We start from the raw sequence: 54147 nt of genomic DNA, 5'->3' as shown, positions 1-54147 counted from the left end.
GGAACTCTCGTTCTACGGCCACGCCCCGGTGCAGACCTTCAAGGACCTGTGCTTCGACACGTTCATCCTGGGTTGCTGCGGCGTCGACCCGGTCCACGGCGCCACGGCCTACAACCTCGACGACGTCCAGGTGAAGCGGGCCGCGGTGGCCGCGGCGCAGCGGGTGATCCTCGTGGCCACCGCCGACAAGATCGGCCGTAGCGCGTTGGGGCGGATCTGCTCGATGGAGGAGATCGCCCTCGTCGTCACGGACGCCCCCGCCGACTCTCCCGCCGTCGAGGTGTTGCGGGATCAGGGGGTCGAGGTGGTCCATCCGGGGAACGACTGAGCGGTGGCGCCGGAACGGGTCCGGCCGGACGTCTGGGGTTCACGTCGGTATGCCCTTCGTGCGCGGCGCACATCCGGGATCGGTGCGCCGCCCTCAGCATTCAGCAGCGACCGCCCGTCGCCAACGGTGTCCGACCGTCGTGTTGTGGACTGTCGGAAAGACGACGGAAAAGACTTGCAGAAATTTTCAGCCGCATTTCCGTGCCTTCCCGGCCAACCCTGCGGAGGTGTGGCGTCCGGTGATCCGCGGCGCAGACCGCCGCAAAATCCCCGGCGGGAGCCGATACGGGTCCGTCGCGGGGTCGCCGCCCGCACCGGGGAAGCATGTCCGATACACGTTCCCGGGCCGGGCGTGATGGCCGGCAGTCTTCTAGCATCGCGGTCGCGACGGATGCGAACGAGAGAGCAGCGACATGGAAACAGCCGCACTGCAGCGCCCGCAGGACCGCGACCGGCCCAGAGAACTGACCGCCGAGGAGATGAACCTCTACCGTGAGTTCGCTGAACAAGGCCCCCTCCGAACGAGCCAGTTATTAACCCGCGACGCTCCCGACAGCTACCCCCGGACCCTTGAGGCGCTCCTCGCCGCGGGGCTGGTCCAGCAGATCGGCCCCGACTGCTTCGCAGCAGCCAACCCTACGGACGTGTCCGAGGAGTTACTGAAACGCTGGGAGGAGCGGGTCCAGGGGGCCCAACTCGACCTGCTCCGCATGCGGGGCCAATTGGCAGAACTCGCCATCGTCCACGCCGCCCGCCAACGCACCCTCCAAGGGCCGCCGTTGGAACGGATCGAGTCTCCCGCCGAACTGCAACGCATACTCGACCAACAGGCCGCCGAATGCGCCCAGGAGGTGCTCGGCGCCCAACCCGGCGGCCCCCAGTCGACCGCCTCCCTGCGCCGTGCGCGCGAACAGAACCGGAACCTGCTGACCCGCGGCGTCCGTGTCCGCACCCTCTACCAGCACTCGGCCCGCTTCGACCCGGCGACCGTGCGGTACGAAGCGGAGATGGCCGATCTCGGAGCCGAGGCCAGAACGGTCTCCGGAGGCCTGCTCCGCTGCCTCGTCTTCGATCGGACCCTGCTCGTCCTCCCCCTCCAGGACGCGACGGGTGGAGCGCTGCTCGTACGCAGCCCGGACCTGGTCGCGTTCGTGGCCGAGATGATCGAACTGCTGTGGGCCACGGGCGAGCACCTCAGCAAGCCGCGCGAAAAGGCGTTCATCCAGGACGTCGCCGACCAGGCGAAACGTTCCATCTTGCAGCACCTGGTCCAGGGCGATGACGACCGGGCCACGGCCCGCGCCCTGGGCATCTCCGTACGCACCTGCCAGCGCCACGTCTCCGCCCTCATGCGTCAGCTCGGCGCGACGAGCCGCTTCCAACTCGGTTACCTGGCCCACCGCCACGGTCTGCTCGCATACGACGGCCCGACCCCGGCACCCACGACCCTCACCCCAGCGGCACCCCCACGAGCCGAACCCACCCTCCGGCCGGCATGAACGCGCCAGGCGCCTGCCGGCATGGTCCACCTGCCGCCGCTGCCGCCACCGCCCTCCGCGGCCACCGTCCGGCACTTCGCCGCAGGCGCCCGTCCCGCTACGTACGGGGCGTGCCGTCCCAGCGCCAGGTGGTCAGACGAGGGTGTCCGTCCAGTTCGGCGCGTCCGGTCGCCCACAGCAGGGTGAGCCAAGGATTCGTGGTCGCCGGGGCGTTCGGAAACAGTCGGCCGAGCACCCGTGAGCACAGATCGGCGGGCGGGCTCCAGCCGAGGCCGAGGCCTTGGGCCAGGTCGTGCGTGTGCACCAGGGTCTCCACGATCCCCATCGCGGCGAAGCCCTCGGCATCGGAGACGCCGAAGACGTGGTGGGCCCGGACCTGCGGGGGCGTCGTACGTGCCATGGCGACCAGCAGCGCGCCACTGGCCTCCAGTACCCGCAGCAGGCCGCCGGGCCCCGCCGTACGGTCCGCGTGGATGACGTTCGCCGGGCCGCCGGGGCGCCGAGCCACCCACACGAAGGGCACCTCGCCGTCCAAGGGTGGCGTTCTGGGGCCCAGTTGGGCGGCGTAGGCGAAGAGGTCGTCGCTGAGGTGCTCGACGGTCTCCCAGCAGTCCCACTCCAGCGAACCCGCCTTCGCGTCCCACGCCGACGGGGGCGCCTCGCGCAGGACCGCCACGGCGAGCTGTACGGCGAAGTCGAGATCGTCCGGGGTGACGGACGTCGGGAGGCCGTTCTCGGCTGATCGGGACATGGCAGGACCGTACCGCCAACCGCCGGGCCCCACCTCGTACGCTTGCAAAACGGACTGCCAGTCCGCATACTTCCGGGACGCACCCGCTCAAGGGTCGAAGGTCCGTAACCGACCAACCGGATACGGCGTTTCGGGCAGAACGGAAGTCTGATCATGAGAGTGTCGATGACGGCCGAGGAGCTGTACCGCCACGGTCTGCGACTCCTGCTGGACAAGGACATCCCGGGGTGGGTGGACCTGTGGCACGAGGGCGGGATCATGGAGTTCCCCTTCGCACCGCCGGGCTGGCCCGCGCGGCTCGAAGGCAAGGCCGCGGTCGGCGAGTACATGCGCCACTACCCCGACCACGTCGACCTCCACGACTTCCCCGACGTGACGATCCACCAGACGACCGCGGTCGAGACGATCGTGGTGGAGATGCGCGGCATCGGCCGGCTGGTGGCGACCGACAGCCCTTTCGACATGACCTACATCGCCGTGGTGACCGTCGAGAACGGGCTCATCACCGCCTACCGCGACTATTGGAACCCCCTCGCCGCGTCAGAGACCGGCGCCGACTTCACGGGAACGAACCGATGACCGACCTGAACACCACCTTGGTCATCGGGGCCACCGGCACCACCGGCAGCCGGGTGACCGCCGGTCTCGTCGCCGAAGGCGGCCGCGTCAAAGCCGCCAGTCGAACCGCCGGCCCCGTCGAAGGGGCGCAGCCGGTCCGCTTCGACTGGCACGAGCCCGAGACCTGGGACGAGGCGGTGGCCGGCGCCGGCCACGTCTACCTCGTCCCGCCCATCGGCTCCACCGACCCGGCCGCGGCCATGCTGCCCTTCCTTCGCCGGGCCCGCGAGGCGGGTGTGCGCCGCGCGGTGCTCCTCGGCTCCTCGGCGATACCCTCCGGAGGCCCGGCCGTGGGCCAGGTCCACCAGGCGCTGCCCGGCCTGTTCGAGGAGTGGGCGGTCCTGCGGCCGTCCTGGTTCATGCAGAACTTCGTCGGTCACACCCCGCACGCCCGCAGCATCCGCGCCCACGGCGCCATCTGGTCGGCCTCGGGGGAGGGGCGCGTCGGGTTCGTCGACGCGCAGGATATCGCCGCCGTCGCGGTACGCGTCCTGACCGACGGGCAGGCTCCCAACCGTGACCTCATCCTGACCGGGCCGCAAACGCTGAGCTACGCCGAGGTCGCCGCGACCATCACCGACGTCACCGGCCGGCCCGTCGTGCACCGTCACCTGACGTTCGAGCAGCTGCGTGACCGTTGGGCCGCCGAGATACCGCTGGAGTTCGCCACCATGCTTGCCGACATGGACCGCCGCATCGCCGCCGGCGCCGAGGACCGGGTCTCGGACACGGTCGAGCGCTTCACCGGCCGCCGAGCGGGCGGCTTCCGCGCGTTCGTGGAAAGGGAGGTGGTATGACGCGGCCGTGCTCCCCTCCTACGAGGGCCGGCCGGCCCGTATCCATGGTGTGATCGCTCCACCCCGGCGCGACCCGGCCCACGACGACGCGTATCTTCGACTGGCTCGACGACACCACCGCGACCCGGCCGTACCCGACCCGGCCGTACCCGACCCGGACCGTCTCGCCGCAGTGGCCCCGCCGGGGCGGCGCGGCCGGGCGCGAGCCGCCGGCCGTGCGAGCCCGCCGGGTGGACCAAGGAGGAGGACCCGTGACCCAGCGCCCGGAGCGAGCGGACGCCCTGCGCAACCGAGAGGCCGTCCTGGCGGCCGCGGACGCCCTCTTCGCCGCCAGCGGCAGCCCCCACACCGTGTCGATGGACGACATCGCCGCGGCCGCGGGCGTAGGCAAAGGCACGCTCTTCCGTCGCTTCGGCGACCGGGCGGGCCTGATCGGCGCAGTGATCGCCTCCCGTCTGGAACCCCTGCGGCACGCCGTGCGGGAAGTGTGGGACGAGGCCGGTGCGTCACCGCGACAGCGGGTGCTGCACCTCCTCGACATCTCGCTCCGCTTCAAGATCGAGAACCGTAACCTGATGTCCGCGGCGGAAGACGCCGGGCTCAGCAGCAGCCCCTACCGGGCCGAGCACTACGGTTGGTGGCACGAAAACCTCCGCACCGCATTGGCTCAAGTGCCCGGCGCCCACGACCCGGACTACACCGCCCATGCCCTGCTGGCGGCCATCCGCGCCGATCTCGTCGGCTACCTGCTGGACGATCGGAAAAAAACGCCGGAAAGCCTGCGCGCCTCCCTCGCGGCCTACCTCGACAACGTGCTCGGCAACGGCAACGGCAACGGCAACGGCAACGGCACCGACGCCACCTGACGGCAGCCCCGAAACCGCACGCCGCTGTTCGAGTCCGATTACCTCCCTGTCGAACACGCAAAAATCTATGGTGGTCGGAGTAGACATTGCGTCTCGGCGTGGTTATGGTTTCTCTCGTAACCAGCAAGGTCGAAGGGCCCGGCAGAGATGAACTGCCGGGCGATGGTACCCGCGAGTGCAGTACAGCAGGACGGTGCGGTGGCGGGGTTTCGAAGCCAGGATTGGTGCAGGACGGCGACGGGACCGGCGACCGGACCGGGTGACCCGCAGTGATCAGGGGCCGCCGTGAGCAGTACCCGCAATAGAGCAGTACGCAGTTCCCGCAGGTAAGTAGTTGATCAAGAGGGAAGAGCGGAGGGACGAGCGCCATCAGGATCGCCCGGGCGTGAGCGTGAGACCCGGGTACCGCAGGACATCGATAGTGAGGTGGTCTCCGGTCAAGCAACCGCGATCAGATGGTGTAGCAGTTCCTTCGGGGCCCTGGTGCCGTACGGCACCAGGGCCCCTCCACGCGTTTTCCCAAGGCATTCACGCAGAAGGTGAAAGTGACAGCAGACGCCTCGTTCGACCGTCTCGAAGACGACGACTACCCCGCCTACACCATGGGCCGGGCCGCCGAACTCCTCGGCACCACCCAGGGCTTCCTCCGCGCCATCGGCGAAGCCCGCCTCATCACCCCGCTCCGCTCCCCGGGCGGACACCGCCGCTACTCCCGCTACCAGCTGCGCATCGCGGCCCGCGCGCGGGAACTCGTCGACCACGGCACCCCCATCGAGGCCGCCTGCCGCATCGTCATCCTCGAAGACCAACTCGAAGAAGCCCAACGCATCAACGCCGAATACCGCCGCGCCGCCGCCACAACGGGCACCCCGACGACCGCCGCCTGAAACGGCACCGACGCCGTCGCCGGCCCGGTTTCCGGGGGTTCCCGGCGGCCCCCGGCCGATACGATGCGAGGGGTTTCGACAGTGCGGGACTACGGGGGATGGGTGGCGTGAGCGGTCACGGCGGGGGCGCGTACGGAGGTCCGGTGGAGGGCGCGGGCAGCGGGCCGCCGGCGGGGTGGGCCGGCCACGGCTCCCGGCCCCCGCTGCCGCCCGGTTCCCCGCTGCCGCCGCCCGGATATGCGTACCCGCAGCCCGGATACGCATATCCGTCGCCGATCCCGCCGCAGGGGTACCCGTACGCCCTGTCCTACCCGTCCGTTCCACCGCCGCCGATGCCGCCACCCGTCGAGCCGTCGCGCGGTCGAAAGATCCTGCGGGGCGTCTTCAACCCGTTCTACGCCGCCCAGCGGGCGTTCCGTCCTTCGCGACCCGGAATCGTGGAAGATCCCGACGTCCGTAGGCTCCAACTGTGGCGGACCGTCTTGGGGATCGCCGCCTGGGTGGGCCTGATGGTCGCCTACAAGGCCGTCGTCAGCGCCGATGACGTCAAGGCGATGGCGAACGACCGCCTCGACCAGAGCTGGTCCAGTGTCCTGGTGCTGGTCTGCACCTTCCCCGTGGTCGTCGGTGCTTTCACGGCGGCCGCACGGGCCGGCTTGCGGCGCGTCTACCTGCGTCGGGCGCTGCGCTCCTTCGGCGCGGTGGTGGCCATCATGGCGTCCATGGGGACCTCGGCGCTCGCGATGGCCCCGGAGTCGGCGGGGCTGCGGGACGCCGTCGGTCTGCCGGGAAAGATCGCCATCTGGGTGCTGTGCCTGTGGGCGATCGGGTTCGCCCTGTACGGCATCGGCCTGTCCCTCGTGCACGTCTTCCGTACCGCCGACATCCACGAGGTGGTGCCACCGGTCCTCGCCGGTGTGCTCGTCTGGGAGATGGCACTGCTGGACCTGATCACGGGGGCCTACCCCCAGGTTCCGGCGGCTGCCCGGGCGGTCTTCATCCTGGGCGCCCCCCTCACGGTCACGGCGCTGTCCTGGTGGGAATTGCGCCGACTCCGCCGTCACCACGGACTGACGATCCGCAACGCACTGGGGCGCTGAGCGCCTTTCCTGCCCGGTCGCGGCGGGAGGGACACACACAAGCATCGAAGGAACCGGGTGAAATCGGGTACCAGGGGTATCCGGGGGGCAGCCGGGGCGGTCGCCGTGATGCAGCAGGGGACCTGCTCACCTCCGATGATCGACGGCCGTCCCGGTCCGCCCGCGGGGTTGTACCCGCACGGCGCATGCATGCTGCCCGGTCGGCACCGTACGGCCCGCCTTGCGGACCCGGCGGTAGACCAGCGCACCGCCCGGTCTGCCGAAGGGAGACGGTGAGGTCGTCGTTCGGCAGGGTGCGCCGATTCCCCGTGTTCGCCGCCGAACGGTCGGCCACCACGACCGGTCCCCGGGCCGGCCGGTATGACCGACCGCCCCGGGGAGACCCCTGCTTGCGCGAAGCTCAGCCCGTGCGCAGGACCGCTGCCAGGGCTTCGCGCAGCGCCGCCTCCGGGTCGGCCGCCGCGCCCTCGGCCCGCCAGGCGACGAACCCGTCGGGGCGCACCATGACCGCGCCCCCGGCCGTGGTGCCGTGGACCTGCGCCCAGTCGGGGGCGCCGTCCCCGCCCGGCGCACCCTGCCCGTCGTACACCAGGTCGGCGTCGGGGCCCGCACCGATCCGGTAGGCGTCCAGCCGCACCCCGCCGGCGTCCGCGATACGGCGCGCGGCCGCGTGCCAGCCACCGGGGTCACCCGCGCCGCTGAGCAGCACCATCGAACGCTCGTAGAGGTCGAGCGTGGAAAGGCGCCGCTCGCCGTGCCGCAGCCACACGTGCGGGGCCCGGCTGCCCGGCTGCCCCGTCAGCCGCATTCCCTCGGGCACCACCTCCTGCTCCGGGTCGGCGCCGACGACGGCGCCCTGCGGGTAGCGGTAGGCCAGTACGACGTTCAGGATGCCGCCCTGCCGGCCGCCGCCCACCCCCGGCGGCGGGGCGAAACCGGGGTGGCTGTGTTCCACGGAGCGCGCCGAGGCGCGGGCGCTGGTCGCCAGCGCCACCGGCCGGCGCTCCGCCTCGTACGTCTCCAGCAGTCCGGGGCCGGCCCAGCCCTCCACCACCGCGGCCAGCTTCCAGGCCAGGTTGTGGGCGTCCTGGATCCCGGTGTTCGAACCGAACGCCCCCGTCGGGGACATCTCGTGCGCGGAGTCGCCGACGAGGAACACCCGCCCGGCGCCGTACCGGTCGGCGACGCGCTCCGCCGCGTGCCACGACGCCTTGCCGGTCACCTCCACGTCGAGGTCGGTGACACCGACGGCGCGTCGGATGTGCTCCTGACACCGCTCGTTGGTGAACTCCTCCAGGGCCTCGCCGTCCTCCGGGTGCCAGGGCGCGTGGAAGACCCAGTTCTCCTTGTTGTCGACGGGCAGCAGCGCCCCGTCGGCGTCCGGGGCGGTCAGGTAGCACACGATGAACCGCCGGTCGCCCACCACGTCGGCGAGCCGGCGCGACCGGAAGGTGATGCTCACGTTGTGGAACAGGTCGCCGGGGCCGCTCTGCCCGATGCCCAGCCGCTCGCGGACCGGGCTGCGCGGGCCGTCCGCGGCGACGAGGTAGTCGGCACGGACGGTGTGGCGCTGTTCGGTGATCCGGTCCCGCACGACCGCCGTGACGCCCTCGGCGTCCTGCTCGAACGACATCAGTTCGTGCGAGTACCGCAGGTCCCCGCCCTGCTCGCGGGCGCCGTCGAGCAGCACGGGCTCCAGGTCGTTCTGGCTGCACAGACACCAGCCGGTCGGGCTGAACTTCGCCAGCCCGCCGCCGGGGTCGATGTCCTTGAACAGCCACTCGCCCGCGTCACCCACGAGGGACGGGGTTTGGAGGATGCCGTGGTTGTCCGCCAGCAGTGACGCCGCGCTCTTGACGTCCGCCTCGATGCCGGCCACCCGGAAGAGTTCCATCGTCCGGACGTTGTTGCCGCGTCCGCGTGGGTGGATCGAGGTCCCCGCGTGCCGCTCGACCAAGGCGTGCCGCACCCCATGGCGCCCCAGGAACAGGGACGTGGACAGGCCCACCAGGGAGCCGCCGACGATGAGGACCGGAACCCGGTGGTCGAATTCGTGCTGCATCGATGCCTCCAGAGGCAGGCGTTCGGGGTGGGGCGCGGGATGTTCCACGTCCTCGTGACAGCGCATCCGCGGGCCCGTCACCCGCGTGGTTCATACGGGTCGCGCACTTCCCGGGACAGGCACAGGATCAAGGCACGCTGACGTCGCGACCACGCGACCGGCGTTCACCTCTGCCCTCGAAGGAGTTGTACGCAGGATGACCACCACGTCTGCACGTGTTTCAGAACCGCTGAAGCGACAGATGCCGAAACGTGTCTCCCAGTCCGTGTTCGACGGCTCCAGGCTCCGCGTCGTCCTGTTGGTGGATGTGTACGACGGCGCCCAACAGCAGTTCCTGGAGGCGTACGAACAACTCTGCACCCAGGTCTCGTCGGTTCCGGGGCACGTCAGTGACCAGCTGTGCCAGTCGATCGAAAATCCATCCCAATGGCTCATCACCAGCGAATGGGAGAGCGCCCCGCCCTTCCTCGCCTGGGTGAACAGCGAAGAGCACGTACGGATGGTGTCGCCGCTGCACGGCTGCGTCCGGGACACCAGGTCGCTGCGCTTCCACGTCGTACGGGAGACCGGCGGCCCGGCCACCGACACCACCCCCGACCGGCGCCGCCTGCAGACCTCCCCCCGCGTCGGCGACGGTGTGGTCCGCCACGCCCTCACCTTCACCGTCAAGCCGGGCAGCGAGGAGACCGTCGCCAAGATCCTCGCGGACTACGCCTCGCCCGAGCCGCGGGTCGACGACACCACCCGGCTGTGCCGCACCTCCCTGTTCATGTACGGCAACCGGGTGGTGCGGGCCGTCGAGGTCAAGGGCGACCTGCTCGCGGCGCTGCGCCACGTAGCCCGGCAGCCCGAGGTGCGGGCCGTCGAGGAGGCCATCAACCCCTACCTGGAGCAGGACCGGGACCTCAACGACCCCGAGTCGGCGCGTGTCTTCTTCACCCGCGCGGCCCTGCCCGCCCTGCACCACGTGACCGCCGGGCACGAGCACCCCGAGGCACAGCGCCACGCCCTCTACTACGAGGCCCGCCCGGACTGCGGCATGCGGCTGGCCGAGCTGCTCGCCCAGCACGACGAGGCGGCGGCCGACGACCCGCGCAGCCCGGTGCTGCGCAGCACGATCTTCCAGCGCGACGAGGTCGTGGTGCGCCTGATCGACGTGCACGGCGGTCTCGAAGCGGCCGACCCCGCGCTCTGCCTGGGCCTGACCGACCCCGTCGAGGCGGCCGAACTGACCACCCTCTTCGAGGGCGGCGCGCCCGGGACCGACCTCTCCGCTCTGCGGAGCGGCGACTTCGCACGGCTGCTGGATCTCGCTCGCATGGAACTCATCACCGACCGCCGCTCGCCGGACGCCTGACAGGAACGCGCGGGTCGCGGCCACACCACGCCCGGCGCGGCACACAACGGAGGAACGTCGTGATCACATCCAAGCCCCGAATCGTCGGACTCGACGACGTCGAGTCCAACCGCCGGCGCGGCGGCGACCTGCGCGCCCTGCTCACCCCCGCCACGGTCGGCTCCACCAGCGGCTTCATGGGCGTGGCCATCGTGCAGCCCGGAGACCGCATCGGCGAGCACTACCACCCGTACTCCGAGGAGTTCGTGTACGTCGTCTGCGGGCGGCTCGAAGTGGACCTTGACGGCGAGCCGCACCCCCTGCGACCCGAGCACGGCCTCCTGATCCCCGCCCACGTACGCCACCGCTTCCGCAACGTCGGCGACACCGAGGCCCGTATCGTTTTCCATCTGGGACCGCTGGCGCCGACCCCACCGCTCGGCCACGTCGACACCGAGGGCACCGACGCGGTGGCGGACGGCGCCCCGCCTGCCGACCTCTCCCAGGTCCGTTCATGACTCGGAGGGTGGCCGTCACGGGCCTCGGCGTGGTGGCGCCCGGCGGCATCGGCGCACCGGCGTTCTGGGACCTGCTCGCCGGCGGGCGAACCGCGACCCGGGGCATCACCTTCTTCGACCCGACGGGCCTGCGCTCACGGATCGCCGCCGAGTGCGACTTCGACCCGGCGGCCCACGGGCTGGACGCGGAACAGGAAGCCCGCGCCGACCGCTACATCCAATTCGCGCTGGCCGCCGGCGACGAGGCGGTCCACGACGCCGGCCTGGACCTCTCCCGGGAGGACCCCTGGAGGGTCGGGGTCTCCCTGGGCACCGCCGTCGGCGGCACCACCCGTCTGGAGAAGGACTACGTACTGGTCAGCAACGGCGGACAGCGCTGGGACGTGGACCCACGCGAGGCGAAACCGCACTTGCACCGGGCGTTCTCGCCCAGCACGCTGGCCTCCACGATCGCCGAACGCTTCGGGGCCCGCGGCCCGGTCCAAACCGTCTCCACGGGCTGCACCTCCGGGCTCGACGCCGTCGGCTACGCCTTCCACACGGTCGAGGAGGGCCGGGCCGACGTCTGTATAGCCGGCGCGTCCGATTCCCCGATCTCACCCATCACCATGGCCTGCTTCGACGCCATCAAGGCCACGTCGCCCAACAACGACGACCCTGCCCACGCCTCCCGGCCGTTCGACAACGACCGCGACGGGTTCGTGATGGGCGAGGGCGCGGCGGTCCTGGTGCTCGAGGAGTTGGAACACGCCCGCGCCCGCGGCGCGCAGGTGTACTGCGAGATCGGCGGATACGCCACCTTCGGCAACGCCTACCACATGACCGGGCTGACCGGTGAGGGTCTGGAGATGGCCCGGGCCATCGAGAGCGCCCTCGACCACGCGCGCGTGGACCGTTCGGCGATCGACTACGTCAACGCCCACGGCTCGGGCACCCGGCAGAACGACCGTCACGAGACCGCGGCGGTCAAACGGGCCTTGGGCCACCACGCCTACGCCACGCCCATGAGCTCCATCAAGTCCATGGTCGGGCACTCCCTCGGCGCGATCGGGGCGATCGAGCTGGTGGCCTGCGTCCTGGCCATGCGCCACCAAGTCGTCCCGCCGACCGCGAACTACGAGACGCCGGACCCCGAGTGCGACCTGGACTACGTCCCCCGTGTCGCCCGCGAACGGAAGCTGGGCGGCGTGCTGTCCGTGGGCAGCGGATTCGGCGGCTTCCAGTCCGCGGTGGTCCTGAACCGGAAGGGGTAGAGGACACGATGAGCCAACCGCACCCACGGCGTGCCGCCGTCACCGGAATCGGCGTGATCGCGCCGAATGGACTGAGTACGGACGCCTTCTGGAAGGCCACCCGGGAAGGCATCAGCGTCCTCGGCCGCATCACCCGCGAGGGGTGTGACCACCTCCCGCTGCGGGTGGCCGGCGAGGTGCGCGCCTTCGAACCGGCCACGGCCGTCGAGGAGCGCTTCCTCGTCCAGACCGACCGGTTCACGCACTTCGCCATGGCGGCGGCCGACTCCGCCCTGGAGGACGCCCGGCTCGGGCAGACCGCCACCGGCGAGGCGCCCTTCTCCGTGGGCGTGGTCACCGCCGCCGGCTCCGGCGGCGGCGAGTTCGGCCAGCGCGAGCTGCAACAGCTGTGGGGCAAGGGCAGCCGGTTCGTAGGCCCCTACCAGTCCATCGCCTGGTTCTACGCGGCAAGTACCGGCCAGATCTCCATCCGCCACGGCTTCAAGGGGCCGTGCTCGGTCGTGGCGGCCGACGAGGCCGGCGGCCTGGACGCCCTCGCGCACGCCGCGCGGGCCGTGCGGCGCGGCACCGACGTGATCGTGGCCGGCTCGACCGAGGCACCCCTGGCCCCGTATTCGATGGTGTGCCAGCTCGGCTACCCGGAGCTGAGCACCGAAGCGGACCCCGACCGGGCCTACCGCCCCTTTACCTCCGCGGCCTGCGGGTTCGTACCCGCCGAGGGCGGCGGGATGCTCGTGGTGGAGGAGGAGGACGCCGCGCGGGAGCGGGGCGCCACGGTGCGCGCCGTCATCGCGGGACACTCAGCGACGTTCACCGGCGCCTCCTGCTGGGAGGAGTCCCGCGAAGGACTCGCGCGAGCCATCGAGGGGGCCCTGGCCGAGGCCGGCTGCGCCCCCGAGGAGGTCGACGTGGTCTTCGCCGACGCCCTCGGCGTACCCGAGGCCGACCGCGCCGAGGCGCTGGCCATCGCCGACGCCCTCGGCGGGCACGCCAAGCGCGTGCCCGTCACCGCCCCCAAGACCGGCATCGGCCGCGGCTACTGCGCCGCGCCCGTACTGGACGCCGCCGCAGCGGTGCTGGCCATGGAGTACGGCGTCATCCCACCCACCCCCAACGTGTTCGACATCTGCCATGACCTCGACCTCGTGACCACCCGCGCCCGCGCCGTCGAGCTGCGCACCGCGCTGGTCCTGAGCCGGGGACTCATGGGGTCGAACTCGGCGCTCGTGCTCCGGCGCGGCGCCACGGGTGCCCCGTAGCGGGGCACCCCGGAACACAAGGAGAGGAATGCCATGAGTGACCGCATCACCGTGGAAGAACTGGCCGAACTCATGAAGAAGGCCGCCGGGGTCACCGTCGACCCCGCCGAGCTGGAACAGCGCAGCGACTCCGGTTTCGACACTTTCGGCCTCGACTCGCTCGGGCTGCTCGGCATCGTCGGCGAACTGGAGAACCGGCACGGTACGTCGATGCCCACCGACGCGGAACGCTGCAAGACCCCGCGCCAGTTCCTCGACCTGGTCAACAGCAGCCTCGTGGCAGGAGCGTGACGTGGCGGGCCACACGCAGAACGAGATCACCATCGGCGCGCCGGTCGACCTGGTCTGGGACATGACCAACGACGTGGCGAACTGGCCGCAGTTGTTCAGCGAGTACGCGTCCGCCGACATCCTCTCCGTCGAGGGGAACAAGACGACCTTCCGGCTGACCATGCACCCGGACGAGAACGGGACCGTGTGGAGCTGGGTGTCCGAGCGCGAGACCGACCGGGACCGGCTGAGCGTCACCGCGCGCCGCGTCGAGACCGGTCCCTTCGCCCACATGAACATCCGATGGCAGTACGAGGAGGTGCCCCAGGGCACCCGGATGGTGTGGACGCAGGACTTCGCCATGAAGCCGGAGGCGCCGGTCGACGACGACTGGATGACGGACAACATCAACCGGAACTCCAAGGTCCAGATGTCTCTGATCCGCGAGCGCATCGAGCAGGCCGCCGCCGAACGCCGGCCCGCGCCGGTGCTCACCGACTGAGCCGGACGGAGAACCCGATGCACCACACGTTGATCGTCGCCCGGATGGCACCCGGCTCGGCCCCCGACATCGCCGAGGTCTTCGGGTCCTCGGACCGCGGGGAGCTGCCGCACCTCGTCGGGGTCGCGCGGCGCAGCCTCTTCCAGTTCGGCGACGTGTACCTGCACCTCATCGAGAGCGAGCAGGACCCCGGCCCCGCCATCGCCAAGGCGAGCGGGCACCCGGAGTTCGTCGACGTCAGCCGGCGGCTGTCCCCGTACGTCAGTGCCTACGACCCCGATACCTGGCGCTCGCCGAAGGACGCGATGGCGCACTGCTTCTACCGCTGGGAGCGGGAGCGCCGGGCCTGAGGCACGCCAGTCACGCCACCGGTCGCCGGGTCCGCTCCTCCGTGGACCCGGCGACCGGCGTCGTACGGGCTGCGACCGGCCGCCCGCTGAGCGCGGGCCGACCCCGGTCGGCAGGCGTCAGATCGTGACGCAGACCCGGTCTTCGATGGAACGGCCGTCGCGCTCGAGGCTGCCGCACACCTTCTTCGCGTGTGCTTGCTCGTAGCCGACCTCCCACCGGTGGGACGCGGCGTTGACCCTGCCGGAGTGGTAGTCGCCCCATGAGGCGCGGAGCGTTCCGCGCAGGCCGTCCCGGGTCTGGACGGTGATGTCCTGGACGAACCGGTTGTGGTGTGCGGTCATCACGCAGATGTACTTGCCGCAGTGGCCGTCGACCGAGGCACTGGCCGGGGTGGCGACGAGCAGGGGGAAGGCGCAGGCGGCGAGGAGTGTCACGAGCTTCCTGAGACGAGTCATGAGCTGGTCAACGATCAAGGCGGCGAAGGATCACGCTCGGCTCGCGGGACGCAGAGGGCGGCCGGTTGCCCCGCTCGGCCCTTCCGCAAGAGCCGGCGGGGCGGCCGCGATGCGGGGCGCCCCCTGTGCCGAGGACAGGCCCGACTGCCGTCAATCGAGGCAGAATTCGTTCCCCTCCGGGTCGGCCATCACGATGATCCCCTCGTCCAGGCCGTTGGGGTCGAGCCGGTACAGCCGTTTCCCTCCCAGCGCCTCCAGCCTGGTGGCCTCGACCTCCAGCGCGGCCATGCGCTCGTCCCCGGTCAGGCCGGGTGCCGCACGCACATCCAGGTGCAAGCGGTTCTTGCCCGTCTTGCCCTCCGGGACCTTCTGGAAGAACACCCGCGGCCCCTTGCCGTCCGGATCCGTGATGGCCGACCGGCTGTTGTGGAGCTCAGGCGGCACGCCCCACGCCGTCAGCGCGGCCGTCCAGTCGGCGAAGCCCTCGGGCGGCGGCTGGACGCGATAGCCCAGCGCCTGAGCCCAGAACGCCGCCTGCGCGGCCGGATCGGCGCAGTCGTAAGTCACCTGGATTTCCTTGGCCATGCGGCCTCAGCCTCCTGTCTCGAAACCTACCCACGTCGACGGTCCGGTTGTCTCCCGGAACACACGGCCATCCTCGCACCGCCCTCTGACACCGAACACCGGGTCGGCCCCCGCCGAACGCGACGTCGGATAGCCGCCGGCGTCACGGTCTCGCTCACGAGAGGGTCGACGACGGCTCGCCTCATCGGCGCGGGCCGGTCCGTCCGACATTTCGGCGAAAGGCACGGCGCATGCACGTGGTCCCCGGGCTCAAGGTCCTGTACTTCGGAACTCCGGTGGTGTTGATCAGCTCGCTCAACGAGGACGGTACGGCGAACCTCGCGCCGATGTCCTCGGCGTGGTGGCTGGGTCAGTCCTGCATGCTCGGTCTCGGCAACAGCGCCCAGACCACCGCGAACCTGCTGCGGGAGGGGGAGTGCGTGCTCAACCTGCCCTCGTCGGCGATGGTCGATGCCGTGGACCGGCTCGCGCTCACCACCGGGAAACCGACCGTGCCGGACCGCAAGGCGCGGCAGGGGTACCGGTACGAGCCGGACAAGTTCGCGGCGGGGCGGCTGACCGAGCAGGCATCGGATGTGGTCCGGGCGCCTCGGGTCGCGGAATGTCCGGTCCAACTGGAGTGCAGGGTCGTCTCGGCCCATCCGTTCGGCGGCACCACACAAAGCGGCACAGCCACCGCCACCGCCATCGAGGTCGAAGTCCTACGCGCCCATGTCGAGGAGGGGCTCGTCATCCCGGGCACCCACCATGTGGACCCACTCGGCTGGGATCCGCTGATCATGAAGTTCTGCGAGTTCTTCGGGGGCGGGCACAACATTCACCCCTCAAAGCTCGCCGAGGGCTGGAACATGCCCCACCCGCAGCGCTCGCCGGCCGTCTGAGCGGACATCCGACGGCCGCCCCGGCGCGCCGCCGGTGTCTCCCGTCGCCGGGGGAGGGGCGGGCTCGCCAGGCGGAACATCTCCGGGCGCTACAGCGGAGTGATCACGCCATCCCCGGGTATGCGCCTTGCGGAGGATGGAGCGCTGGGGCGGGGGAGTACTCCTCAACCGTAACCGTGACCCCACGAGATATGGAGGACACCATGATCGTCCTCGGCATCATTCTTCTCATCGTCGGCTTCCTCACCAGCATCAGTATCCTGTGGACGATCGGCATCGTCCTCGTCGTCATCGGTCTCATCCTCTGGATACTGGGCGCTGTCGGCCACGCCGTCGGCGGCCGCAAGCACTACTGGTGATGTGCGCGTGGTGATGTGCACGCCGGCATGAGCTGCCGCCCGTTCCGGCGGGGCGCGGCCCGGCCGGGCATCCGCCGGTGGCGGGCGGCAAGGGGAGGCCGGAAAGACGGCCGGGACGGTCGCCGTGACGCAGCAGGGGACCTGCTCACCTCCAAAGATCGACGGCCGTCCCGGTCCGGTCCTGTCCGATATCGAACGCGAAAGAATCTGCGCTGCTCAGAGTAGATGTCGCCTCGTGGTGTCCGGCCCGGCGGTGCCCCACGAAGCCCTGAGCGTGACCCGGTCAGGGGAGGATCTCGACGTACCCGTCGGTTCCGTGGACCCGGATGCGCTGTCCGTCGCGGATCAGTCGGGTGGCCCCCTCCACACCCACCACCGCGGGCAGGCCGTACTCTCGGGCGATCACCGAGCCGTGCGTCATCTGGCCCCCCACCTCCGTCACCAAGCCCGCGACTCCCACGAACAGGGGCGACCAACTGGGGTCCGTGTAGGCCGTGACGAGGATGTCGCCCGCCTCGAAATCCGCCTCCGCGATGTCGAGGATGACGCGCGCCCTCCCCTCCACGGTCCCTGCGGACACCGGCAAGCCGACCAGGGAGCCGGCCGGCAGGCCGTCGCGCCGGTATGCCACGTTGACGGACTCGCCGTCCGAGGTCAACAGACGAGGGGGCGTGAGCTGCTGATACGCCCGGAAAGCGTCCTTGCGTTGCCGAATGAGCCGGTCATCGACCTGCTTCGAGCGCACGACGTCATGGAACTCCTGGAACGTGAGGTAGAAAACGTCTTCCTTCTCGGCGAGCACACGGGCCCGCACGAGCCGCTCCGCCTCCGCCAGCAAAGCCTCTTTGTAGACGAAGTAGCGGCTGATGATGCCGTACTTCGGGTACTCCCGGTATCCGATGAAGGTCCGGACCCGGTCGATCATCCGCTTGGTCTCGTCGGCCTTGCGCTCCCCGTCCGGCAGGGCCCGCAGACGTGACAGCACGTCCTGTTCCTTCTTCCGGGCCGCCTGGCGCCCTTGCTCGAAGCGCCGCTCGGCGGCACCCGGCTCGAAGTTCCTGACGTTGTCGAGGATCACGGGTACGAGCGTGCTGGGGCGCTCGCGCCAACGGGGCCTGGTGATGTCGATCTCGCCGACGCAGCGCATGCCGTACCGGTCGAGGTAGCCCTCGATCGCGTTCCGTGCTTCGGCCCCGCCCGGGAGCTTCGTCAACTCGTCCAGGAAGCCCTCGTCTTCGACGCCCTGGAGGAAGGCCACCACCTGCGGATGCGGGCGGATCACGTCCGCGACGTCGAGCAACTCCAGGCCCATCTGCGAGGTGATGTTGCCGGGCGCGGACAGTGTGAGCGTGTCGGCCGCGTTCTTCTCGCCGAGCCACTCGTGCAACTTGTCATTGAGCCACCACGTGGCCTCCATCCCCGCCATGATCACCTGAAGGTTCAGCGGATCACCGAGGACCCGCTTGTGCTCCTCGAAGGCATCCAGCAGGAAGTCGAACAGGGCCGGTCCGGTCTTCGTCCGGATGGCGCGCCGCAGGGACCGGACGGACGCCTCGCTGCGCTCGATCAACTCGGTGACCACGGTCGGATCGGTCTCGATGGGGGCGGAGGCGCCGACGGGCCGCCCGCCGGGAGCCGCGTCGGGAATCGAAGGCACGAAATCGTCGCGGTCCAGTACGGTCTCCAGCGCGTCCTTGATCAGCGGGTCGGCCCTCCCCACGAGGTCCAGGAAGGCGGTGCGGCTCGCGGGCGAGGCCAACCGCGGCGTGACGTCGACGAACAGTCTCCCGCCGGCGGCGTGCATCGGCACCATGGCCGTGAGCTGCCACATGGACAGCCCCAGGGGCTTCATGGGGTCGGTCATCATCTGCTGATGCCCGACGGAGACGTAGACGTGATTCCCCTGGTCGGCTGTCTCGGGGACGGGGAACAGCGTGGTGATCGGCCGGCTCTGCACGATCCGGAAGTCATCGTCGACCAGGCACCATTCGATGTCCTGCGGGCGGCCGAAGTACGCCTCGATCTGCCGCCCGAGCCCCACGAGCCGCAGGACCTGTGCGTGCGTCAGAGCCGGCTGCTCCTGATGCCGCGGGTCGACCGCCACTTCCCGCGTGCCGCCGCCGGGCAGAGCGCGAATGGCACGCTGCTTGACGGCGATCGCCTCGACGAGGACTTCGTCGTCCCGCACCTTGTAGACGTCCGGGTTCACCACTCCCGAGACCAGCGCCTCGCCGAGGCCGAAACCGGCGTCCACGCCGGCGACCTTCCGGTTGCCCGTCACGGGATCGGCCGTGAACAGGACGCCGGCAGCATGCGGGAAGACCATCTCCTGCACGACCACGGCCATGTGGACCGCCCGGTGGTCGATGCCGTTGCGCCGCCGGTAGGTGACGGCCCGCTCGGTGAACAGCGAGGCCCAGCACCGGCTGACGCACCGAAGGATCGCCGCGGACCCCACGACGTTCAGGTACGTGTCCTGCTGACCCGCGAAGGAGGCCGTCGGCAGGTCCTCCGCCGTCGCGCTGGAACGGACGGCGTAAGCGGCGTGCTCGCCGTTGTGGGCGAGCGCGCGAGTGATCTCCGCCGCGAGATCATCCGGGAGGGCGATGTCCTCGATGGTCCGGCGGATCTCCGCGCTGAGCGTCCGGATCGCCTCCCGATCGTTCGGGTCCAGACGCGACAGCCGATCGAGCCGATCGTCGATCGACGGCGCTTCGGCCAGGACCCGGCGGAAGGCGTCCGTTGTCACACAGAAGCCCGCCGGCACGCGGACGCCCGGGATACGTGACAGCCCGCCCAGGTTCGCTCCCTTGCCGCCGACGAGCCCGACCAGCGTCTCGTCAACCTTTTGCAGATCCAATACGTACTGCTCGATCATGCGATGCCTCCGGGGCCGCCGTACCGCGTTGCACTGCACTGTCCGATCGACGCGGGCGACACCGCGCCCCATTCATCGACTACGACACACACTCGTGCCCTCGTTTCCGCAGGTTGTGGGCTCGGGCGACGATTCTGCGGCAAGCCCCGGGCCTTGCCGCAAGCCCCCCCGTGCGCTATAAGTTGAGAAGGGCAAGGAGAGACATCTCCCTGCCCTTGTCTTTTTGCCGCCGACCTGAAGCCGCCGGCACTCCCCGCCGCCTTCCCGATGAAGACGTGGCGGGGTACCTCGCTGAGGCCACGTCAGGGAAGCGGCGGGACCCATGGGTTCGAGCCGTAATGCCGCTCCCCGCTTGTGGCCGGCGTCGGACTGCTGCCGCACTCGGTCGTAACGGTCCCCGCGTATGTGGTGTGCCTCGATGATGTGACGGGCGTACACCTCGAGTGCGGGCGTTATCACCACCCCTGAGGGCTGACGTCGCCGCGGGCTATTCCTTGGCCGGGTCGGCTCCCGGACGCTTGACGATCCGATCGCCGACCGCGATCGACTTCCACAGTCGACGGTCGATCCGGATCTTTACGGTTTCGCCGCCATCAAGGCGGATCTCGGCGAAGTGGTACATGTTCGAGCCGTCGAGCATGCCCCGGGACATGGCGGTCACGACGCCTTCCCAGGAGTCGGCACGTCCGACTTCGTGTGTTTTCGACATGATCCGAGTCTATGGAGAGTCGCAGCCGCCCCCATAGGGCCGGTAATCACCTCTCGGCCAGTACATATGTCATATGGACGTCCAAAGGCGGAGTTGGTCGCGCGCCCACGGGCACTCGGTGCGACGGCCGGCCGCCGTGATCAGAGGGCAAGACGGCGGGAAACAATTGCCCTGCGGCAAGTATCATCGACCGGGGAGTGATGAGCCGCCGGGTCTTTCGGCTCGTGACATGGCAGCGCGGTTGTCAGAGGTGGAACATGAAGAAGGGCGGCGCCGCCTTCGACGATGCGGGCCCGGGCCTCACGCCGGCTGCCCCTGCGCCCGCGGGCAATGAGAGAAGAAGCCATGAGTGATGACCGCGATGCCTGGCTCGGGGCTGCGGAGAGGGCCCTGCGAGCGGCGCCTCCGACCGCCCTCCTGGCGGCCGCCGGCGAGTTGCTGGCCAAGTACGTGCAAGCGAGCGAGGTGACCTTGCTCCTCGCCGACTACGGACTGACTGTCTTGCAGCCCGTGACGCGGCTTCCGCACACCGGAGAGCAGGTCCCGGTCCGTGAGGGGGCTCCCGCCGGTCGGGCGTTCTCCGCCGAGGCCCCGATCGTGGAGGTCACCTCCGAACCCGGCATCGTCATCGCCCACCTGCCCATCACCGTACGCGGTGACCGCTTGGGCGTGCTGTCCGTGCGCCTGCCCGAGCCCGTGAAGGGCGCTCCCCGCGTACTGGAGTTGGCTGCCTTCGCCACGGCCTTCGGGCACGAGCTGATCGTCGCGGAGCGGGACACCGATCTGTACCTGCAGGCCCGCCGCCGCAGGCGGCTCACGCTGGCTGCCGAGATGCAATGGCAGCTCCTGCCCGGGCGCGGGTTCAGCCGACCGGAAGTCACCCTCGGCGGCCACTTGGAGCCCGCTTACGCCATCGGTGGTGACAACTTCGACTGGAGCACCAGCGACGACTTCCTGACCGTCACCGTCACCGACGGGCAAGGCCACGGCATCGACGCGGCCCTGTTGACCAATCTCGCCGTGAACGCGCTGCGCAACGCCCGCCGCGCCGGCATCGGTCTCGAAGACCAGGCATGCCTCGCCGACCAGGCCGTCTATGCCGAATACGGCGGCAAGCGGTACGCGCCGTCGCTTCTGCTGCGGTTCGATCTCGCCACCGGCCGGGCGCAGGCGGTGGACGCGGGATCGCCCCAACTGTTCCGGCTGCGCGACGACACCGTGCGACGCGTGCCGTTCGAAGCGCAGATGCCGCTGGGGATGTTCGAGGAGACCGACTACCGGCTGCAGTCTTTCGAGGCGCTGCCGGGCGACCGCCTGGTGATCGTCAGCAGCGGCGTCCACGGCTCCCCGACCGAGGGGCGCGATGCCTTCGGCGAGCGGGCCCTGCAGGAGATCGTCGCCGCGACTCGCATGTCCTCCGCACACGAGACGGCCCGTGCGGTGGTGGACGGCCTGATTCAGCATCACGGGGGTCACGAGCTGCCCCAGGACGCCGCTGTCGTCTGTATGGACTGGCGTGGGAGGCCCTCCTGAGGGCCGGCTTGAAAGACCATCCCTGTATCGGGTCGTCCCTGCGCGGTGACGCTGTCACGTAGCGGGCCGCGGCCCGGCCTGCGGGCCCGTGTCGTCGCCTTCCACGGCCTTCGCGAACGCGCGCAAGCCGTCCAAGAGATTTTGTCGCTGGTCGGACGGCATGCGGCCGAGTACCTCGCGCGCGGCCTCGGAGCGCAGATCGTGCAAGCGATTTATCGCCTCCTGGCCGTGCAGCGTCAAGGTGAGCCCGATCTCCCGCCGATTGTCCTCCAAGCGGCGCCGCTTCAACAGCCCTGCGGCTTCCAGGCGATCACACAACCTGCTGGTGGCGGGGGCACCCGTCCCGATTTCCTCGGCCAGCCGGGTCAGGTTGATGCCGGGCAGGCGCAGTACGACGACCAAGGCCCTCACCTGCAAATTCGACAGGCGTGGGGGAGTGGATTGCCCGGCTCGACCCCAGAGGTCCATCAGAGCCCCGGCCGCTTCCGTCACCTCTCGCGCCATGCCGCGCAGAGGGTCTTCGGGTGGTCCCGTGCGGTCCATTGTGGCCGTCACTCCCGTGTGCAGGTGCGAATCCTTCTCAGAGAGGAACCGTCCGGCGACGGGCTTCCGACTGAATGGATACGGGTCGTGTGCCCTCTCTGATAAAAGTATCCCTGCCGAGCGCCACAAATGTCCCTGGGCACGCTGAGTGCCTTTCTTCACCCCGGGCCCACCCGCACCGGCCGTAGCGTCACGCGTGGCGGAGCGGGCACTGCCCCGCGGCGTTCGATCAGGCGGCCGGTCGGCCGAACCAGTCCAAGCAGGTCACCAGCGCGTCGTCGTCGGCGGCGGTATCACGGTACGCCGCCAGCTCCCGCAGGATGGCCCGCGGCACCGCGGCGGCGGGCAGCAGGCTGGTGGCATGGATGGCACGGGCCAGAGCGCGTTCGCTGTAGGGCTCGCCGCCCTTGCCGGGAGCTCTGTAGACACCGTCGCTGACGAAGACCAGCCGGTCTCCGGGGAGGGCGTCGAAGTCCTGGGCGACGTAGACGGACTCCTCGAACATCCCGAGAGGGAACTGCGCCTCGAAACGCACCCGCTCCACCGATCTGTCCCGGCACCGCCAAAGCTGCGGGGAACCGGCGTCCACGACCTTGCCGCGCCCGGTCGCCAGTTCGAACGAGAGCAAGAGGGTGGACACATACTCCCGGCCGCGGTGTTGCCAGTAGATGGCCTGGTCCGCCAACGCGGCCTGGTCGGCGATGTCGACGCCGGCCCTGCGGGCGTTGCGCAGGGCGTTGACGGCCAGGTTGGTCAGCAGGGAAGCCCGGATCCCGTCGCCCATGCCGTTCGTGACGGCCAGGGTCAGGGTCTCGGCCGTGGTGGACCAGTCGAAGTTGTCGCCGTGGATGTCGTACGCGGGCTCCAACTGCGCCCCGATCGCGTACTCCGGGCGCGCGCAGGCCCGACCGGGCAGCAGTTGCCATTGCATCTCGGCGGCCAGCGTAAGCCGGTTGGCCCGCCTCGCCTGCAGGTACAGGTCGGTGTCGCGTTCGGCGACGACGATCTCGTGGCCCAGCAGTTCCGCCACGTCTCCCAGTTCCGTGATCGTCTCCGGCTCGCAGAGGCGCCCCGGCATGCGCACGGTCAGGATGCCCAGCCTGTCCCCCCGTACGGTCACCGGCAGGTGCAGGTCCATCGCGTTGTCCCGGGCGGCGTACTGACCGAACGGCTCTTGACTCTCGAAGGCGCGCCCCTCGGGGGACGTCTGCACCGAAAGGGGCTCCGCCGTGTGAGGCAGAGCCGTGACTTGTTGCAGTACGGACAGGCTGTAGTCCGCCATCAACAAGTCCACCCCGATCGCGTGGTAGTGCTCGACCAGCGCGGTGCGAACAGCGTGGAGAAGGTCATGGGGTGCCGCTGTACGCAGGGCCCGCTCCACGGCCAGGAATCTCGTCATGGTCAGGTTCATCTCCTTCGCAGTGGTCCGTGGTTCGGAACGAGGCGGTCATCCGGGTCCGACCAGTGCCGGGTCGGTGTCGTTTCGAGACAGGCGAGCGCAGACGGTTTTCCCGCCGCCGTGGTCGTACGTGATCTCGACCTCGGTCGCGAGACGGTGGATCATCGGCCATCCGAACCCTCCCGCGCCTCCGTTCAGGTCAGGCGTGCGCAGGCGAGGCGGACGAGAGCTGGAGTCGTGGACGAAGACGTCGATGTGGTCCGCGCCGGCCTTCAGCCGCAGGACGCATGCCCCGCCGGCGTGGCGCAGGGCGTTCGTCACCAGTTCCGACACGACAAGCGCGACGGTTTCGCGAACCAGCGGGGGAACGTCCGGTTCAAGATCCTGGAGGAATGCCCCTGCGACCCGACGGCTCCGCGCGACAGCCCCGGGCCGACGCAGGGAAAGGGGCAGGGCCCTATCCGCGGCGGTGGTTGTCGAGTCGGTCCCCGAGTACGGCATCAGGCTCACCCCGGTCTCTCGTCGTCCGCGTGTGGTGGCTCCTACCTCGGAGCAACTGCCCGAAATCACAAACGTGTAACGCACAAGCGGCCCTGGCCGCCCCGCGGCGGCGGTCGTCGCCCGGGAACCGCCCCAGGTGTGAGGCGCGCCGTGTGGGGCACATGGGCGGTCGCGGCAGTGCCCCCGCCCGGGCCGGGCGGGACAGGCCGAGGGCCGCACGCAACCGGACGAGAGGAACTGCCGTGGACGTGAACGTGTGGGGCTACCGCGAAGGGTCGGGCTGGGCCGAGGCCCTCGACCTGAAGGGTTACGAGGTGGAGGCGGCGGACGGAACCATCGGCAAGGTCGGCAAGCACTCGGACGAGGTCGACTCGGCGTACATCGTCGTGGACACCGGCCCTTGGATCTTCGGCCGGGAGGTCCTCCTCCCGGCGGGCACGGTCACGCGCGTCGACACGCAGGAGAAGAAGCTCCACGTCGACCGGACGAAGGACCAGATCAAGGCGGCCCCCGAGTTCACCGGTGACAAGCACATCGAGGACCCCGAGTACTACAGCCGGATCGGCGGGTACTACGGCAACCTCCTGGGTTGAACGGGAGGAATCCGCGGTAACGCGCCCGTCGGCGCCCGCGCAAGGGTCTGGGACCCTGTTCTCACCAACACGCACCACCTGGGGGCCCCGGGATGCCGAACAAGCCCGAGACGGAGGAAGCGGCCCAGTGGTACCGGTTCGCGGCCCTTCTGCCGCGGGCCCAGGGTCAGGACTTCACGGATTGCTGGAAGATCGGGGAGCAGGAAGCCGGGCTTGACCTGCTCGTCGCCGGCCTCCTGATGAACGGCATCGCGATCAGCGAGTCGACGCGGGCGGAGATCGCCGTGGTGTCCGAGGTCTGGGGCGTGTGGACGGCGCTGGAGCCGGGGATTCAGCGCTGCGTGGGCAATGACCGGGACGACGCTCCGCTGAGACTGATCCGGCACGTCGAAACGGTCCCCTTGGACGGCAACACCATCGGCGCGGGCGCCGCCCTGGCCGGCCTGTTCGTCGTTCCGTGGATCACGTGTGACCTGTGCGGACACACCCTTGGACGGGTCTACGACCGCGAACCGTGGGGCGGCCTCTCTCATCTCGCCCGCGGTTACGTGCTGTTCTTCCCCGGCCAGAACACCGCGACGATCCCGTTCGGCGTCCAGTCGGCGTGGAACGCGTTGAACGCGGTGCGTCTTTCCTGCAAACCCGTCAACGACACCTGACCTCGCGGCCCGGTGACCCCCGACCACACGGATGGCGTCATCGAAGCCCGCCGCCTCGGGTATCGGCCGTCCGGGGAGGCCGGCCCGGCCCGCAGCCGGGCACCGTCAGCGCGGCGGATGCCCGATCACCCTGATGCGAAGCGTTGCGCAGACCCTGTCGCGTCACTCTGCGTAGTACAAAGGTGAGCGGTGCGTAAAGAACCGGTGCCGCGGGTACCGGAGCGTCCGTGCACTTGTCTTCCGTAAAGGACACTTCATGGTGACGTCGATCGAGCCTGTCACGCCGATTCCCGTACGGGGCCGCTCGTGGGGCAGAGTGCTCGTCTCGTGGTTGTCGACGACGGACCACAAGAAGATCGGGCACCTTTACCTGATCGCCTCGTTCGTCTTCTTCGTGATCGGTGGCGTGCTGGCCCTGCTGCTGCGGGCGGAGTTGGCCCGGCCGGGGCTGCAGTTCGTCTCGAACGAGCAGTACAACCAGATCTTCACGCTGCACGGCACGATCATGCTGCTGTTCTTCGCGACGCCGACGTTCGCCGGGTTCGCCAACGCGATCATGCCGCTGCAGATCGGTGCGCCGGACGTGGCGTTCCCCCGGTTGAACATGTTGTCGTTCTGGTTGTTCTTCTTCGGCGGGGTCATCGTCGTGGCGAGTCTGCTGACCCCGCAGGGCACGGCCGACTTCGGGTGGACGGCCTACACCCCGCTCAGCAGCGTGCAGCGGACCCCGTACATCGGCGGCGACATGTGGATCATGGGGTTGGCGATGTCCGGCTTCGGGACCATCCTGGGCGCGGTCAACTTCGTCACCACGATCATCTGTATGCGCTCGCCCGGGATGACGATGTTCCGGATGCCGATCTTCACCTGGAACATCCTGCTGACCTCGGTGCTGGTGCTGTTCGCGTTCCCGGTCCTGGCGGCGGCGCTGCTGGTGCTGGAGGCGGACCGCAAGTTCGGCGCGCACGTCTTCGACCCGTCCAACGGCGGGCCCATCCTGTGGCAGCACCTGTTCTGGTTCTTCGGGCATCCGGAGGTCTACATCATCGCGCTGCCGTTCTTCGGGATCATCACCGAGATCCTCCCGGTGTTCTCCCGCAAGCCGGTGTTCGGCTACCTCGGCCTGATCGGCGCGACCATCGCGATCGCGGGCCTGTCGGTGACGGTGTGGGCGCACCACATGTTCGCCACGCAGGCGGTCCTGCTGCCGTTCTTCTCCTTCATGACGTTCCTGATCGCGGTGCCGACCGGGGTGAAGTTCTTCAACTGGATCGGCACCATGTGGAAGGGCTCGCTCTCCTTCGAGACGCCGATGCTGTGGTCGGTCGGGTTCCTCGTGACGTTCCTGTTCGGCGGCCTGACCGGCATCATCCTGGCCTCCCCGCCGATGGACTTCCACGTCACCGACTCGTACTTCGTCGTCGCCCACTTCCACTACGTGGTCTTCGGGACCGTCGTGTTCGCGACGTTCGCCGGCTTCTACTTCTGGTGGCCGAAGATGACCGGCACCATGCTCGACGAGCGCCTCGGCAAGATCCACTTCTGGACCCTCTTCATCGGTTTCCACCTCACCTTCCTGGTTCAGCACTGGCTGGGCGCCGAAGGCATGCCGCGCCGCTACGCCGACTACCTCGCCGCCGACGGCTTCACCACCCTCAACACCGTCTCCTCCATCGGCGCCTTCCTGCTCGGCGGCTCGACCCTCCCCTTCTTCTACAACGTCTGGAAGACCGCCAAATACGCGCCGCGCGTCACCGTCGACGACCCCTGGGGATACGGCCGCTCCCTGGAGTGGGCCACCTCCTGCCCCCCGCCGCGCCACAACTTCGTCACCCTCCCGCGCGTCCGCTCCGAATCCCCCGCCTTCGACCTGCACTACCCGGAAGTCGCCGCGTTCGACCACGCGGGCGATCACGGCAAGCGCGACGTCATCGACCAGGACAACGCCGCCGCCCCCCGCGGGTCCCTGCCGGGCTCCGGCCCCGGCCCGGACCAGCCCCGCTGACCGGCACGGACGGCGATGAACGAGCGGCATTCATCCGAGGTGGAAGCCGGCCTGGCCAGGCTCGAGGGCTACCTCATGAGCCAGGCCGCCCGCCACGAGGCCGATGAGGCGGGCGAGAGCTTCGCCCAGGCCCTTTCCTGGCTGGGCCCCGACGAACAACGCGTGATCGCCGAGCGTTTCGCCCAACACCACCTGCGGCTCAAGCGGCAGATACTGACAGCGGTCGTGGCCCGAGCCGAAGAACTCAAAGGCGAATACGGTCTCCGCTACGCGGTCCTTCGCCGCCGCCTGGTCGGCCTCACCGTCGCGGCCTTCGCCTTCCTCGCGACCGTGGTGGCCCTCCTCACCGCGGCGTGAGACCCCTGCCCCCGTGCCGTGATCCGGACCTGGCCCGGGCGTCGCGGAGCAGTACGCCATTGCGCAGAAACGGGCTGTATCACCCGAACCTCACGGTGAACTCGCCAGGCGCCTACCCGGCGACGCGCCGCCACGCATTCGCGCGTGCGTCGTGAGGGGCCGGGTAGGGGCCCTCACGGGTGGGCGACGACAGAGGAACACCCGGCGAGGAGGTCGGTATGGACCCGTCAGGCGCGGACAGGCTGGAAATCGACTTCATCGGCAATGCCACCCTGCTGCTGAGGTACGGCGAAATGACGTTGCTGACCGACCCGAACTTCCTGCACAAAGGCCAGTACGCCTACCTGGGCCACGGGCTGGTGAGCCGGCGCCTGCGCGAGCCTTCGCGCAGGGTCGACGCCTTGCCCAGGCTGGACGCCGTCGTCCTCTCGCACCTGCACGGGGACCACTTCGACCGGGTCGCCCGAGGCGGTCTGGACCGTCACCTGCCGATCCTCACCACACCGCACGCTGCCCGGCGACTGCGCAGGTGGCACGGCTTCCGCGAGGCACACGGTCTTCCGACGTGGCAGGAAGAGGCCCTGCACACGGGTGACGTCCACGTCCGGGTCACCGCCCTGCCGGCCCGGCACGCGGGCAATCCCGTGCTGCGACGCCTCCTGCCGCCCGTCATGGGTGCTTTGCTGCGGTTCGGACGGGTCGGCCTGCCCGGGAGCGTCAACCTGTACCTGACCGGTGACACGCTGGTATTTGAAGGGCTGAGCGAAATATCGCGCCGGTTCCCGGGCATCGACCTGGCGGTCCTCCATCTCGGCGGAACCACACTGCCCGGGGGGTTGCTCGTCACCATGGACGCCGACCAGGGGGTCGAACTCAGCCGGCGAGTGGCCGCCGCCCGATACATGCCGGTGCATTACGAGGAATACACCGTCATGAAGTCGCCCCTGTCCGCTTTCCTGGACGCCGCGCGCCGGGAGGGACTGGCCGAGCGCCTCGTGCTCTGCCCACCCGGAGGCGCCACTACCGTCCTGGCCGCTCACCGAACGCCCTGATCCGTCACACCGGGAATCCCTCCCGGTCCAGGCGTCGGGCGGCGGCTTCCACGGCGGCCGGGAGCAGCCGTCGCTCGCTCAGTGCGGCCGGTAGCCGTTTGATCATCTCGCGCAGCGCGGTGCGGGCCTCGGGGTTCCGCCGGGCCTCCATGACGAGTTCGCGGGTGTGTCGCACGGCGACCGGAAGCGGCCGGCGCATCCACGCCGTCAGCGCGGCGTTGCGGCGCTGGACGGCTGGGCGCCCCGGCCGTACCCCGCCGGTCGGGCAGTGGACGGCGACGACGTCGGGGCAGTGGCAGACGCCCCAACCGCGTGCGGCCAGGTCGTAGGCGAGCAGGGTTTCCTCCCCGCCCAGGAAGAGGATCGGGTGGTACCCGCCCGCTTCGAGGTAGGCGTCGCGGCGCGCGACGGCGGCGCAGGCCAGGAAGCCGAGCACCTGCGGTCCGGGCAGGTCGCCTGCGAGACCGAGGGGGGAGGTGGCGAGCCTGCCGTTCAGCGGATCGGCTTCACCTCGCGGACCGACGTGGACGCCCGCCGCGAGCAGCCCGAGCCGATCGTGCCGGTCCAAGACGTCTGCGGCACGTTCGAGTGACCCCGGTTCCCACCAGGAGTCGTCGTCGCTGAACGCCACGTAGGGCGTGGTGGCGCGGCGTACGCCCAGCGTGCGGCCCGGGGCGCCGAGGTTGCGGCCGGGTGTGAGGACGGTGGCCCGAGGGTGGTGCTCGGCCACGGCGTCGGGGGTGCCGTCGGTCGACGCGTTGTCGACGACGATCACCGGTGGTTCCTCGGGAAGCGCGGCCAGCCGGTCGAGCGTGTGCAGCAGTTGCACGCGGCGGTTGTGGGTGATGACGACCACGGTGACGCGCGCGTCAGGACTCACAGCCGGGACCTCCGGGACCTCGGACGGCATCGGCTCGCCCGCAACGCGGCTTCGCCCCCACGGTGAACGCGGGACGAGGCGACAGCATAAGCAGCTCGTGCGCCCGTGGTCCCTTCCACGGCGTGCGTGGGTGTGTCGGGCGGCTCCGCTCGGGCCGATCAGGGCCGAGGTGGCCGACATGTCGGTGGACGTCACTCGCCGCCGCCACCGGTTCCCGGCGGCGCCTGACGGACGCCGGCGCCGGACGCGTTCGATACGGGCCACGGCCGGGCAGGGGTCCGGTGTGGTCATTCCCGTTCATGATGCGAACCCGACCCGGCGCGTCCCGTGGGTGACGTACGCGCTGATCGCCGTCAACGTGCTCGTCTTCCTGCGTACGCCCGGGGTCGTCGACTCGGTGACGGGCGACAGCGGGCTGCTGCAGTCGTGCCGCCTGGATGCCTTCCTGGAGCGGTGGGCCGCCGTTCCGATCGAACTGATCCACGACCGGCTGCCGCGGCTGGTGCCGACGGGGCGGGCGAGCGTCGGGCCCTTCGGGGCCGGGTGCCTGGCCGGCCCGCCCGCCTACGACAAATCCCCACCGTTGTCGGTCCTGACCGCCATGTTCCTGCACGGCAGTTGGCTGCATCTCCTCGGCAACATGCTCTTCCTGTGGATCTTCGGCGACAACATCGAGGACCGGCTGGGCCGTGCGCGCTACCTGCTCTTCTACGGGGTCTGCGGTTACGCCGCCACCTACGGGTTCGCGCTCTTCAACGCCGACTCCCCGGCTCCGCTGATCGGCGCGTCGGGCGCGATCTCGGGCGTCCTCGGCGCGTATCTGGTGCTCTTCCCCCGGGTCAGGGTGTGGGTGCTGGTGCCGTTCCTCATCTTCCTGCCGTTGCGGCTGCCCGCCTGGGCCGTCCTGGGCATGTGGTTCGGCCTGCAGGCGCTCTACTCGTACGGCTCCGGCGTCTCCGAAGCCGGCACCGTGGCGTACGTAGCCCATGTCATCGGCTTCCTGACCGGAATGCTGCTCGCCTGGCCGCTGCGCCGGGGTACGCCGGCCCCTCCGCCCGGGCGGCAGGGCGCGGTGTGGGGACGACAGGCGCGCCCCGGCTCGGCTTGGCGATGACCGGGACCGTTTTTCGAGGCTTGTTTCGTGGCGAACGGTCCGGGCAGGCGCTCCGGGCGAGATCCGGCAGTCAGGAGGACGGGATGAACGAGCAGCTGCCCGAGGCCGAGCGCCAGGCGTGCGGCACCGAGGTCACGCCGGACCAGGTGCGGGCGCTCCTTTCCGCGCCGGACGAGCGGACGCTGGTCCTGATCGAGGGGCACGCCGAGGTCGTCCCGTCCACCGGGCCGCCGGCTCGGCGATCCGCAGGCGCACTGGAAGTCGCCTCCGGCCGGGACGTCGCCCATCTGGCCGGCGCCGGCGCCGGCCCCGCGACCGAAGACGAAGTCGTCGCACTCGCCTCACGGCTCTCTACGATGGTGGCCCAACTCGGGGCGTGACCAGGCGTGTCGCTCTCGCCCGGTGTGCGGTGCCCTTGGCGGTGCGCTAGGGCGTGTGTCGAAAGTATTTCCCAGGAGATCGTCAGGCTGCCCGGCTACGGTGCGGGCATGGTGAATTTCGTGCTGGTCGCAGGTGCACGGCTGGGGGCGTGGGCGTGGGGCGAGGTGGTGCCGTATCTGCGCGCGGCTGGCCACGGCGTCTATCCGGTGACGCTGTCCGGTCTTGCTGAGAAGCAGGGTGTACCGGCGGGGCAAGCGACTCATGTCCAGGACATCGTTGCCGAGGTGGAACGCCAGGATATGCGTGATGTAGTCCTGGTGGGTCACAGCTACTCGGGCATCCCGGTAGGTCAGGCCGCGGAGCGGATCGGTGACCGACTGGCCCGCGTGGTATTCGTCGACTCAAGTGTTCCAGCTGACGGCGAGTCGTTTGTCTCCGCCTGGCCGGACGGCGGGGCTGCAGTGGAGGCATCGATCGCCGAGAGCGGAGGGTTTTGGCCGCTCGCGCCGGCTGCTCATTACGACGGCGAGGGTCTCACCGATGAGCAGATCGCACGCCTCGTGCGTGGCTCGACGCCTCACCCAGGTGCCACGCTGACCGAGCCCGCTGTACTGTCGGGGCCGCTCGGTGAACTTCCGGCGACATACATCCTGTGCGTGATGCCAGGGGCCGAGCCTGACGACGCCGAGCCCGACGAAGATGTGGCTGAGCTGCTGAACAGCAAGCGCTGGCGGCTGGTCAAGATGGACACCGGCCATTGGCCGATGTTCTCCCAGCCGCGCGAGCTGGCGCTGATTCTCCTCAATGCCGCCGTGGAGTGAGAGCACCTCCATGCCTGCGGGCCGGTTTTGGACGCGCTTGATGTGTGCTGGTCACAGCCATTCGCCGATGGCCGCTATGAGGACGGTCGCCTCTTGAGTCGGTTGATCCCACACTCGACCGCGTGGCGCTCACGGTAGTCGACCGGGTCGAACTTCGGCGGCCGGCCGCCGCGAGAGCCGGTTTGCGGTTGCGCGCCTGGTCGGCCTTGTCCGGGATGGTGCAGCGGATCCCTCGGCGACGCAGGCAAGCGCGGTTCTTGCGGGAGGCGTACGCCTTGCCGGCACGCACCCGGTCGGGGCGGACGCGCGGCGGCCCGGCTGGACTGGAGCCGGCTGAAGACCCGGTGCCAGGTGCCGTTTCGCTGCCATCGGCGGAACAAGTCGTAGATCCTGCCCCACGGGCCGTACTCGACGGGCACGTCCCGCCACGGAACGCCCGTTCGGACCCGGAACCGTATGCCGTCGATCAACTGCCGCCGGCGCCAGACAGGCGGCCGCCCCGCTTTCGTCCCCATCGGCAACAACGCGCTGGACGTGTGTGTTCCTTGGTCGGAGCACATGATCCAGACGAAGGCCGTTCCCGCGTACGGCGGTTACCGAACCGAGCGATCAAGTACGAGGCACCGTTCGACCTCGGACGTTAAAGATCAGGCTAGAGGGAACGGGGCTCCTCGGGGCGTGCGTCGAATGCGGCGCGGGCGGCGTGGACGCGAGAGGCGTGGTCGACGGCCCAGTCGGCGACGGCGGTCGTGAGCGCACCGGCGGCGTGTCCGAGATCGGTGAGGGAGTACTCGACGCGCGGGGGCACGGTGGGGTAGACGGCGCGGGCGACGAGGCCGTCGCGTTCGAGGGCTCGCAGGGTCTGGGTGAGCATCTTCTGCGTCACGCCGTCGAGCAGCCGACGCAGTTGGCTGAATCGCAGTGGTCCGGGGGAGCGGCGCAGGGCGGCGAGGACGTACAGGGACCATTTGTTGGCGAGGACCTGGACGACCGTGCGGGAGGGGCAGTCGCGGCGGTAGGTCGCGGGAAGCTCGGCGGGGTCGCGGCGCAAGTCGGTATCCATGAGGTACCTGAATATCATTCAGGTACCTACTTCACAAGCGATACCTGCTGCGACCAGGATGATCGCCATGGCGAGGCGATCGGAAACGGCCCGGTCCTCGTCCGCATCGATCACAAGGGGGATTCCATGGGCAGCGGTATGCGTACGGTTGTCGTCCGCGAGTACGGCGGGCCTCAGGTGTTGGAGGCGGCCCGTGCGCCGGTGCCGGAGCCGGGCCCGGGCGAGGTTCTGGTCAAGATCGCGTACGCCGGGGTCAACCCCGCCGACTGGCGCATCCGCTCCGGGCGTGTGCGCCGCTTCGGGACCCCGCCGTTTCCGATCGGCCTTGACCTGGCCGGGACCGTCGAGGCGGCCGGCCCGGAGGTCACCCGGTTCCGGCCGGGCGACCGCGTTTACGGGGTGACGATCCCGCCGCGCGGCTCCTACGCCCAGTACGCGGCCGTCCCCGAGACCCAGTTGGCCGCCGCGCCCCGGCATGCGGGCCTGCGCGAGGCGGCGGCGCTGCCGGTGACCGGGCTGACGGCGTGGCAGGCGCTGGAGCGCGCGGGGACGGTGGGAGAGGGCAGTCGGGTGCTGGTCCACGCGGCGGCGGGCGGCGTCGGCCATCTGGCGGTCCAGTTGGCCAAGGCACGCGGTGCGTACGTCATCGGCACCGCTCGCGAGGCCAACCACGCCTTCGTACGCGGGCTGGGGGCGGACGAAGTCCTCGACTACACCGCGACGGACTTCGCCGCCGAGCTCGCCGCCGACGACCGCCGGGTGGACGCGGTGATCGACCCGATCAGCAGCGACTACGGCCTGCGGTCGCTTCAGGTGCTCAGGGCCGGCGGCGTCCTGGTCGACGTGCGGGGTACCGGCCCGGACCGCACCGCCCTGCGCGCACGTGCCGGCGCGCTCGGTCTCGGGCTGGTCGAGCTGTCCTTCACCCCGTCCGGTGAGGACCTGGCCACCCTCGCCACCATGGTCGACCGGGACCTGCTGCGGGTCTCCCTCGCCCGCACCTACCCCCTGGAGCTCGCCGCCGAGGCCCACGCCTCCAGCGAGTCGGGGCGCACCCGTGGCAAGATCGTCCTTTCCATCGACACCGACCCCGCCCCGGACCTCGAAGCCGACATCGACGCCGATCCGGTGCCGTAGCCTCGTCGATCCCGACCGGCCCGTGAAAGAACGACCTGACCTGACGACGGCACAGCGGTGGTGTCCGAGCCGGCGGGCGACGGGCAGGGCGACGGACGGGCCCCGGGGCCGGACCACGCGGATGCTCGTCGCGCGGGCGCCTGTCGCGTAACACCCGCTCGGGCAGGCCGGCGTCGGCGCCCGCTGCCGGCTCCGGTCGGTATGTCGGCGCCCGTCGCCCGGTCCCTGTGCAGCCGTCAGACGGGCGGCCCCGCGGGCGGCGACCGGTTGTCAGACCCCCGTCCTAGCATGGTGATCATGAACCACTCGAAGACCTGTACGGCCGCCGACGTGTTGCGCGGGCTCCTCGCCCCACCACGCGCCCATGCGGACGCGGACGCGGAGGCGACCACTGCCCCGGGGCTCACCGCACTCCGGGTCATCGAGGAAACACGTCCGGCGCGTACGGTCGGCGCGGGTGTCACGGCGGCCGGTGGGGCGCACGGTGAAGCCGCCATCCGCCTGCGCGAGCTGACAGGCAGCCACCTCACGGGCCGTCCCGACCGCTGGCTCGGCCTCCACGACGCCCTGGCCACACACCGCGGCACGCTTCCCGTCCTGCTGGCCGACGTACCGCCACCCGCACCGGTACCCGGCCCCGACGAGGTCAGACCACCCGCGCCCCGCAGCGTCCACGCCACCTTGGCGTTGCTGCTGGAACACACCCGGCCCGAGGACGCGGCCGGCGCGCCGGCCGCCCTGCCCGACCGGACGGTGGAGGCGCTGCTGTCCACCGGTTCGCTGCCCGGCCCCCACCTCGTGGCCGCCGTCATCGAGCACGGGGATTCGCGGACCCGTACCGCCCTGGCCCGCCACAGCAGGCTCGACGCCCGGGTGCTGGCCCGGCTGCTCGCCCTCGGCGACCCCCGGGTCGGCGCCGCCGTCTACCGCAACCCGCGCTGTACCCCGTCCCTGCGCCGCACCCTGGCGCACCGCCTCGACCGGATTCCGATGGACCCGGGCCTGCGGGCCGAACTGACCGACCCGACCGGGAACCCGCCGAGCACCTGGCTCACACCCCTGCTCGGCTGCGGCGACCCGCAGTTGACCGCCCGCGCCCTGCCCCACGCCGGCCGGGGCGCCGCCGAGCGGTACGCGCTGGTCCGAGTGTGGGAGTGCGCCGGACCGGCAGCGGTCCGCGCCCTCCTCGACGACCGGACCCTCGCCCGGCTCCTGAGCCGGCCCGTCGTCGCCGCCGTCGGCAAGGCGCTCGCCGACGACACCGGATCCGGCGAGGGCGCCGCGCTACGACGGCTGCGCGAGGGGTGCGAGTCCTACGAGGACCCCGCGCGACTTCCGGCCCTGCTGGCCACCACCCGTGGCACCAGCAGTCTGCGCGACCTGCTCTGCGAGCCGTACGCGCACGACCTGCCGGCCCTGGCCGAGGCGCACGCGGCCACCCCGTTCATGCCCAAGGCGTGCGAAGAGCTGGCCCGCCACGAGGACGCGAGCGACGAGCAGCGCCTGGCGTTCCGGCTGAGCGTCCTCAACGAGCCCTGGCGCGCGGGCGGCCGGAGGTCCGGGAACACGCACCCGCCGGAGCAGCGGCTCGCCCGGGAAGCCCTGGACGACTCCGCCGCCCGGTGGGCGGAGGGCATGGTCGCCGCCGGACTGCTGGACCCCGCCGAACTGGTCCGCACGGCACACCCCGCCGTACACGCGCTCGACGCGCTGACCAGGCTGGCCGACCGGGGGCTGCTCGGCGAGGACGCCCCGGCCGCCCTCCGCGCGCCGGTCGAGGCCCACCTCGGCGAGCGCGCCGAAGCGTGGAACGCGGTGAACGCGCTCCTGCCGGGCCACCAGGGCACCCTCCTCACCCTGCTCGCGGAGGCGGGCGACTCTCCGTCCCCCGGCCCCGCCCCGACCGCCGTACCCACGGGGCCCTGCCAGGACACGGCCGCCCACACCGGACAAGCGGCAAGCCCCCGTGTAGTCCCCGATCCCGCGACCGGGTCAGAGTCCGAGACCGAAACCGAGACCGAAACCGAGCCCATCCGGTCCGGAAGCGTCCGTCCCGCGCCGCCGGAGCCGGTCGGCGTCGAGCCGCCCCGCGCTCCGGGACGGCCGGAGGAGCGGGCCGCACTGGCCGGCCTCGACCTGCTGCGTTCCCTCGCCGTCGCCCCCGACGAGGTCCCGCTGCCCACCGATCCCGGCGTGCTCCGCTTCCTGGCGGACCACCGGAGGTGCGACGCCCCTGGTCTCGCCACCCCCGCGTGGCTCGTCCGTGCCTGCGCCGACCACGGTGTCGAACCGTCCCACGACGGCGTCTGGCACAGCGCCCCCACCCTCGCCGAGGTCCGAGCGGAGCGCCCGGAGAGCTGGGGTTCCAGCGCCGTACTCACCGAAGAGGCATACACCCAGGGCATCCTCCCGGCCGAAGAACTGCCCGCACTGCTGCCGGCAGACCGCCTGCTCCGGCTCCCGTACGACTGGCGCCGCCTCGCCTTCGCCCATGCCTGGCGGGCCGCCGTCGCGCGACTGTTGCGTTCGGAACTCGGCACCGACCCCGAGGGCTGGCTGCGCTTGGCCGAGACCGCGTCGGCCGCCGCGGGGCTCGTCGGTCGACGAGCGGCCGACGGCCCGACCTGGGTCGAGCTGCTGGAGCTGTCCGCCCGGCCGGCCGACGTCTCCGCGGGGATGTCGGCGTACCGGCCGCTGGACCAACCGGCGCAGGGGTTCTTCAGGCCCCGTCCCACCACCCCGGACGAGGCGATCGCTCTCCTGGGACGGGGCGATCACGGCTGGACTTGGCCGATCGGCACGCTGCTCTGTCTGGCCGAGGCCGAAACCGTCGACGCGGTCCTGGCCCGTCTCGGCCCGGACGGCTCCTGGCTGCTCGCCGCGTACCTGCTGCGCCACGAGCGGACGCCCCGCACGGTCTTCGACCGACTGCTGGCAGGGCGCGATCCGCACGCCCTGCGTGTTCTGGCCGCGCAGTCGCGCTGGCTGGAGGACGGCGCCGACGTACGGCTCGCCGACCTCGACGACCCGGAAGTGGACCTCACCCTCCTGCGGAACGGCACCACAGCGCGGACGGCCCTGCGCATCGTGACCCGGTCCCGTTCCGGCTCCCCTGCCGGCTCCCACCCGCGCCCCGGAGCGCGGGCCGTGACCGTCGGCGTGCTCGCGCTGGCGGAGGTACGGCGGAACGGATCCGCAACGCCGCCGCCCGGAGGATCCCGCTGGCTGTATTCGGCCGAACCGGACCTGATAGAGGAGGTCTTCGCCCGCCAAGGCGCCGACCTGAGCCTTCTCCAGCAAATCCTCGGCTGCCTGAACCTGCTCCGACACGGCGGCACCGACCGCCTCACCGCGCTCGTCCGACGTGACCTGCTCGGCCGAGCGGCCACCACCCTGTGTGTGAAGGCGCTGGCGTCGGCGGACCCGGCGGCCGTACTCCGGGCCCGGGTCGCCCGGGAACTGGCTCCGGCCAAGCTCATCGCTCGGCTGCGGCGCGATCGTCCCGCCTGGCAAAACCCGGGCGGGGCGGCGTCCGTACCGGGCGGCATCGACTGGGAGGCCGTGGAGGCCGCCCACGCCCACGAGCCGTTGCCGCACTGGGACCGGCTCGTCAACCACCACGACGCCCCGGCCGACCTGCGCTTGCGCCACGCCGCCCTCGTACGGGAACCCGGCGCGGACGGCCTGCCCGACGGCGCGGACCTCACGCGGGCCCGTGCCCGCCACGGGCTGGGCGGGCTGTTCCACTGCCCGCCGGCGGTGCAGCTCGACGGGCTGCTCGGCTCGGGCATGCTCACCGCCACCGACCTGCTGCACCAGGCGGCCCCGGCGGCGCTCATGCTGGCCTACCTGGCCGGCGCCGCCCGCCGGACGGACGCCCCTGAGCAGGCGCGCGCCGCACTGACAGCCCTCACCGACCTCGTGGCCGGCCACCTCGGCACCGATCCGCAGGCGTGGCGGCGCGTGACCGACCGGCTCACGGGGCGGGATCCGGGATGGGACCACCTGTCACCCGTGGCAGCCCTGCTGACCTGACCTGATCAGTGCCCCGGCCGGACCTTGCCACGGCCCGTGTCATGAGGGTCGTGGCCCTGCTCGGAGGAGAGGAACTCCCGGAAGACCTCAGCGGAACGCGGGTTCTGGCTGCATTGCCACACGCCGTGCGGGCAGTAGTCGGTGATGCTGTGGTAGAGCGGCTTGTGTTCGGCGATCCATGCCAGCATGTTCCCCATGTAGTCGGGGTTGTCGCCGTTACGGAACAGCCCCCATTCGGGGTACGAGATCGGCTTGCCGTGCGCCTCGGCGAAGTCCACCTGCTGCTGGAGCCCGTAGGGCTGCTTGACCTGGTCCTCGAAGGAACGGCCGGGGGGTTGGTCATAGGTGTCCATACCGATGACATCGACCACGTCGTCGCCGGGGTAGCACCTGGGCCAGGCGATCGCGTCACCGCCGCGGTTGGGGGCGAAGTCGAAAAGGAATTGCTGCCCCTCGACCGAGCGCATCGCCGCCACGATGCGCCGCCAGTACTTCTTCCAGTTCTCGGGGTCGGGCCGGCACCGGTGGGTGTAGTTGAAGCCGTTCATCTCCCAGCCCAGCACGATCACCGTGTCCGGCACGCCGAGACCGACCAGACGTTCGGCCAGCCGCCGGAAGTGTTGGTCGTACGCGCCCCGCGCGCCGGAGCGGAGCAGCTCGGCGACCCGGCCGTCCGGGACACCCGCCTCGTTGTGCTCCAGCATGGGGACGTTCAGGACGAACAGCCGATCGGGCCGCTCGTTGCGCCAACGCGCCCAGCTGCGCAAGGACTCGGGTGCCCCCTCGATGTTCGCCCACGTGTCACCGGGCAGGTAGGTGTGCCCGGCGCGCAGCTCGGTGCCCCCGAGCCAGCGCGAGAGGTCCTCCATCCTGTCGACACCGGGCGAGCCGTAGTGGAGGTACGCGCCCACCGCGACCTCGTCCTCGACGTCTCTGCCGAAACCTTTCTGGGGCGGCGTGGCGAGCGCGCCTCCGGTGACGAGCAGAGCGACAGCGACCGTCGCCGAGCAGGCGCCGGCGAACCGGCGGCCTCGATGGGACATGACGCCTCCCCAAGCTTCGTTGAGCGGTCGGTCTGGCAGCGACGTTAGTCATCACAGCTGAGGATGGGGCTGTCCGGTGTCCCGATACTGGGCCATTCGCGGCAGCCGACGGCTTTCGCTTGCGCCGATCGGGTGGAAAACATCCCCCTCGCCCGCATGTCGCCCGCATGTCGTCGGCCGACAGGTCGGCAGGTCGACCAAGGGCCGCGCGGCCGTCGTGAAACCGGGGCTTCACCGTCACCGGCACGCATGCGGACCGTGTCGGCGTGGACCGGAGGCGTCCCCGCGATGTGGACCTGAACCTTCGTCCGCCCGCGCTGGGCGTGGGCCGGTAGCGAGACGCGGCAGAGCGAGTACGGGCGGCCGCGACATCCTGTAGAACTCCTGGAGAGAAGTAGGAGCACGCTCACTCTGACCTGGAGTCGTCGATGGCCGTTCGCCGTGTCGTGCCCAACATCCAGTCGGGGGCCGCGCAGGAGAGCCGGGAGTTCTATGGCCTGTTGGGCTTCGAGGAGGTCATGAACCACGGCTGGATCATGACTCTCGCCTCCCCGTCCAGCCCGGCGGCGCAGATCAGCGTGATGTCCAATGACAAGACCGCCCCTGTCACCCCTGACATGAGCGTCGAGGTGGACGACGTGGACGCGGCCTACGCGGTCATGAGGGAGAGCGGCGCGGAAATCATCCACCCCTTGCAGGACGAGGAGTGGGGCGTGCGCCGGTTCTTCGTCCGCGACCCCAGCGGACGGGTGGTCAACGTACTCGGCCACCGCTGACGGCCTCTCCTGGGCCGCTTGTTCAGCCGAGGGGCCGGAAGCCGCTGACGGTCGATGTGGCTCGGAGCCTCAACTACCGCTCGTAAGAGGGTTTTTCCTCCCGATGCGGCGGACCTTGTTCGCTCGGCCGTCTACCGTACGGGCATGCCGTGTCGCCTGCCGGTGGTCCACATCAGGAGGATCCGTGTCATCGTCGTATGACCCCCAATACGCTCCCGCCGGTGATGTGGGTGCGGCACTCATGGCCATCGACTCCCGGCTCAAAGCCGTCTACGACGGCAAGTCCGCGACCGATCCCCAACAACGGGTCCTGATGGATCAGTTCATCGCGTCCTTGGGACCCGAGGGAGCCCGCGACCTCGTGGACGGCGCCTGCACGCTCATCTACATGTTCATGACGTGGCTGAGGAAGGCGCACGAGGCCCACGACAAGGACGTCATCGAGTACGTGGTGCCCCACCTCGTGGCCACGATGCGCACGATGCCCAGGAGCGTCCGACCCGAGACCATCCCCACCATGGCCGGCATCGTCATCGCGGCAGGCACCGGCCTGAGTCCCAGCCTGTGGCGCATGCAGTACGGAGACTGGACGGAGGGGGAAATGAACCCCCTGGAGGCCACCGCGTTCCTCCTCGCGGAACACATCAACCGGCTCACCGACGACCGTGACTACGCCACCCGCCTGATCAGCAACGCCCTGTCCGGCGCGGAACAGGACTGATCTGCACCACTCCACTCCACTCCCGTTACCCGCCCCAGGGGCTGCCGGGTGTTCCGGACGCGCCGGCCCGAGCAGCCGCCGGGTGCGTCGTGCATGCCCGCTCCGGCGGTGGGTACGACCCCTTTGTGCGGGAGGGGGCGGAAGCGGTCGAGGGAACGAGGGAGTCGGAAGTGATTCGAAAGCTGCAGGCGGTCGCGCTGGACTGCGCCGATCCGATGCGGCTCGCGGAGTTCTACGCGGGCCTGCTCGGCGGTCGGGTGGTTACGGACCCCGACGATCCCGAGTGGGTCGAGGTGCACGGGTTCGAGGGAACGCCGCTCGCCTGCCAGCGGGTCGACGGCTACCGGCCGCCCGAATGGCCCGGTCAGCAGCGCCCGCAGCAACTCCACCTGGACTTCGATGTGGACGACCTCGACGGGGAGGAGAAGCGGGCGCTCGCCCTCGGCGCGACGGTGTTGGAGCGGACGGATCAGCTCCGGGCGGAGGCCGACTGGCGGGTCTACGCCGACCCGGCCGGGCACCCGTTCTGCTTGTGCCTCCACTGATTCCACTCACTCCACCACTCCACTGACCCCACCGGGCTTCCCCGGGGCATCTGGACCGGGTCAAGCGCGCGGCGGAGTCCGGTCGTTGTCGAAGATCCGGTCGAGGTGGTGCCGGAGTACCGCGACGGCCGACTCCGGCGTCCGCTGGCCCACGAGGATGCTCGTGCCCATGGTCGCCGTCATGGCGAGCAGACTGATCGCCTCCGTGCGCGCGTCGATGCCCGGATCGGCCGTGCCCGACGCCCGTGCCTGTTCGAGCAAGCCGGTCAGCGCGTTCTCGGCGGCGTCGGGGTTGTCGATGAACGGCTGTGCGGCGAGCGCCTCGTCGGTCACGGACAGGATCGAGTAAGAGCTGTACAGGAGATGGAAGGTACGGCTCTCCGCGTCGGTCGGCAGGGAGGCCAGCAGCAGTGCCTCGGTCGTGGCCCGTGGGCCCGGATCCGGGCCGGCGGCGGCAAGGCGAGCGCCGACGCGCGCGGTGAAGCGGTCGGTGAGGTGCTGGAGCCCGTAGAAGAGCAGCTTCTCCTTGGTCTGGAAGTAGTACTGCACGAGCCGGAGTGACACTCCGGCCTCCGCGGCCACGTCGCGCATGCCGACGGCGTGCAGTCCGCGCCGTCCGGCGACCTGGATCAGGGCCTCGGCGATCTGGGTGCGCCGTTCCTCGTGGTCCACGCGCTTCGGCATGTGCCGTGCCTCCGCTTGTCAGTGGTGAATTCCGGGCCCGGCCGTGCCGAACCCTCTTCATGGTACCGCCGTACCAACAACGTGGTACGGTCGTATCACAAAGAACGATCGTCCCCAGGAGGTGCCCCGTGCCCGAGAACAGCACCCGAGTGCGTCGCGACGTCGGTCGCTACGTCAACGACACCCTGCGCGAGCGCTACTTCGCCGCCTGCGACGCCGTCTACGCGCTGGGCGCCGCCGCCGATTCGGAGACGGACGTGGAAACGAGCTTCGGCACCACGCACGTCTACCGGTACCTCCCCGCGGACCCGGCTGCCCGTTCCCGTACGCCGATCGTCCTGATACACGGCTCGGGCGGTTGCTCCGCCCAGTGGTACCCCAACACCCCCGCGCTCAGCGCCGAACGCCCTGTCTACGCACTCGACACCCCCGGGGACCCCGGACGCAGCGTCCACCGGGAGCCCATGTGGCAGCCCGAGCGCGCCGCCCAGTGGATGGACGAGGCACTTGACGCCCTCGGCCTCGACCGGTTCCACCTGGTCGGCTCGTCCTACGGAGGCTGGCTGGTCATCAACCAGGCGCATCTGCGGCCCGGCCGGCTCGCCTCGGTCACCGCCCTCGACCCGGGCGGCCTGGAGAAGGTGGGCCTGCGCTTCTTCGTCTGGATCTTCGCCAGCCTCTTCGCCACCTTCGCCCCGAAGGCACTGCGCCCGCGCCTCGCCGCCTGGCTGGAGCAGCCCGTCCTCGTCGTACCGGAGCTGCGCACGATGATCCAGACCGGAGTGCGGGCGTTCCGCGTCCGCCGTCCCGCCCCGCTACCGCTTTCCGACGGGGAACTGGGCTCCATCCGGACGCCGTTCTACCTCATCATGGGCAAGCGGAGCCTGCTCGTACACCCGAAACTTCAACTCGAACGCGTACCGCGCCTGATCCCCGGAGCCCGGGCCGAGATCATCGCCGCAACCGGCCACGGACCGCAGATCGACCACCCGGACCTGGTCAACGCCCGTATGCTGCGGTTCATGGACGACATCGACTCCCTCGACCCGGTGGCGACCCGGGGGGCCGGCGACCGGATGTAGGAGCCGGCCACGCGGTCTCGTCGGTGGGGGAACAGCGGCGACACGGCCGCCTCCGAGCTGCTGTTCCAGTACGTCACGCGGGCCTTGTCGTCGACGTATACACCGCCTTTGGCGGTAACGGTTCCGTCGCTCGTCCGCCGAGAACCCGCCCTACGTCAGCTCACGTCGCGGATGTGGAGACGGCCGCGAGCCGCCCGGCCCGACAAGCGTCGTCCTTCCCGCTCCGCCCAGCGCCGGACGCGTTCGGGGTCGAGCGGGACGCCGTGGCCGACGTGGAGCTTCGTGGGGTTCAGGGCGAGCATCGCGCGCAGGCTGGCCAGGTTGCGCAGGGGGTCGTCGTGGAAGGGCGGGTTGGCGGGTTTGCCGGGGATGAGGCCCATGAAGGAGTTCGCCACGAGGTCGCCCGCCACGAGGTCCCCCTGCTCGGTGAGGACGGACACGGAACCTGCCGTGTGCCCCGGGGTGGCCATGATGCGGGCCGCGAGCCCGAAGTCCGCCAGATCGGTGTCACCGCTGATCAGGATCTCCGGGCGGAAGGGTTCGGCGGCGACGTGCAGCCTCCTGTTCCGGTTCAGCAGGCGGCCCATGGGGCCGGTCGGCAGATAGGGCCTGCGGGCCCTGCCGCTACGGAAGGGCTCCAGGTCGGCGACGTGGCCGGCGATCGGCGCACCGGTCAGGCCGTGCAACTCGGCGGCCGAGCCGAAGTGGTCGATGTGTCCGTGGGTGATGACGATCAGGGCGAGGTCGCCGGGGTTGACGCCGTGGTCGGCGATCCGGTCGTGGATCAGGCGGCCGCTACCCGGTGTTCCCGCGTCGACGAGGACGGGTCGCCGGCCGAGCAGCAGATAGGCGTTGACCGCGTGCTTGCCGAGCACCGGTATCGGAATGATCTTCGTGTGGGACACGGGGGCCTTTCGGGTACGAGCGGACGTGGGCATGCCGGGTGTCCCCGCCGACCGGCGGGGCAGAGGTGAGGGAAGAAGGGGCGGACGGGGCGGAAAGGGGAAGCGGGGCGGGTGGCTTCAGCGGAAACGGCGGCGGTATGCGGCCGGGGTGGTTCCCATACGGCGCTGGAAGACCCGGTGGAAGGTTTGCGGGGAGCCCAGTCCGCACGCGGCTGCGACCTGCGGCAGAGCGGCGTCGCTCTCTTCGAGGAGCCGACGGGCGGTCTCCAGCCGGGCGGATTCCACGTACGCGGCCGGCGTGGTGCCGGTGCGCTGCGCGAAGAGCCGGGAAAAGTGGCGGGTGCTGAGACTGGCGCGCCGGGCGAGCGCCTCGGCGGAGAGGTCCGCGTCGGGGTGCTCGGTGATCCACTGGCGCAACTCGCCGATCCGGTCGCGGGTGGCTCCGTCCCAGGTGCGCTCCTGGACCGAGAGCGGGACGCTGAACTGGCTCTGTCCGCCCGATCGTTTGACGTACATCACCATCATGCGGGCGGCGGCCAGCGCGAGGGCAGGACCGTGGTCCTCTGCCACCATGGCCAGCGCCATGTCCATCCCGGAGGTGATGCCGGCGCTGGTCCACAGCGAACCGGAGCGGACGAAGATCGAATCGGGTTCGACGCGGACCTCGGGGTGAGCGGCGGCCAGCTCAGCCGTCGTGAGCCAGTGCGTCGTGGCGGACCGGCCGTCCAGCAGGCCCGCCTGGGCCAGGAGATGCGCGCCGGCGCACACCGAGCCGGTGCGGCCCGCGCGGGGCACCGCCGTACGCAGCCAGTCCGTGACGACGGGGTCGACGACCGCCCGGATTCCGCCTCCCTTCGGGCGGGTGACCGCACCGGACACCAGCAGGGTGTCGACCCGGTCGTCGACCTCGTCCAGCCGCAGGTCGGCAAGGAGGCGGATGCCGCTGGAGGTGGCGACGGCGCGGCCGTCCGCTGTCGCGATCTCGACGGTGTACCGGCGGTGTTCGTCCTCGGCGACCCGGGAGGCCACCGAAAAGACCTCGGCGGGCCCTGTGACGTCCAGGAGCTCCACGCCGGGGAAGGCGACGATGACGACGCGGTGAGGTGCGGGCATGCGTCGATCCTCACCCCGCGCCGTCATGTCCGCAATGACGAGGTCGTCTCAGATCCGGACATCGGGGGAGCGGGCTGCGTGCTCGTCCCCTGTACCCGTCCCGTCGCCTCCTGATTCGCGTCGGGTGCGACACTGACGGAGTGACGGACAGCGAACGGCAGACGGATCGACGCCTGGAGCGAACCATCCTGGAGTTGCTGGACCGTCGTGGCCCGACCGCGACGATCTGTCCCTCCGACGCGGCTCGGGCGGTGTACGAAGGCGACGACGACGGCTGGCGCGCGCTCATGGAACCGGCCCGCCGTGCGGCGCGGCGACTGGTCGCGTCCGGCGAGGTCGAGATCACCCAGGCCGGTCGCCCGGTGGAGCCGACGAAAGCCCGCGGCCCGATCCGTATCCGCCGCGCCCGCTGACACACCCCGGGCGCGGCTTCGGCGCAGTCCGGAACTCCGGTCGGCCGGCGGCGTCGGTCAGTCCACGGGGACACCCCGGGGCCGGGGCGCGGCGATGGTTTCGCGGCGATGACCGGCCGGGCCGCCGCTGCGCGGCTACGGGACGTTCGTCGTGGTCTCGCACCGGACGGCGACGTCGATCCCCGCGCTGCCGTCGCAGGCGTCCGGCGCGTCGTCACCGCCGTCGAGGACGTCGTCGCCGCCCTCCGCCTCGGGCGTCGGCGCCGGCTGCTGATGGGGCGTCACCACGATGGGCGTGGAGGGCGTGGAGGAAGCGGGGGAGGGGCCGGCGGGGCGTTCCTGGCGAGTGCCGTCGTCCTTGCCGTGTGCGGCGTGCCCGGAGTCGCTGTCCCCGATGAGGGTGTCGGTGCCGGGGCCGCCCAGGAGCACGTCCTTGCCGTGGCCGGTGGCCGTACCCTCGGCGGAGGAATCGCCGGTGATGCTGTCGTTGCCGGGTCCTCCGTCGAGGACGTCCGTGCCGCCGCCCGAGGCGTTGATGCCGCCCCGGCTGTCACCGATCATGGCGTCGTCACCCTCCTCGCCGAAGAGGATGTCGTTCCCGCCTCCCGACGCGCTGCCGCCGAAGGCCATGCTGTCCCCGCCCATGCGGTCGTCGCCCGGGCCGCCGAAGAGGATGTCGTCGCCCCCGCCGTCGGCGGGGGCACCCCTGGTGATCAGGTCACCGCGGATGAGGTCGGCGCCCTCGCCGCCTTCGATCCGGTCGTCACCCAACCCGCCCGCGAGGGTGTCGGTCCCCGCGAGACCGCAGATCAGGTCGTTCCCGCCACGCCCGTTGATGACGTCGGCGCCCGCGGACCCGATGATGACATCGTCGCCCTCGGTCCCATTGATCGTGCTCGCTCCGGTGATGGTCGCCGCGCGTCCGAAGCAGGTGGCCACCGGCGTGTCGGCGGCGGCTGCCGGGAGGCCGAGCGAGAGCAACAAAGCCGCCGTCAACGACGTGAGTTTTCGGCCAGGCACGGGGACCTCCGGTCGTCGGACAAGCGGCAGCCTAGGATTTCCGTGGGAACATAGGGGGTGAATCGCCCTGTGTACAAAGACCGGCCCCGATGTTGGGGTGCCGTACCCTCCCTTGGCCCAGCAGGAGTCGGGGAAAGCGCACTGCGCCGCCCCGCTTCCCAGGGGCGCCGACTTCGTGGGGCGAAGCGTCAGCCGGTGTGAATGCGGCGGGCGGCGGCCACCAGCTCGGCGGGCAGCCCGGGGCCGGCGCAGGCGTGATCGATCAGCAGGCGCAGGTACGAGTCGGCCGGCAGCTTCGGTGCCAGTTCGACGAGTTCGTTCAGGTCGGCCGGTGAGCCGGTGAGCCGTGCCCGATAGGCGGCTCCGGCCGCGCGCAGTGTGAGCTCGGTCGGCTCGTGCCGCATTCCCTCATCGGCCAGCCGGACGGCGGCGCCGAAGTCGCCCTGTTCGGCGTGTAGGTCGGCCAGATCGAGGTAGAGCGACCAGTTGGTCGGATCCAGGGCAAGAGCTCGCTCGAACGCGGCCGCGGTCTGGCCGGTATCCCCCAGCTTGCGCCACGTACCCGCTCGTACGACCTCCGTCAGCATGCTCCGCTCAATGGAGTCCGCCTGGTCGCAGAGGGCGAACGACGCGTCGGTGCGACCGCACGCCCGCAGGAAAATGGCGAACTTGGCCAACGCGTTCGGCGACGGCCGACGGGCAGAGACGGTGTCGATGGCATGGAACCAGGGCGCGAGCCGCTCCGGCATGCCTTCGACGTCCAGCTGGTGCCCGCGGTCCATCGTCCGCATGGCGGCTTCCGCGAACGCGTCGGCAGTCACCGCCCCGAGAAAGCGTTCGTCACTGAACCAGGCGGCCTTGGCCCAGGCGATGTCCGGTCTCGCTCCGGTGACGGATCCGATCGCCAGTGCCGCGTCATCCATGTCGCCCTGAAGGAAACTGATGTACGACCGGGCCGACACCGCGCTCAAGGAGTTGCTGTCCCGGACGACCTCGGCCAGCCCCGACGCCTCGTCCCGCCACAACTCGGCGAGAACGGTATAGGGCTCGGGGTTCTCGGGCGCGGAGGCGATGGCGCCTCCCAGATGGTGCACGGCCGCCGCCGGGTTGCCCGCGCAGTGCGCCAACACGCGCGCGAGACCTATTCCGGTTGCTGCCACCTGATTCGCCATCGTCCGAGGGTATCCGCGATCCGGCCACCTGCCGGCCCGGCCCCTGGGGTGATGCGTGCACCCCGGGGCGGGGCGGGGGGCGGCGGTGGCCAGTTGGTGGTGCCTGCCCGGTGGGCCCCGCTCAGCGCCCGTGGGTGAGGGTTCAGGTGAGCCAGGGGGTGTTCCAGTCATCGACGGTCTCCGCGGCCGTACGGGTGTTCTGGGTGTCACCCGGAACCGGGCGGCTGGTGGCGAGAGCGGTGAGGATGTTCTGCCATGTGCCGTCGATTTTCCACAGCCGCAGCCGTTCGGCGCAGCGGTGCCAGGAACCGTATCGGGTGGGCAGGTCCTGCCAGCGGCGGCCGGTGGTCTGCTGCCACAGCATGCCGTCGATCATGATCCGGTAGTTCGGCCCGGAGGGCCCGCAGCGCGGCAGCAGGGCCTGGACAGCGGCCCATTCACGGTCGTCGAGGTCGGTGGTTTCGTTCACACCGGTCCAACGACCCTGCCATCGTCCGGGTACGTTTCTGCGGCCCGAGTTCCTGTTGGCCGTCGGCGCGCCGTCGGGACCGACCCGCGGCGGGCAAGTCCCTTCCCGGCAGCCGCTGTATCGTCCGCCGGCATCGTAGCCGAGCGGCCTTCCCCTTTCGGGGCCGCCACGTGCGGTTCACTTCGTTCGAACCGCGCCCGAAGCGGCCGGTGTCGGTGCGAAGGTCAGCCGTCGATGTCGCGGCGGGTGGTCGCGAAGTAGGCGACGAGGGCGACGATGGCCAGGGTCCAGCCGGCCGTGACCGGGCCCAGGCCGAGGTCCAGGCCGCCGCGGGTGCGCGAGACCGCCATCCAGTCGGCGAAGGAGGCACCCAACGGGCGGGTGAGGACGTACGCGGACCAGAAGGCGGCCACCGCACCCAGGCCGAGCCGGGCGTGGGCGAGGGCCGGGACGGCGATCAGCGCCGTGAAGACCAGGCCGGAGGCGAGGTAGCCGAGATGGAAGTTGGTGGCCGTGAGGTCACCGGCGGCGGTGCCGAGCGCGAAGGTGGCGAGCACCGTCGCCCAGTAGAACGCCTCCCGGCGCCGGGTGTTGATGCTGTGCACCGAGAGCGTGCGCTCGGTCGCGTACCAGACCCCGAAGATCGCCGCGAGGACGAGCATGAAGGCGGGCGTGGCCTCCGTGTACGGGACGCCGAGGCCGACGTGCAGCACATCGGCCGCCATCGTGCCGAAGACGCTCACCATGACGACGGTCGTCCAATAGACCCAGGCCACGTACCGGTTGAGCCGGAACTGCACGGCAAGGGATATGGCCAAGGCCACCGCGCCGAGCGCGACCGCGATCATCGGGTCCATCACATGGGCGAGGAAGTCCGACGCCGTCTCGCCCATTCCGGTGGTCAGCACCTTGATGACCCAGAACAGGGCGGTGACTTGGGGAACCTTGTTCATCGTCCGCCGGACGGGCACGGACGGGCCGCCCTGCCGGAGTTGCGCTGTCGTCATGAGCGGCACAATGACATAGGGCCGCTACGTCTACAAGTTTGTAGACAGAAGCTCGGTGGGTCGATATGGTCGGGACCGGCCTCAGGGCGTAAGGCCCGTACCCCCATGGCTCGCGAAGCCGTGCAGGGCTGCCGTCGAAGCGCCGCCCATCGACTCCGCCGAACGCATCACAAGGAACGCCGGCGCGATCAACTCCCCACTGCACACTGCACACTTCACAGCCGCAAGCCGAGACGCACCTGGCGTCGCGTTCCCCTCGGCGCAGCCCGCGATGAAGCAAGTGATGGCACGGCACGCGAATCTGTTCGCAACCCGGCTGATCGACCCGTCGCGTACCGAGCATCGTGGGGCGGACTTGCCACCCGCGCACCCGATCAGGCACACACCGGGCCGTGCCTGGCAGGGAGGCGCTACGGGGTGGTGCGGGCCGGGAAGGTGAAGGTGTAGCCCCGCGCGGTGAGCCAGGGCAGGTACTTCTTCAGCGCGGCGACGGTCTGGCTGCGGTCGCCGCCCCCGTCGTGAAAGAGGACGGTCGGCTGTTGCGGCAGCTTGTCCTCCACGGCGGCCACGATGGCCGGCAGACCCGGACGGCTCCAGTCCTTGGGGTCCACGCTCCAGCCCAGGGGACGCATCCCGCTCGCGGCGGCGATCGCGCGACTGTCGGGGGTGAAGGCACCGCCCGGCGCCCGGTAGTAGGTGACGGCGACGCCCGGGGCGGCCGCCTCGATCATGGCCTTGCCGTCGAGTATCTGTTGCTGCTGGTAGGCCACGGGCTTGTGGTCCATCGTCACGTCGTGGTCGACGGAGTGGTCGCACAGCTGGTGGCCGTCCGCGGCGACGGCGCGCACCAGCGCCGGGTACTTCCGTGCCTGGGTGCCGATCATGCAGAAGGTGGCCTTGACGTGGTTCTCCCGCAGCACCTGGAGCACCTGCGGGGTCCAGCGCGGGTCGGGGCCGTCGTCGATGGTGATGGCGATGTCGTGGCCCGGGCCCTGGGCCAGCCGGGAGATCCCCAGCGGGATCCGGGTGGCGCTACGGGCCGACTCCACGGCGTTGGCGGCCGGGCGGTGGCCGGCGTAACCATCGGTGACTGCGGGGCGGTGGCCGGCGTGACCATCGGTGGCCGGGGGGCGGTGGCCGGCGGAACCATCGGTGGCGGCGGCGGCCGGTGCGACCGCAGCCGTCAGGAGCCCGAGGACGGCCGCCGCCACGGCGGAACCCGCCCGCCGACGACGTACGGAACTGCTGGTGCTGCCCATCGACGCGCCTTTCCTTTGCCCTCGACCCCGGTCTCGCGAAGCCACGCTGCCGATCCAGGCTAGGTCATCGCTTCCGGCCCTTTCCGCCACCGAACGGCCCGAGGAGCGGCCCGGTTCGACCGCCGACCCCGCCCCTGTGCGGGCGCGCGACGGGTCGGTTCTCCGGCGGGTGCCACAACAGGAGGTCGGGGGTGAGATGCGTCACGTCCGGCGGCGGTGCGCACCGAGCGAGGTGTGAATGCCCCAGCCCACAGCCGCACCGACCGCGTACCAGAACAGGTCGGGCGCGTTGAACGTGGAGCCGAGGATCAGGCGGGCGACCGTGCTGTGCGCCGAGAGCGCCGCCGGTACGGGACCGAGCTGAAGGAGTTCGACGGCCCAGCTGACCGCCAGCGCGGTTCCTGCTGCCCGTGAGGGCGTCATCCGGGGTGCGACCAGGACGACGAGGGTCAGGAGCAGGACGGTGTACAGCGCGTCCCCGCCGTACTTGGTCACACTGCCCGTCGCCGCGGCCCGCAGCCCGAGCCCCGCGCCGACGGTGACCGCCGCGGCCGCGGCGGCCGACAGGCGGGCCCGTACGGGGTCGGCTCCGACGGGGTGGGCGCGGGTTCCGGTGTCGAGGTGCACGCCCCTATCCTGCCGGGGCCCCGTGGCAGCGCTGCGGGAGCCCTGCCGCAGGGGGCGGCGGGACGGAGAAGAGGACGGAGCAGCGGGGGGAGGACTGCGTACGGTCAGTCGCTCCGCGCACTGCGTCGCGGCCGCGGCCGAACACCGGGGCGGGGCCGTACGGGCTCGCTCGTCACACGGGGCCCATGCCGGGAGAAACCGGAAGCCATCCCGGACGGTCCCCGGAGACGGGCCGTATATGGTCGCGTGCATGCCGAGGACCACACCGCCGCGCCCGCTCGATGTCGAGGAACTGTTCCCGGAACTGGCGGCGTACCGGGGCACCACCACGCGGCTCCACCCCCGCCCGGGACGACCGGACACGGTGGACAGTTCCGTGGGCGGTCCGCTGCTGTGGCCGGCGGACGAACCCTGGCCGGTGTGCACCGAGCCCCACCACCACACACGCGGCCGGCGTCCGGCGGACATCCACCGGCAGCGGCGCATCCTGGCTTCCGCATGGCTCCGCGAACCGAACCCCGGCCCCACGGACGAGGAACGGCGTCTGCTGGAGCAACTGGGGCAGAGACACCGGGTCCAAGAAGCTTCCGCGAACGATCCGTTGCCCCTGATCGGTGTCGCGCAGCTCTACCGGAGGGACATCCCCGACCTGCCGCCGGGGCCGGACGACTGCGATCTGCTGCAGGTCTTCTGGTGCCCCTTCGACGCGCACGGCCCGACCGGCCACGGCATGCTGATCGACCTGCGCTGGCGTCGGTCGTGGGAGGTCACCGCGGTGCGGGCGGCACCGCCACAGCCCCGGGTCGTCGGCTACGAGGGATACCTGCCCGAGGCGTGCGTCCTGCACCCGGAGCAAGTGGCCACCTACCCGTTCGCCGGCCTGCTCCCGGAGGACCTGTGCGCCAGGATCGACGCATGGGAAGAGGCTCTGGAGGAGCAGGCCGAACAGTCGGCGGACGACGACGCGGCCTCGCCCCCGGCCTACCAGTACGACCTGTCCATCCCGCCGGGCTGGCGCGTCGGCGGGTTCGCCTCCTGGCACGCCACCGATCCGTCCCCCATGGACTGCCGGACCTGCGCGACCCCCATGCACCTGCTGCTGACCATCGACAGCTCGGAATGGGACGGCGGCAGCGGTAGCTGGAAGCCGTTGGAAGACCAGGGCCTGCCGGCGCACCCGTCCGCCACTCCGACCGAGGTCACGGTGGGACGCTGGGGCGAACTCAACGTCTTCGCCTGCCCGCGACAACCCGGCCACCCGCACCGCTGGAGCATCCAGTAGGCCACCGGGCCACGCGGGGCACGGCCGGCGCCCGCCCCGCTTGAGCGGAATCGTCTCCCGGTCCCCGTCTCCCGTCTCCCGTCCGCCGTCCGACGGCCGGCGGAACATCGGCATGCCGGCCGGCCGCGGCTGGGTTTCCACGGCTCGTCAGCGGGCGGCGACGAGGCCGTCCACCAGGGCGCGGAGGCCGTCCAGGTAGGTGTCCTCGCCGGTCAGCGGTTCCCAGCGGTCCGCGACCTGCGCCAACCTGGGCAGCTCGCCGGGGTCGAGGGCGGCGAAGACGTGCTCCCGGTAGGTCGCACGGTCGTCGTCTGCGCGCCGCCGGGCCGCCGTCACCCGGACGATGATCTCGCCGGCGGTGTAGTACCAAATCGCGCGGTAACCGTGCACCGCCCGCTCGGGGGACAGCCCGCATTCGACCATGCCGTCGACGATCTGCTCGACGAACCACAGCGCTGACGTGGACATCAGGTCGTCGGCGGTCAGCACCTCCACGATCCAGGGACACGCGGCGAGCGCTTCGTGGATCGCGGCGGCGGCGGCGACGATCCGCTCGCGCGGGTGGGCGGGCAGTTCGGGTCGGCGCAGCGCCCGCGCGGCGTAGTCGTCCAGCAACAGGACGAGCAGCTCTTCCTTGTTGCGCACGTGGTGGTAGAGCGCCATCGGCGTACTGCCGATCTCGCTGGCCAGCCGACGCATGGTCAGCCGTTCCACGCCCTCCTCGGTCACGATCCGACGGGCCGTCCCGATGACCTCCTCGCGGGAGATGCGGGGAGGTCGACCAGGGGATTTACGCGGTGCGGACGGCTGCGGCATGCCCCCATCATTCCGCAGGTGTCGACAACGCCGATCCCCGGCGCTAGTTTTCTTACATGTATAAAAACTTGCGCGGGCGACCCGGAGTGGTGCTGGCGGCGGCGGCCGTCGCCCAGTTCGTCTTCGCCCTGGACATGTCGGTGGTCAACGTCGCCCTGCCCGCGATCCGCACCGCGCTGGGATTCGCGCCCCTCGACCTGTCGTGGATCGTGCACGTGTACGCGCTCACGTTCGGCGGACTCCTGCTCCTGGGCGGCCGGGCTTGTGACTTGTACGGCCACCGCCGGCTCTTCCTGGCGGGCTTGGCCGTGTTCGGACTGTGCTCCCTGGTGGGCGGAGTTGCCCAGGCGCCCTGGCAACTGATCGCCGCCCGGGCCGGTCAGGGGGTGGGTGCCGCCGCTGCCGCCCCGGCCGCGCTGGGGATGCTCACGACCACTTTCCCCGAGGGCCCTCGGCGTGTCCGGGCGCTCGGGGTGTGGAGCGCGGTGAACGCCGCGGGGGGAGCGCTGGGGGTGCTGGCAGGTGGTCTGCTGACCGAGTACGTGGGGTGGCGCTGGGTGATGCCGGTCAACCTGCCCGTCGTGGCGGCGGCTCTCGCGCTGGTCCTGACGGGTGTGGCCGCCGGGGCACGGCCCGACCGGCGCGAGAAGGTGGACGTGCTCGGCGCTGTCCTGGCGACCGGCGGAGTCGGGCTGCTGGTGTTCGGTGTCGTCCGTACCGACGCCCGAGGCTGGGGGTCCCCGGCCACCGTGGCGACCCTCGCCGCCGCGGCGGTGCTCCTGGTCGCCTTCACCTTCGCCGAATCCAGGGCGCCCGCACCGCTGTTGCGCCTCGGCCTGTTGCGCAGTCGTTGGGTGGCCGGCGCCAACGTGCTGGT

The 54147-nt window shown here is 70.7% G+C and carries 57 protein-coding genes (2 of these 57 running past the window's edge); 34 read left to right on the top strand and 23 right to left on the bottom strand.

What is annotated here, in order from left to right; all coding sequences use genetic code 11:
- Together ACFVXJ_RS01600 and ACFVXJ_RS01595 are read left to right on the top strand one after the other, a co-directional pair.
- Window positions 1–328, top strand: the 3' end of a protein-coding gene (locus ACFVXJ_RS01600; protein WP_389656864.1) for a DeoR/GlpR family DNA-binding transcription regulator. It extends 440 nt beyond the left edge of the window; 328 of the gene's 768 nt are visible here — the last part of the coding sequence; the start codon falls outside the window, past its left edge; it ends in the stop codon at window positions 326–328.
- A 412-nt stretch (window positions 329–740) separates the two neighbouring features.
- Complete coding sequence (locus ACFVXJ_RS01595) at window positions 741–1826, top strand: LuxR C-terminal-related transcriptional regulator (protein WP_389656861.1); 1086 nt, start codon at window positions 741–743, stop codon at window positions 1824–1826.
- A 97-nt stretch (window positions 1827–1923) separates the two neighbouring features.
- Here the strand turns inward: ACFVXJ_RS01595 and ACFVXJ_RS01590 are convergent, their stop codons facing one another.
- On the bottom strand, window positions 1924–2577 hold the full coding sequence (locus tag ACFVXJ_RS01590; protein ID WP_389656858.1) for a hypothetical protein: 654 nt from the start codon (window positions 2575–2577) through the stop codon (window positions 1924–1926).
- Between the two features lie 153 nt (window positions 2578–2730).
- Here ACFVXJ_RS01590 and ACFVXJ_RS01585 point away from each other — a divergent pair, with 153 nt between their 5' ends.
- The 5 genes from ACFVXJ_RS01585 (at window position 2731) to ACFVXJ_RS01565 (ending at window position 6845) form a co-directional block, all read left to right on the top strand.
- On the top strand, window positions 2731–3156 hold the full coding sequence (locus ACFVXJ_RS01585; protein WP_389656855.1) for a nuclear transport factor 2 family protein: 426 nt from the start codon (window positions 2731–2733) through the stop codon (window positions 3154–3156).
- Window positions 3153–3992: an NAD(P)H-binding protein gene (locus ACFVXJ_RS01580; protein ID WP_389656852.1), complete on the top strand. Its 840-nt coding sequence runs from the start codon at window positions 3153–3155 to the stop codon at window positions 3990–3992. Before ACFVXJ_RS01585 ends, ACFVXJ_RS01580 begins: the two co-directional genes overlap by 4 nt.
- 251 nt (window positions 3993–4243) lie before the next feature.
- Window positions 4244–4858, top strand: coding sequence for a TetR/AcrR family transcriptional regulator (locus tag ACFVXJ_RS01575; protein ID WP_389656849.1), 615 nt, complete (start codon window positions 4244–4246; stop codon window positions 4856–4858).
- Window positions 4859–5403: 545 nt separating this feature from the next.
- Entirely contained in the window at window positions 5404–5745 is a 342-nt protein-coding gene (locus ACFVXJ_RS01570; RefSeq protein ID WP_389656424.1) for a MerR family transcriptional regulator, read from the top strand.
- Between the two features lie 98 nt (window positions 5746–5843).
- The gene (locus tag ACFVXJ_RS01565) at window positions 5844–6845 is read left to right on the top strand and encodes a hypothetical protein (protein ID WP_389656847.1); all 1002 of its coding nucleotides are present in this window, start codon (window positions 5844–5846) and stop codon (window positions 6843–6845) included.
- Between the two features lie 400 nt (window positions 6846–7245).
- On the opposite strand, the gene ACFVXJ_RS01560 is transcribed toward ACFVXJ_RS01565, so the two are convergent.
- On the bottom strand, window positions 7246–8907 hold the full coding sequence (locus ACFVXJ_RS01560; RefSeq protein WP_389656844.1) for an FAD-dependent oxidoreductase: 1662 nt from the start codon (window positions 8905–8907) through the stop codon (window positions 7246–7248).
- A gap of 196 nt (window positions 8908–9103) precedes the next feature.
- Between ACFVXJ_RS01560 and ACFVXJ_RS01555 the strand changes: the two genes are divergently transcribed.
- The 7 genes from ACFVXJ_RS01555 to ACFVXJ_RS01525 are packed head-to-tail and all read left to right on the top strand — an operon-like array spanning window position 9104 to window position 14395.
- Window positions 9104–10264 (top strand): SchA/CurD-like domain-containing protein, encoded by a 1161-nt coding sequence (locus ACFVXJ_RS01555; RefSeq protein WP_389656841.1) that lies wholly within the window; start codon window positions 9104–9106, stop codon window positions 10262–10264.
- A gap of 59 nt (window positions 10265–10323) precedes the next feature.
- Window positions 10324–10761, top strand: coding sequence for a cupin domain-containing protein (locus ACFVXJ_RS01550; protein ID WP_389656838.1), 438 nt, complete (start codon window positions 10324–10326; stop codon window positions 10759–10761).
- Complete coding sequence (locus tag ACFVXJ_RS01545; protein ID WP_389656835.1) at window positions 10758–12014, top strand: beta-ketoacyl-[acyl-carrier-protein] synthase family protein; 1257 nt, start codon at window positions 10758–10760, stop codon at window positions 12012–12014. The genes ACFVXJ_RS01550 and ACFVXJ_RS01545 overlap by 4 nt, the downstream gene beginning before the upstream one ends.
- Window positions 12015–12022: 8 nt before the next feature.
- Window positions 12023–13273 (top strand): ketosynthase chain-length factor, encoded by a 1251-nt coding sequence (locus ACFVXJ_RS01540; protein WP_389656832.1) that lies wholly within the window; start codon window positions 12023–12025, stop codon window positions 13271–13273.
- A 33-nt stretch (window positions 13274–13306) separates the two neighbouring features.
- Window positions 13307–13564: an acyl carrier protein gene (locus ACFVXJ_RS01535; RefSeq protein ID WP_389656829.1), complete on the top strand. Its 258-nt coding sequence runs from the start codon at window positions 13307–13309 to the stop codon at window positions 13562–13564.
- 1 nt (window position 13565) lies between these two features.
- Window positions 13566–14045: an SRPBCC family protein gene (locus ACFVXJ_RS01530; RefSeq protein ID WP_389656826.1), complete on the top strand. Its 480-nt coding sequence runs from the start codon at window positions 13566–13568 to the stop codon at window positions 14043–14045.
- Between the two features lie 17 nt (window positions 14046–14062).
- A complete protein-coding gene (locus ACFVXJ_RS01525; protein ID WP_389656823.1) occupies window positions 14063–14395 on the top strand; it encodes a TcmI family type II polyketide cyclase in 333 nt (110 codons plus the stop codon).
- Between the two features lie 117 nt (window positions 14396–14512).
- On the opposite strand, the gene ACFVXJ_RS01520 is transcribed toward ACFVXJ_RS01525, so the two are convergent.
- Entirely contained in the window at window positions 14513–14851 is a 339-nt protein-coding gene (locus ACFVXJ_RS01520) for a hypothetical protein (protein ID WP_389656820.1), read from the bottom strand.
- 150 nt (window positions 14852–15001) lie between these two features.
- Window positions 15002–15436, bottom strand: coding sequence for a VOC family protein (locus tag ACFVXJ_RS01515; RefSeq protein WP_389656817.1), 435 nt, complete (start codon window positions 15434–15436; stop codon window positions 15002–15004).
- Window positions 15437–15666: 230 nt separating this feature from the next.
- Between ACFVXJ_RS01515 and ACFVXJ_RS01510 the strand changes: the two genes are divergently transcribed.
- Window positions 15667–16317, top strand: a complete 651-nt coding sequence (locus ACFVXJ_RS01510; RefSeq protein ID WP_389656814.1) for a flavin reductase family protein — start codon at window positions 15667–15669, stop codon at window positions 16315–16317.
- A gap of 203 nt (window positions 16318–16520) precedes the next feature.
- A complete protein-coding gene (locus ACFVXJ_RS01505) occupies window positions 16521–16676 on the top strand; it encodes a DUF6131 family protein (RefSeq protein ID WP_389658556.1) in 156 nt (51 codons plus the stop codon).
- Between the two features lie 283 nt (window positions 16677–16959).
- Here ACFVXJ_RS01505 and rph read toward each other — a convergent pair whose 3' ends face one another.
- Both rph and ACFVXJ_RS01495 read right to left on the bottom strand, forming a co-directional pair.
- Window positions 16960–19554 carry a rifamycin-inactivating phosphotransferase gene (gene rph / locus ACFVXJ_RS01500; RefSeq protein ID WP_389656811.1) on the bottom strand — a complete coding sequence of 865 codons (2595 nt, stop codon included), beginning with the start codon at window positions 19552–19554 and terminating at the stop codon, window positions 16960–16962.
- A 487-nt stretch (window positions 19555–20041) separates the two neighbouring features.
- The gene (locus ACFVXJ_RS01495) at window positions 20042–20263 is read right to left on the bottom strand and encodes a hypothetical protein (RefSeq protein WP_389656808.1); all 222 of its coding nucleotides are present in this window, start codon (window positions 20261–20263) and stop codon (window positions 20042–20044) included.
- A gap of 345 nt (window positions 20264–20608) precedes the next feature.
- On the opposite strand from ACFVXJ_RS01495, the gene ACFVXJ_RS01490 reads away from it, so the two are divergent.
- Window positions 20609–21796, top strand: coding sequence for a PP2C family protein-serine/threonine phosphatase (locus tag ACFVXJ_RS01490; protein ID WP_389656805.1), 1188 nt, complete (start codon window positions 20609–20611; stop codon window positions 21794–21796).
- Between the two features lie 54 nt (window positions 21797–21850).
- Here the strand turns inward: ACFVXJ_RS01490 and ACFVXJ_RS01485 are convergent, their stop codons facing one another.
- The 3 genes from ACFVXJ_RS01485 to ACFVXJ_RS01475 form a co-directional block, all read right to left on the bottom strand.
- On the bottom strand, window positions 21851–22264 hold the full coding sequence (locus ACFVXJ_RS01485; RefSeq protein ID WP_389658553.1) for a MarR family winged helix-turn-helix transcriptional regulator: 414 nt from the start codon (window positions 22262–22264) through the stop codon (window positions 21851–21853).
- A gap of 304 nt (window positions 22265–22568) precedes the next feature.
- On the bottom strand, window positions 22569–23738 hold the full coding sequence (locus tag ACFVXJ_RS01480) for a PP2C family protein-serine/threonine phosphatase (RefSeq protein ID WP_389656802.1): 1170 nt from the start codon (window positions 23736–23738) through the stop codon (window positions 22569–22571).
- A 48-nt stretch (window positions 23739–23786) separates the two neighbouring features.
- Window positions 23787–24239 carry an ATP-binding protein gene (locus tag ACFVXJ_RS01475; protein WP_389658550.1) on the bottom strand — a complete coding sequence of 151 codons (453 nt, stop codon included), beginning with the start codon at window positions 24237–24239 and terminating at the stop codon, window positions 23787–23789.
- A 242-nt stretch (window positions 24240–24481) separates the two neighbouring features.
- Here ACFVXJ_RS01475 and ACFVXJ_RS01470 point away from each other — a divergent pair, with 242 nt between their 5' ends.
- The 5 genes from ACFVXJ_RS01470 (at window position 24482) to ACFVXJ_RS01450 (ending at window position 28905) form a co-directional block, all read left to right on the top strand.
- Window positions 24482–24832, top strand: a complete 351-nt coding sequence (locus ACFVXJ_RS01470) for a PRC-barrel domain-containing protein (protein WP_389656799.1) — start codon at window positions 24482–24484, stop codon at window positions 24830–24832.
- 92 nt (window positions 24833–24924) lie between these two features.
- The gene (locus tag ACFVXJ_RS01465; protein WP_389656796.1) at window positions 24925–25491 is read left to right on the top strand and encodes a hypothetical protein; all 567 of its coding nucleotides are present in this window, start codon (window positions 24925–24927) and stop codon (window positions 25489–25491) included.
- Window positions 25492–25747: 256 nt separating this feature from the next.
- Window positions 25748–27496 carry a cytochrome c oxidase subunit I gene (ctaD, locus tag ACFVXJ_RS01460; protein WP_389656793.1) on the top strand — a complete coding sequence of 583 codons (1749 nt, stop codon included), beginning with the start codon at window positions 25748–25750 and terminating at the stop codon, window positions 27494–27496.
- Between the two features lie 15 nt (window positions 27497–27511).
- Entirely contained in the window at window positions 27512–27853 is a 342-nt protein-coding gene (locus tag ACFVXJ_RS01455; RefSeq protein ID WP_389656790.1) for a hypothetical protein, read from the top strand.
- A 218-nt stretch (window positions 27854–28071) separates the two neighbouring features.
- Window positions 28072–28905 (top strand): MBL fold metallo-hydrolase, encoded by an 834-nt coding sequence (locus ACFVXJ_RS01450; protein ID WP_389656787.1) that lies wholly within the window; start codon window positions 28072–28074, stop codon window positions 28903–28905.
- A 4-nt stretch (window positions 28906–28909) separates the two neighbouring features.
- Here the strand turns inward: ACFVXJ_RS01450 and ACFVXJ_RS01445 are convergent, their stop codons facing one another.
- On the bottom strand, window positions 28910–29815 hold the full coding sequence (locus ACFVXJ_RS01445) for a glycosyltransferase family 2 protein (protein WP_389656784.1): 906 nt from the start codon (window positions 29813–29815) through the stop codon (window positions 28910–28912).
- 253 nt (window positions 29816–30068) lie between these two features.
- Here ACFVXJ_RS01445 and ACFVXJ_RS01440 point away from each other — a divergent pair, with 253 nt between their 5' ends.
- The 3 genes from ACFVXJ_RS01440 to ACFVXJ_RS01430 all read left to right on the top strand — a co-directional run bounded on the left by ACFVXJ_RS01440 (window position 30069) and on the right by ACFVXJ_RS01430 (window position 32101).
- Complete coding sequence (locus tag ACFVXJ_RS01440) at window positions 30069–30899, top strand: rhomboid family intramembrane serine protease (protein WP_389656781.1); 831 nt, start codon at window positions 30069–30071, stop codon at window positions 30897–30899.
- 83 nt (window positions 30900–30982) lie between these two features.
- Window positions 30983–31279: a hypothetical protein gene (locus ACFVXJ_RS01435; RefSeq protein ID WP_389656778.1), complete on the top strand. Its 297-nt coding sequence runs from the start codon at window positions 30983–30985 to the stop codon at window positions 31277–31279.
- 108 nt (window positions 31280–31387) lie between these two features.
- A complete protein-coding gene (locus ACFVXJ_RS01430) occupies window positions 31388–32101 on the top strand; it encodes an alpha/beta fold hydrolase (protein ID WP_389656775.1) in 714 nt (237 codons plus the stop codon).
- Between the two features lie 74 nt (window positions 32102–32175).
- Here the strand turns inward: ACFVXJ_RS01430 and ACFVXJ_RS01425 are convergent, their stop codons facing one another.
- Together ACFVXJ_RS01425 and ACFVXJ_RS01420 are read right to left on the bottom strand one after the other, a co-directional pair.
- A complete protein-coding gene (locus tag ACFVXJ_RS01425) occupies window positions 32176–32616 on the bottom strand; it encodes a transposase (protein WP_389658547.1) in 441 nt (146 codons plus the stop codon).
- A gap of 137 nt (window positions 32617–32753) precedes the next feature.
- Window positions 32754–33164 carry a winged helix-turn-helix transcriptional regulator gene (locus ACFVXJ_RS01420; RefSeq protein WP_389656772.1) on the bottom strand — a complete coding sequence of 137 codons (411 nt, stop codon included), beginning with the start codon at window positions 33162–33164 and terminating at the stop codon, window positions 32754–32756.
- A 126-nt stretch (window positions 33165–33290) separates the two neighbouring features.
- Here ACFVXJ_RS01420 and ACFVXJ_RS01415 point away from each other — a divergent pair, with 126 nt between their 5' ends.
- Window positions 33291–34301 carry an NADP-dependent oxidoreductase gene (locus ACFVXJ_RS01415; protein ID WP_389656769.1) on the top strand — a complete coding sequence of 337 codons (1011 nt, stop codon included), beginning with the start codon at window positions 33291–33293 and terminating at the stop codon, window positions 34299–34301.
- Between the two features lie 297 nt (window positions 34302–34598).
- Complete coding sequence (locus ACFVXJ_RS01410; RefSeq protein WP_389656766.1) at window positions 34599–38336, top strand: hypothetical protein; 3738 nt, start codon at window positions 34599–34601, stop codon at window positions 38334–38336.
- A gap of 5 nt (window positions 38337–38341) precedes the next feature.
- Here the strand turns inward: ACFVXJ_RS01410 and ACFVXJ_RS01405 are convergent, their stop codons facing one another.
- Window positions 38342–39379 (bottom strand): glycoside hydrolase family 26 protein, encoded by a 1038-nt coding sequence (locus ACFVXJ_RS01405; RefSeq protein WP_389656763.1) that lies wholly within the window; start codon window positions 39377–39379, stop codon window positions 38342–38344.
- 428 nt (window positions 39380–39807) lie between these two features.
- Here ACFVXJ_RS01405 and ACFVXJ_RS01400 point away from each other — a divergent pair, with 428 nt between their 5' ends.
- The 3 genes from ACFVXJ_RS01400 to ACFVXJ_RS01390 all read left to right on the top strand — a co-directional run bounded on the left by ACFVXJ_RS01400 (window position 39808) and on the right by ACFVXJ_RS01390 (window position 41421).
- Window positions 39808–40155 (top strand): VOC family protein, encoded by a 348-nt coding sequence (locus tag ACFVXJ_RS01400; protein WP_389656760.1) that lies wholly within the window; start codon window positions 39808–39810, stop codon window positions 40153–40155.
- A 184-nt stretch (window positions 40156–40339) separates the two neighbouring features.
- The gene (locus ACFVXJ_RS01395) at window positions 40340–40876 is read left to right on the top strand and encodes a hypothetical protein (RefSeq protein WP_389656757.1); all 537 of its coding nucleotides are present in this window, start codon (window positions 40340–40342) and stop codon (window positions 40874–40876) included.
- A gap of 170 nt (window positions 40877–41046) precedes the next feature.
- The gene (locus ACFVXJ_RS01390) at window positions 41047–41421 is read left to right on the top strand and encodes a VOC family protein (protein WP_389656754.1); all 375 of its coding nucleotides are present in this window, start codon (window positions 41047–41049) and stop codon (window positions 41419–41421) included.
- A 60-nt stretch (window positions 41422–41481) separates the two neighbouring features.
- On the opposite strand, the gene ACFVXJ_RS01385 is transcribed toward ACFVXJ_RS01390, so the two are convergent.
- Window positions 41482–42105, bottom strand: a complete 624-nt coding sequence (locus ACFVXJ_RS01385; RefSeq protein WP_389656751.1) for a TetR/AcrR family transcriptional regulator — start codon at window positions 42103–42105, stop codon at window positions 41482–41484.
- 128 nt (window positions 42106–42233) lie between these two features.
- Here ACFVXJ_RS01385 and ACFVXJ_RS01380 point away from each other — a divergent pair, with 128 nt between their 5' ends.
- Window positions 42234–43187, top strand: a complete 954-nt coding sequence (locus tag ACFVXJ_RS01380) for an alpha/beta fold hydrolase (protein WP_389656748.1) — start codon at window positions 42234–42236, stop codon at window positions 43185–43187.
- Between the two features lie 155 nt (window positions 43188–43342).
- Here ACFVXJ_RS01380 and ACFVXJ_RS01375 read toward each other — a convergent pair whose 3' ends face one another.
- Together ACFVXJ_RS01375 and ACFVXJ_RS01370 are read right to left on the bottom strand one after the other, a co-directional pair.
- Window positions 43343–44092, bottom strand: a complete 750-nt coding sequence (locus tag ACFVXJ_RS01375) for an MBL fold metallo-hydrolase (protein WP_389656745.1) — start codon at window positions 44090–44092, stop codon at window positions 43343–43345.
- Window positions 44093–44209: 117 nt separating this feature from the next.
- On the bottom strand, window positions 44210–45205 hold the full coding sequence (locus ACFVXJ_RS01370) for a GlxA family transcriptional regulator (protein WP_389656742.1): 996 nt from the start codon (window positions 45203–45205) through the stop codon (window positions 44210–44212).
- Between the two features lie 140 nt (window positions 45206–45345).
- Between ACFVXJ_RS01370 and ACFVXJ_RS01365 the strand changes: the two genes are divergently transcribed.
- A complete protein-coding gene (locus tag ACFVXJ_RS01365; RefSeq protein WP_389656739.1) occupies window positions 45346–45618 on the top strand; it encodes a DUF3253 domain-containing protein in 273 nt (90 codons plus the stop codon).
- A gap of 135 nt (window positions 45619–45753) precedes the next feature.
- Here ACFVXJ_RS01365 and ACFVXJ_RS01360 read toward each other — a convergent pair whose 3' ends face one another.
- The 6 genes from ACFVXJ_RS01360 to ACFVXJ_RS01335 form a co-directional block, all read right to left on the bottom strand.
- The gene (locus ACFVXJ_RS01360; protein WP_389656736.1) at window positions 45754–46614 is read right to left on the bottom strand and encodes a calcium-binding protein; all 861 of its coding nucleotides are present in this window, start codon (window positions 46612–46614) and stop codon (window positions 45754–45756) included.
- A gap of 212 nt (window positions 46615–46826) precedes the next feature.
- On the bottom strand, window positions 46827–47810 hold the full coding sequence (locus ACFVXJ_RS01355; protein ID WP_389656732.1) for a tetratricopeptide repeat protein: 984 nt from the start codon (window positions 47808–47810) through the stop codon (window positions 46827–46829).
- Window positions 47811–47952: 142 nt separating this feature from the next.
- Window positions 47953–48279: a transposase gene (locus tag ACFVXJ_RS01350; RefSeq protein WP_389656729.1), complete on the bottom strand. Its 327-nt coding sequence runs from the start codon at window positions 48277–48279 to the stop codon at window positions 47953–47955.
- A 224-nt stretch (window positions 48280–48503) separates the two neighbouring features.
- A complete protein-coding gene (locus tag ACFVXJ_RS01345) occupies window positions 48504–49286 on the bottom strand; it encodes a hypothetical protein (RefSeq protein ID WP_389656726.1) in 783 nt (260 codons plus the stop codon).
- 410 nt (window positions 49287–49696) lie between these two features.
- Window positions 49697–50545, bottom strand: a complete 849-nt coding sequence (locus ACFVXJ_RS01340; RefSeq protein WP_389656723.1) for a polysaccharide deacetylase family protein — start codon at window positions 50543–50545, stop codon at window positions 49697–49699.
- Window positions 50546–50746: 201 nt separating this feature from the next.
- Complete coding sequence (locus tag ACFVXJ_RS01335; protein WP_389656720.1) at window positions 50747–51172, bottom strand: DUF2809 domain-containing protein; 426 nt, start codon at window positions 51170–51172, stop codon at window positions 50747–50749.
- A gap of 250 nt (window positions 51173–51422) precedes the next feature.
- On the opposite strand from ACFVXJ_RS01335, the gene ACFVXJ_RS01330 reads away from it, so the two are divergent.
- Window positions 51423–52454, top strand: coding sequence for a hypothetical protein (locus tag ACFVXJ_RS01330; RefSeq protein WP_389656717.1), 1032 nt, complete (start codon window positions 51423–51425; stop codon window positions 52452–52454).
- A 147-nt stretch (window positions 52455–52601) separates the two neighbouring features.
- Here ACFVXJ_RS01330 and ACFVXJ_RS01325 read toward each other — a convergent pair whose 3' ends face one another.
- Window positions 52602–53270 carry a TetR/AcrR family transcriptional regulator gene (locus ACFVXJ_RS01325; RefSeq protein WP_389656714.1) on the bottom strand — a complete coding sequence of 223 codons (669 nt, stop codon included), beginning with the start codon at window positions 53268–53270 and terminating at the stop codon, window positions 52602–52604.
- 56 nt (window positions 53271–53326) lie between these two features.
- Here ACFVXJ_RS01325 and ACFVXJ_RS01320 point away from each other — a divergent pair, with 56 nt between their 5' ends.
- Window positions 53327–54147: the 5' portion of an MFS transporter gene (locus ACFVXJ_RS01320; protein WP_389656711.1), read on the top strand. 628 nt of this gene lie beyond the right edge of the window; only the first 821 of its 1449 coding nucleotides appear in the window; it begins with the start codon at window positions 53327–53329; its stop codon lies beyond the right edge, outside the window.

The sequence above is a fragment of the Streptomyces sp. NPDC058279 genome (assembly GCF_042881255.1).
GTDB lineage: Bacteria > Actinomycetota > Actinomycetes > Streptomycetales > Streptomycetaceae > Streptomyces.
Note: the sequence above shows the minus strand (reverse complement) of the source record. Positions and strands in the feature narration are given on the sequence as shown.

What these genes read in the sequence shown, in the direction of transcription:
- ACFVXJ_RS01595 (WP_389656861.1), top strand. Translation starts at nt 741, where the DNA reads ATGGAAACAGCCGCACTGCAGCGCCCGCAGGACCGCGACCGGCCCAGA.
- ACFVXJ_RS01590 (WP_389656858.1), bottom strand. Translation starts at nt 2,577, where the DNA reads ATGTCCCGATCAGCCGAGAACGGCCTCCCGACGTCCGTCACCCCGGAC.
- ACFVXJ_RS01585 (WP_389656855.1), top strand. Translation starts at nt 2,731, where the DNA reads ATGAGAGTGTCGATGACGGCCGAGGAGCTGTACCGCCACGGTCTGCGA.
- ACFVXJ_RS01580 (WP_389656852.1), top strand. Translation starts at nt 3,153, where the DNA reads ATGACCGACCTGAACACCACCTTGGTCATCGGGGCCACCGGCACCACC.
- ACFVXJ_RS01565 (WP_389656847.1), top strand. Translation starts at nt 5,844, where the DNA reads ATGGGTGGCGTGAGCGGTCACGGCGGGGGCGCGTACGGAGGTCCGGTG.
- ACFVXJ_RS01560 (WP_389656844.1), bottom strand. Translation starts at nt 8,907, where the DNA reads ATGCAGCACGAATTCGACCACCGGGTTCCGGTCCTCATCGTCGGCGGC.
- ACFVXJ_RS01555 (WP_389656841.1), top strand. Translation starts at nt 9,104, where the DNA reads ATGACCACCACGTCTGCACGTGTTTCAGAACCGCTGAAGCGACAGATG.
- ACFVXJ_RS01545 (WP_389656835.1), top strand. Translation starts at nt 10,758, where the DNA reads ATGACTCGGAGGGTGGCCGTCACGGGCCTCGGCGTGGTGGCGCCCGGC.
- ACFVXJ_RS01540 (WP_389656832.1), top strand. Translation starts at nt 12,023, where the DNA reads ATGAGCCAACCGCACCCACGGCGTGCCGCCGTCACCGGAATCGGCGTG.
- ACFVXJ_RS01535 (WP_389656829.1), top strand. Translation starts at nt 13,307, where the DNA reads ATGAGTGACCGCATCACCGTGGAAGAACTGGCCGAACTCATGAAGAAG.
- ACFVXJ_RS01525 (WP_389656823.1), top strand. Translation starts at nt 14,063, where the DNA reads ATGCACCACACGTTGATCGTCGCCCGGATGGCACCCGGCTCGGCCCCC.
- ACFVXJ_RS01520 (WP_389656820.1), bottom strand. Translation starts at nt 14,851, where the DNA reads ATGACTCGTCTCAGGAAGCTCGTGACACTCCTCGCCGCCTGCGCCTTC.
- ACFVXJ_RS01515 (WP_389656817.1), bottom strand. Translation starts at nt 15,436, where the DNA reads ATGGCCAAGGAAATCCAGGTGACTTACGACTGCGCCGATCCGGCCGCG.
- ACFVXJ_RS01510 (WP_389656814.1), top strand. Translation starts at nt 15,667, where the DNA reads ATGCACGTGGTCCCCGGGCTCAAGGTCCTGTACTTCGGAACTCCGGTG.
- ACFVXJ_RS01505 (WP_389658556.1), top strand. Translation starts at nt 16,521, where the DNA reads ATGATCGTCCTCGGCATCATTCTTCTCATCGTCGGCTTCCTCACCAGC.
- rph (WP_389656811.1), bottom strand. Translation starts at nt 19,554, where the DNA reads ATGATCGAGCAGTACGTATTGGATCTGCAAAAGGTTGACGAGACGCTG.
- ACFVXJ_RS01495 (WP_389656808.1), bottom strand. Translation starts at nt 20,263, where the DNA reads ATGTCGAAAACACACGAAGTCGGACGTGCCGACTCCTGGGAAGGCGTC.
- ACFVXJ_RS01490 (WP_389656805.1), top strand. Translation starts at nt 20,609, where the DNA reads ATGAGTGATGACCGCGATGCCTGGCTCGGGGCTGCGGAGAGGGCCCTG.
- ACFVXJ_RS01485 (WP_389658553.1), bottom strand. Translation starts at nt 22,264, where the DNA reads ATGGACCTCTGGGGTCGAGCCGGGCAATCCACTCCCCCACGCCTGTCG.
- ACFVXJ_RS01480 (WP_389656802.1), bottom strand. Translation starts at nt 23,738, where the DNA reads ATGACGAGATTCCTGGCCGTGGAGCGGGCCCTGCGTACAGCGGCACCC.
- ACFVXJ_RS01475 (WP_389658550.1), bottom strand. Translation starts at nt 24,239, where the DNA reads ATGCCGTACTCGGGGACCGACTCGACAACCACCGCCGCGGATAGGGCC.
- ACFVXJ_RS01465 (WP_389656796.1), top strand. Translation starts at nt 24,925, where the DNA reads ATGCCGAACAAGCCCGAGACGGAGGAAGCGGCCCAGTGGTACCGGTTC.
- ctaD (WP_389656793.1), top strand. Translation starts at nt 25,748, where the DNA reads ATGGTGACGTCGATCGAGCCTGTCACGCCGATTCCCGTACGGGGCCGC.
- ACFVXJ_RS01455 (WP_389656790.1), top strand. Translation starts at nt 27,512, where the DNA reads ATGAACGAGCGGCATTCATCCGAGGTGGAAGCCGGCCTGGCCAGGCTC.
- ACFVXJ_RS01450 (WP_389656787.1), top strand. Translation starts at nt 28,072, where the DNA reads ATGGACCCGTCAGGCGCGGACAGGCTGGAAATCGACTTCATCGGCAAT.
- ACFVXJ_RS01445 (WP_389656784.1), bottom strand. Translation starts at nt 29,815, where the DNA reads ATGCCGTCCGAGGTCCCGGAGGTCCCGGCTGTGAGTCCTGACGCGCGC.
- ACFVXJ_RS01435 (WP_389656778.1), top strand. Translation starts at nt 30,983, where the DNA reads ATGAACGAGCAGCTGCCCGAGGCCGAGCGCCAGGCGTGCGGCACCGAG.
- ACFVXJ_RS01430 (WP_389656775.1), top strand. Translation starts at nt 31,388, where the DNA reads ATGGTGAATTTCGTGCTGGTCGCAGGTGCACGGCTGGGGGCGTGGGCG.
- ACFVXJ_RS01425 (WP_389658547.1), bottom strand. Translation starts at nt 32,616, where the DNA reads ATGGGGACGAAAGCGGGGCGGCCGCCTGTCTGGCGCCGGCGGCAGTTG.
- ACFVXJ_RS01420 (WP_389656772.1), bottom strand. Translation starts at nt 33,164, where the DNA reads ATGGATACCGACTTGCGCCGCGACCCCGCCGAGCTTCCCGCGACCTAC.
- ACFVXJ_RS01415 (WP_389656769.1), top strand. Translation starts at nt 33,291, where the DNA reads ATGGGCAGCGGTATGCGTACGGTTGTCGTCCGCGAGTACGGCGGGCCT.
- ACFVXJ_RS01410 (WP_389656766.1), top strand. Translation starts at nt 34,599, where the DNA reads ATGAACCACTCGAAGACCTGTACGGCCGCCGACGTGTTGCGCGGGCTC.
- ACFVXJ_RS01405 (WP_389656763.1), bottom strand. Translation starts at nt 39,379, where the DNA reads ATGTCCCATCGAGGCCGCCGGTTCGCCGGCGCCTGCTCGGCGACGGTC.
- ACFVXJ_RS01400 (WP_389656760.1), top strand. Translation starts at nt 39,808, where the DNA reads ATGGCCGTTCGCCGTGTCGTGCCCAACATCCAGTCGGGGGCCGCGCAG.
- ACFVXJ_RS01385 (WP_389656751.1), bottom strand. Translation starts at nt 42,105, where the DNA reads ATGCCGAAGCGCGTGGACCACGAGGAACGGCGCACCCAGATCGCCGAG.
- ACFVXJ_RS01370 (WP_389656742.1), bottom strand. Translation starts at nt 45,205, where the DNA reads ATGCCCGCACCTCACCGCGTCGTCATCGTCGCCTTCCCCGGCGTGGAG.
- ACFVXJ_RS01355 (WP_389656732.1), bottom strand. Translation starts at nt 47,810, where the DNA reads ATGGCGAATCAGGTGGCAGCAACCGGAATAGGTCTCGCGCGCGTGTTG.
- ACFVXJ_RS01345 (WP_389656726.1), bottom strand. Translation starts at nt 49,286, where the DNA reads ATGACGACAGCGCAACTCCGGCAGGGCGGCCCGTCCGTGCCCGTCCGG.
- ACFVXJ_RS01340 (WP_389656723.1), bottom strand. Translation starts at nt 50,545, where the DNA reads ATGGGCAGCACCAGCAGTTCCGTACGTCGTCGGCGGGCGGGTTCCGCC.
- ACFVXJ_RS01330 (WP_389656717.1), top strand. Translation starts at nt 51,423, where the DNA reads ATGCCGAGGACCACACCGCCGCGCCCGCTCGATGTCGAGGAACTGTTC.
- ACFVXJ_RS01325 (WP_389656714.1), bottom strand. Translation starts at nt 53,270, where the DNA reads ATGCCGCAGCCGTCCGCACCGCGTAAATCCCCTGGTCGACCTCCCCGC.